Raw genomic sequence first — 47233 nt, 5'->3', positions numbered from 1 at the left:
GGTCGCCGTCGAGGCCGCGCGGCACGCGGTCGGCCGGATCGCCGACATCACCGCCGACAAGCACATGGAGGGCGTGCGGCTCTCCCGCTGGCTGCTGGCGCCGTGGCCGACCTTCCGGCTCTTTCGCATGATGAAGCTGTGGGAGCTGCGCTCCTACGACCAGGTCATCCGGATGGAACAGGACCGGTTGATCTACGAGGCGCGGTTGCGGGCCCGGTACGGGCGCGGCTGGAAGCGTCGGGCGCCGGTGGAGGCGCTGATGCCGCTGCGGCTGGCGCGGTACGGGGTGCCGCTGGCGGAGACGGCCCCGGCCGGACTGGCCGCGGCCGGCATCCAGTTGGCGGCGACTCCGGCGGCACAGTCTCCCGCCAAGGCCACGGGCATACTGGCGCCAGCGGACCGGAGGACGCCCATGCCACCGCCGGAGCGGGAGGCCGCACCCGAAAGGCCCGACCCGGAGTCATCCGCGTCGCCCCCGGCCACCCCGGGCACCGGACACGAGGACGCCCCCGGCCGGCACGAACACCTGGAGGGCATCCCGGAGCCTCCGGCACCGCAGCCTGCCCTTTCCTCAAAGCCGCTCCGGAGCGACCGCGCCGACCCCGCCCTTCCGAACGAGATGCCACCCCGCTCCGCTGACTCCAGGTCCGCACCGAACCTGCAAACCGGCCAGGCACCCGAGGTCGACGGCCCCGACTCCTGGACGAGCCGCACCCCAGAGCCGAACCAGAAGACGGAACAAACCAGGAAAGCGCCGCTTCCGCGTCGACGCGGGGGCATAACCAAACAGGTCCGCCAAGAGAGGCTCCGGCAGGTGCTGGACCTGGTCCGCGCCGACCCCGAAATCAGCGGAACGGAGGTGGAGAGGCGAACCGGTATCCCAGAGCGCACCGCCCGTCGCCTGGTGAAGGAGGCCAAGGCGCAGGTCGCCGCCGAGGGGAAACCGGTGCTGCACGCCGGCTGAAGGCGTGACGCCCCTCTTCAAGCGGCGCCCTGCGCCGTGGCTTGCCCCGCCTCTTACCGGGCTAGAGTCGGCCAGCCGGGGCGGGGACGGTCCGGTGCAGCAGGGTGTCGATGAGCTGTTCGGTGGCCGGCTCCATGTCGACCTCCAGGCGCCGGTTGACGGCCTGGAGGTGCTCGATGGCCTTCAGGACGCCGGTGCGGTTGCCGGCCTGATGCTCGATGAGCATCAGGTCTTGGTAGAGGAGTTCGGCGGTGTCATCGGCTTCCAGCCCGACGGTGACGGCGCGGCGGGCGGCGGCCAGGTCCAGACGCGGCTCGCGGCGGCGCCAAGTGGCCACGGTGTGGGCAACGTCGGTGATGCGGGTGAGGATCTCCTGCACCCAGGCGGTGGCCCAGGCCGGCTCGGCCCCGCCGAAGGGCCGGCCCCGGACCAGGGCCAGGGCGGTTTCGAGGTCGTCCAGCCCGTCGGGGAAGCCGTAGGCCAGGCCGCGCTCGGCCAGCTGCCGGAAGGTATCCCAGTCGCAGCTGACCGCGGGGTGGAGGCGGTAGGTGCGGGAGCGGTCGCGCGGCAGGTAGGACCGGCCGTCTCCGGCGGTGCCCAGCCGGTTGCGCAGCTCGGAGATCCGGGCGTGCAGGGTGCTGCGGGACCAGGGCGCGGCCGGGGACATCGCCTCACACAGAGCCTCGGGGCCGCGTCCGGGCCGGGCGTGGATCAAGGCGGCCAGTTCGGCGAGTTTGGCGCCGTGGCCGGAGGCGTGGATGCCGGTGACCGTCAGCGGCCCCAGCACCCGGATCTCCGGCGTGTCCGAGGCGTCGGCCTGGTGGGCGCTGTCGGCGTCCGCGTCCGCCTCGCCGGTCTTGTCGTCCGTGGACTGCACGGTTCCGGCGTCGAGTGCGTCGGTGTGCTCCTCGGCCGGGGCGGCGGTGGCCGTGCCAGTGGGCAGGGGGGCGAGGGGAATGGCGGAGGGGCCGCGGGCGGCGGCCGCGGCCAGGGCGGGGAACGGCTCGCCCCGCTCCGCCTCCTCCTCTTCCCGGCCTTCGTGGTCCTCGCCCGGAGCGGGCAGGGGGGCATCGGCGGTCGCGGGCGGCGGGGGAGGGGCGGCCGGTCCGGGCTGGGGGCCGGGGACGTTGCGCCAGGGGCCGTCGGCCGGGCGCGGTGACTGGTCGGCGGTGCGCAGGTCCGCCACGATCTGCCGGTAGGCCTGCTCGCCGACCTGCTGGAGGGTGACGGGGCCGTCCAGCTCGGCGCAGCGCTGGGGCTGCCGGGCGGGGTCGGCGTGGAGGATCCCGGCGTCGGGGAAGCAGGCACGAGTGGCGTCGGTGGCGGGCAGGACCACGGCGGCGGGCAGGTCGCGGGCGGCGGCGATGGCGTCGGCCAGTTGCCAGGCGTGGTCGGGGCCGACCTCGGCGGCGCACAGCAGCAGCCACGGGGCCGGCTCTGGCGCCGGGACATCGGCGTCGGTGGTTTGGTGGTGCTCCAGCAGTAGCTCGCCCAGGTCACGGGCGGCGGCCTGCGCGGTGGGCACGGCGCGGAGCCGGCCGTGGGGGAGCAGGGTGGGCAGTTCGGTGCCCAGGCCGATGGTGAGAATGTCGGTCTGGTCGCTCCAGGCGCAGGTGGCGGCCTCCAGGGCGATGGCCCGGATGACCGCCACGGCCGTCTCGTGCGGGCCGTCGACCAGCAGGGCGCGAATGTGGGGCAGGTGGAGTAGCAGCAGGTTGCCGTCGGGGTCGGTGCCCACGGTCACCAGCCCCGGGTAGGGGGACGACTCGCGGTGGGCCTGGTCGCCTTCCAGTAGCCCCTCCCGGCCGGACAGGGTCCACCAGGCGCCGTCGCGGCCGGTGAACGGCGGGAGCGGCTCGGCGCCGGTGTCCTCGGGAAGGAGGGCGACGCTATGGGCGGTGACCTTCGCGCCGCGCACAGCCGGGATCGGACGTTCGGTGGTGCGGGCGTGGTGGGCCAGGGTCCGCAGCGCGGTGTCGAGCAGGTCGACGCTGGCGGGTTCGGCGGCCGTGGTGAGGTCCTGTTCGAGGCGGCTGGGCTCGTCGGGTGTGGGGATGGTCTGGCCGGGGGTGCGGCGGCGGCGCTGCAGGATGCGTTTGACGCCGAGGGCAGCGAGCAGGCCGGCGGCGAGCAGCGCGGCGATCCCGGTGGCCCGGGCGACGCCCGCTTGGTCGCCGGTGTTCTCCTGTCCGGCCCGGCCGGTGGGGTGGTCGCCGGGCGCGGAGTCCTGCGGCATGGTCGGGGAGGGGCGGGCTGCGGGCGGTGCCGCTTCCCGGTCCTCCTGCCGGTTGTGGTCCTGTGGTTTCTGCGTGCTGCGGCTCTGGTTCTCTGGCGTCTGGTCTGGTACGCCGGTGGGAGAGGGATCGGGTTCCTCCCGGCCGGAGTGGTCGCCGCGGTCGTTGGGGGAGGGCTGTGGGGCGTTGTGGCCGGGGGTGTGTTCTCGGCCGCCGGAATCCGGGGCGCGGTCACCGGGGCGTGGGGTGCCGGGTTCCTCGGTGGTGTCGGCAGCAGGGACGGTGAGCCGCTGGCCGGGGATGATCAGGTGCGGGTCGGTGAACGTGCCGCCGCCGGGCAGGGGCCGGTCGCGGTTGGCCACGAACAGCTCCGGCCACCGGTCGGCGTCGCCCAGTTCGGCGTCGGCGATGGCCGTCAGGGTGTCGCCGGTCTGGACGGTGACGGTGCGCTCGCCGTTGTCGGCCCGGTGCCCGCCGTCCTCGTCGTCTGGGGCGTGGCCGGTGCCGGGGAGGAGGAGAACCCAGCCGGGCTGGAGGAAGGTGTCGGTGGAGAACAGGCTGCCGTCGGGCATGCGGCGGCCGTCGTTGAGGTCGGCGATCTCCCGCCACCGCTGCCCGTCACCGAGCTGGGTTTCGGCAATGCTCCACAGCGATTCGGCGGGCCGGGTGTCCCGGACGGTGTAGGTGCGCAACTCGTTCTCGCCGAGGTGCGCGGTCCGGTCGGAGGAGCCGCCGCTGACGGTGGCGGCGGAGGACGGCTCGCTGATGGGGGAGTCGGTGGGGCTGGGCGTCAGGTCGGCGGTGACGACCGTGGCGTTGTTCGAAGCGGCCACGGCGGTACCGGTCGGCAGCAGCACGACGATGCCGCTGATCAAGGTGGCGGCGATGCGCTGGCTGCCGCCCAGCAGCCGGCGGCGGCGCGCGGCGCGCCCCCGCAGTTGGGCCGGGAGTTCGATCAGCACCGCGGCGGTGAACTGCGCCCACGCCAGCCAGCCGGCCGCCAGCAGCACCAGCACCAGCACATCGCCGGTGTCCTGACGGTCCAGCAGGTGGGCCAGGTCGTCGCGAGCCCCCTCCCACACCACCGGTGTGGCCCAGGCCAGCAGTACGGGGATACCGGCAACTGCGGCCACCGTCAGCGTCGCACCGACGGTGGCGCGTACCGCTGTCCACAGCAGCCGCCCAGCGGGGCGTGGGGGGCGGCGGGAAGCAGTGGTCATCACAAGGGGGCCTTCCAAGGGCACGGCGAACGGGCGGAGTAGGCGGCGGATCAGCTGCCGGGGCCGGTGACGCCGTGCAGCAGCGTCGCCTGGCCGTGGCCGGTCACCGGCAGGGAGCCGATTCCGACCACCGGCAGGAACCGGGTGGGATAGGAGGTGTGGACGGTCACCGTCAGGGTCCGGCGGTCGCCGGAGACGGCGACCCGGCCGGACAGGCCGGTGGAGCGTAGGTAGGCCTGGGCCGCGGCGCGGGCGGCTTCGGGGTCGACGACCACGGCCTGGCCGGTGATGGCCTGGCCCGCGTCGATGGCCTGAGCGCCGGCGCGGGCGGCTTCCATTGCGGCGGCGTCGGCGGCCTCGACCGCGTTCAGGCGGCCGCCGGCATCGACTACCAGTCCGACGATGGCCAACAGCGGCACCACACAGACCGCGAGGTGCACGGTGATGCCGCCGCGGTCGCGGTCTGCGGCCGCCGGCCACAAACGCGCAAGGCGAGACAGTGGCATGGTCATCCCCTCTGCCGGTAGCGGTCCACGGTGGAGGTGAAGGAGGCGGTGAGGGTCTTGCTGCCGGGGGCGGGCAGCAGCAGGTCCCCCAACGAGACGGTGCAGCGGACGGTGGCCCGCACGGTGCCGACCTGACCCACAGGCACTGCCAGGCCGGAGACGTCCACCGCCACGCTGGTGCCCGCACACCGCAGGCCCTGGTCGTCCAGGGACTCGCGCGCAGCCTGGTAGGCGGCGGCACGGGCCTGACCGGGATCGCGGGCGATGGAGGCTTCCCGGGCGGCGTCCTGGGCGGCGGCCTCGATCTTCCCGTCGGCCACCGCCAGCCGCCCGGCGGCCAAGGCCAGGCACAGCAGCATCAGCATCGGCACCGTCACGATGACGGCCTCGATGGCGGCGCTGCCCCGGTCCTGGCCGTCTGCGGCGCGGCTGCGGAACCACACAGACACGGAGGGCACGGTCAGTCTCCCCGCGGGGCCTGGGTCCAGCGCTCCACCGGGCCGGACGCGGACTGGGTGATGTGCAGGTCACCGACGCCGGGCAGCACCGAGACCACCGTGCCGGTCACTGAGATCCGCACCCGGGTCCCGGTGCTGCCAGCGGTGGACACCGCTGGGGAGCGCAGCAGGTCTCCGGCGGTGCGGTCCAGCACGGCGCGGGCCCGCTGGGCGCCCTGTTCCGGCCCGGCCTGCCAGGTCCGCCCGGCGGCGACACCCTCGCGGGCGGCGGTCAGCGCGATCTCCCGCCCCAGGTAGAACAGCGAGGCTTGGACCACGGCGAGGGTGGCCAGGACGACCAGCGGCAGCGCGATCGCCATCTGGACGCCGGCCTCACCCGTCTCCCGCCGATCCCGCAGCGCCGCCCACCGCCGCCGGACGCGACAGGGGAAACCGGTCGACGCCCTGGCCATCAGATGTCGCTGAGCTTGCCGTTGTATCGGGACAGCAGCGCGGTGATGGTCCCGGCGATCGCGATGGCCCCGCTGATGGCGGCCACCCAGATGATGACGGTGGTGATGCTGACATCGCCACGGTCGGGGTGCTGCGCCGCCTCGGTCAGGCGGCGGCGGGCGGCGCCCGCAGCCACGGTGAGCGCTGCGGCCACGCGGTGGATCATGATGGGTCTCCCTCGGGATCGGTATGGGACGGGTGCCGTGGTCAGGCGGTGAGGATGCGGATGACTGCGGGAAAGGCGATGGCGACCATGACCAGCACGGCGAGTAGGGCACCGGGGGCAGTCATCTTCTCGCTGACGGCGTTCGCTTCGGCGGCGGCGTCGGCCAGCAGCTGGGTGCGCAGCGCCCTGGCTCTCTCCCGTAGGGTCTGGGCGACCGCCGCTCCGTCGTGGGCGGAGATCCGCATGATCTCCGCGACGTCGTCCAGGGCCGGCAGGCCCAGCGCGCGGGTCAGCTCCAGCAGTTCTTGCCACGGCGGCACTTGACCGACTCTGGCCTGGGCCAGGGCCTGCTGCAGGCGGAGGAACGCCCACCCGTGCCCGATGTGAGCGGCCTGCTCCAACGCCTGGCTGGGGCCGAGGTCGGCGGCGCGGCCGTGCGCGACCAAGTCCAGATAGGCGGCCATGGCGTGCGCGAACTCCTGCCGAGCCCGCCGGGCCCGGTCCCGCACTTCCAAATCCGGCACCAGCCACAGTCCGGCGGCGGCTGCCAACCCGGCGGCGGCCGGGAGGTACACCGGAACGGACATTCCCAGCAAGATCCACGGCGTCACGACCGCAGCGGGCAGCAGCAGCCCGGCGACGGCCAGCGCCGCCTTGGTCAGCAGGAACCGCCCTGCGGTGCGCCCCAGCAACTCCAGGTCCCGGTGGGGGATGCGCACCCCGGGCAGGTCGGCCAGACGGTCGACCAGCCACCCGCCCCACGCCTCGTCCCGCCCGGCCACGGCATCGGTGGTCGCCATGGTGCCGGGCGGGGTGCGGCGCAGCGCCGGGCCGAGCGCGGGCGTGGAGCGGGTGAACTGCCCGGCCAGTCCGACCATCCCGGCTGCCGTCACCGCCCCGCACAGCAACATCGCGGTGTTCACTCCGCCCCACCTCCGCTGCCGGCCGTCTCGGGCCGGGAGGCAGAAGTGACCACGCTGCGCGGATCCTGAACCAGGAACCGCGGCACCGGCCGGTGGGCGGCCATCGACCGCATCCACGCCAACACCCCAGTGAACGCGCAGACCACCACGGCCAAGACCAACTGCCCCAACGGTGTGGCGTAGGGGGCGGTGTAGCCGGGGTTGAGCAGCCCGGCGGCGAACACCGTCAGCGTGATGGCCACCATCCACCGCACGGTGGTGCGGGGCTTGGCCCGGTCGGCCTCGATGCGCCGATAGGTGGCGACCTCCTCGCGGGTGGAGGCCGCCAGCGCCTCCAGCGAAGCCGCCAGGCCGGGGCCGGAGAACTGGGACGACAGCACCAGCGCGGCCACCGTCTTGTCGGCGGTCACATCGGCCAGCTCGTCGGCAAACGTCCGCAGCGCCTGGTCGGGGGGCACTCCGAAGCGCAACCGATCGGACAGGGCGGCCACCGGCCCGGCGATCGCCTCGGGTGCCCACGCGCGGCTGTCGATCATGGCCTGCTCCAGGCCTTTGCCCAGTCGGAGTATGTCGGCCAGGCGTTGGGTCCACTCGCTCAGCGCATCCAGCCGTGCGATGCGGGCGGTGGCCGACTTCGCCGGTGCCAGCAGCCACGGCACCCCGACCACGGCCAACCCGGCCGCGGCCGCGGCGACGAACACCCCCGAGGCCAGCCAGACCCCGGTCGCCACCGCGGCCGCGGCCGCCCCCAGTGCCAGGCGCCGGGCACGCTCGCCCGCACTGCCGCGGGCGCGCAGCGCCTGCCACCGCTGGAACGGGCCCGGCCGCCGGGGGGCGGTGGTCCCGGCCAGCGCGACGGCCAGCGACACCACGCCCGTGGTGGTCATCAGCCCGCACAGGATCCCGGCGAGCATCAGCCCACCCCCTGTACCAGCAGCGGCAGCCGCTCACCCCAGGTGCCGTACGGCTGGTCCAACGCATGCGGCGGCAGCCCGGCCCGCAGCAGGTCGGGCAGACAGGACGGGTGCATGTGCGGTACCGCCCGCACCTCCCCGACCTCCGGCCGGGGGGCGAAAATCGTGTTGGTGGCCGGCCGCCCGTCCTCGCCGCGGCCGGTCACCTCCAGCACGTGGGAGACGAACCGATGCCGTGCCCCGCCGATGGGTCGCTCGTCGACCAACTGCACGTACACGATGAAGTCCAGGCCGTTGGCGGCCTGCCGGTAGGCCAGGTCCTCGGACAGCACGCCGGCGCCCGCGTACAGCTCGGCGATCCGGTCGAACACCACGTACGGGCTCAGGGCGTGAATGGTGCACAGGTTGCCGCCCTGGCCGCTGGTGAGGGCCTGCATCATCGCCACCACCTCCGGACCGCGGACCTCGCCGACCACCACCCGCGACAGCGACATCCGCAACGCCGGATACAGCAGATCCAGCAGAGTGATCTCGCCGACCGGCCGCCCGTCCGGGCCGCGTTCGCCGTTGGACTCCCGTGCCTCCAAGGTGAGGACCTGCCGGAAATAGTCGTCGGCGGGGTCGATGAGCTCGCCCTCGGTCTCGATCACCGCGAACCGCTCGTCGCGGTCGTACTCGCGCAGCAGCGCCCGCAGCAGCGTGGATTTCCCCGCCGCCTGCGGGCCGGCGACCATGATGTTCTTGCCCGCCTTGACCGCCGCCGACAAAAACGCCCGCAGCGTGGTGTCGATCGCCCCGAGCCGGACCATGGTGTCCAGATCAGCGCGCTGGTGGCGGTGGCGGCGGATGGTCACATACGGCCGGGCCGACACACCGGTGATCGCCTGCAGGCGGGAGCCGTCGGGCAGCCGCAGCGCCAGGAACGGGCGAGCGTGGGAGAGGGTCCGCTCCGCCTGGCCCTCGCCACTGGTGCGGGCCAGGTGCCGCAGCAGCTCCAGCAGCTCGGCGTCGGAGTCGGCCACCGGCGACCGCGGCTCCAGATGCCCGTCCCCGACGTCGGCCCACACCTGGTCGCAGCCGTTGATCAGGATCGTTTCGATCCGATCATCGTCCAACAGCGGCTGCAGCCGCCCCGCCCGAAACAGCAGGTCGAACACGGCCTTGGCCAGGGCCGCTTCCTCGGCCCGAGACGGCGGGGCACCGCGCCGCATCGCCTGCTGCTGGTACCACACGGCCAGCTCGTCGTTGATCCAGCCCCGGCCACGCTGCTCGCGGGTGGCCGGGTCCATGCCCGGATCGGCCGCCAGGGCGTCTTTGAGCCGGTCGCCGACCCGGCGCCGGATTTCCTCGGCCGCCTCCAGGTCGACGATCGCTTCCTGCGAGCCCGACCGGCCCACCGGACGAGGCCGCGCCGCCCCCGCCGTGGCAGAAGCCGCCGCATGCGCGGGCCGCGGACGCACCCGCGTGGCCGGCTCCTCCGGCGGCACCACCGGAGCGTCGTGCAATGCCCTACCGCGCACCGGCCACCTCCCCGCGGTATACCGGAGCGGAACCGGACCGGGTGCGAGTGGCGAGGACCTGGTCCAACTGCCGCTGCACTGTCTCGGCCACGGTACGGGCAGCCCGCATCAACTCCCCGCGCGCAAACCGGCGGTCCGGCTCGGCGCCGTGGGAGAACACCCGTGCCTGCCGCGGCCGATGCGGCAACACACCCACCAGCGACGGACGCAGGCCTCGCTCCTTGCGTAGCACTTGGAGCACGTAGTCGGCCGGGTACTCCTCCTCGATCAGCAGCAGCCCCAGATGGGGGATCTCCTCGCGCAGCGCTTCCAACCGCACCGCGGCCGACCGCGCCCCCAACATCGTGGTCCGTGCCACCAACACCACTGCATCCGCCCGCCGCGCCAGCACCCCGGACGGACCGAACACGCCACCGCGCCCCAGGTCCACCAGCACGTCGTGCCCGTGGGGGCCGATCCCGACGAACTGAGCGGCCAGCATCTCCCACAGCGGGGCGAACCCCAGGGCCTGCGCCGGCTCGGCGAAGCCTGGCAGCAGCAGCCGGTCCCCGGGGCCGTCCTCGGCGCTCCCGTCGTCGGTGAGGTCGATCAACTGCCGCCAGAACGCCTCCGTGAACGCTGCCGCTCCCCGCCGCCCGGCCGCCACCAGGTTGTGCAGCCCGTGCCGGTCTCCCAACCGACCCTGCAGCGCGCCATACAACACCGCCCCACCGTCCGGGTCGCACTCGGCGGTGATCATCCGCCGCCCGGGCAGCAGCGGCCACGCCGCCTGCAACGCCAACGCGGTCGACGTCACCCCGGGGGCACCAGTGGTGCCCGCCAGCGCCACCACCGCCATCACTCATCACCTCCGCCGGCGTCGAGGGCCAAGGCGGCGTTCCCGCTCGCCGACCACGCCAGCACCACCGGGCCGTCCTCGGCAGCCACCGCCACGTCCAGCACGGCCACCCCCGAACTCGGGGAGGGGGAACCGACCTTCACCACCCGGGCGGTCACCGGCCGCCGATCCTCGGCGGGCTGTTGCTCGCCCGTGCCGCCCTCGCCCGGCACCCACACCACCTGCACTCGCTGGCCCGGCGCCAGCTCGGTGGCCGGCCACAACGCCGGCTTCAACCCGACGGGCACCACCTGTTCCCCTTCGGCCACCAGCGAAGCCTCGGTGACCTGGGAGCGGGACAGCAAAGAGCCGGGCACCAGTCCCACCGCGGCCCGCTTGCCGACCACCGTCTCCCGCTCGTCGGCCGGCACCGGCTTGAGGCCCGGGGCCAGCGCGACGGATGCCTCCCCCAGATCCCGCTCGGTGATCTCCTGCCCGGCGGGCACCTGCCGCACCACCGTCACCACACTGGTGCGCTGCCCGGAAGCCTCCAGCAGCACCGCCCCGCCGACACCACCGGCGGCGATCAGCGCCACCGACATCCCAATCGCCCACGGGCTGCGCCGCCGCGCCCGCAGCGCCTTCGGCACGGTGACCGGCGCCGCCTGCCCTGGGGTGCCACCGGCCTGCGCAATGGGCGTCGCCGACGACGCGCGGCTGTGGGTTTCGGTCTTGCTCAACGCCCTGTGTCCCTTTCGCGTGTGGTGCCTCAGCTGCCAACGGCCTGGGCCTCGCCGACTCCGATGGCCACCTCCGACTGCCGTGTGGTGGTCACCTCGCCGGACTCGCCTGTGGTGGCCGTCCACTGCACCTGCCAGGTCGAGGTCGCGGTCACCGTGAACCGCCCGCTCGACCGGGACGCCGAGGTGGTGGTGTAGCGGTGGCCACAGTCCGGCGAGGACCGCATGCCGTACCCCTTGCGGTACGGCGAGCCCGGGCCGGTGCAGGTCACCGACGACCCGTCGCCCATGTCCCACACGATCCGCGTGACGCGGGCGGTGGCCGTCACCGTGACGCCACCGGCCGACGCGGACGCCCGGTTGGGGCCGTAGGTGGTGGCCGAACGCCCGACCTGGAGCCACATCGGCACCCCGACCGAGTACCGGCCTGCGGAGGTCGGGCTGATGATGTCTGGGCCGCGTAGCGCCATCTTGTCCAGGGCCTGCTGCGCCAGCACCGTCGGATCGACCGCTTCCTCCTCGGGGGGATTGGCCGCCCAGAACGTCTCCTGGGTCTGCCCGAGTCCCAACGGGCCGGTGGTCGGGCAGATCCGCACGTAGATCGCGCCGTCTTCTGGGTCGCGGCCCTCCCACAGGGAACTGCCCGCCGGGGGCTGTGGCTGGAGCGGCCTGACCCGGCAGTCCCGGTTGACGGCGAAGTCCCCACCGCTCTTCGCGCTCCCGCCCCCGCCGGTGGGGCGCCTACCGTCCCCAGGGGAGCCGGGTGCGGGCCGCTCGACGCGTACCCCGGTACAGAAGCTGATGAGATCGCATTCTCCTGCGGTGATGTCCGGACCGTCGGCGCGGGCGGTGCCGGTCAGCGGCACGGCCAGCGCCGCAAGGGCGGCCACGGCCACCGCCGGGCGGGTCAGCATCTGCGGTCGCGTGGCGCGTCCTCCAGAACCACCCATCGCTTCCCCCACTTCTCCGCCGTCGCGGTGCTCACGTACCTCGTCAGCCGCTCGCTGGGGAGGGTGACCTCCTTCTTGGTGTCGCGGTCGACGAGCGTCCAGCCAGAGACGTCCACGCAGCCGGTGATCGTCGCACGGGGCACCGCGCGGTCCATGTCGATAGCCGTGACCTTCGGGTCGATCATCGGCTCACCGGTGGTCGTCAGTCCCCGGTCGACCAGCTTCTCCAGCTCGCCCTCGATCGCCGCCCACGCCTTCCCGGTGGCATAGGTCCGCAAAGACGTGCCCTTGGAGGTGCCCCGGGCGTACGCCTCCACCCGCGCATCCCAGTACCGCCGGTAGTCCTTCACCACCGCCTTCTTCTCCGCCGCCAGCGGATCGGCGTCCGGCGCGGCCGACGGCGTCAGCGTGGCGGGTGCCGTCGATGACGCGGCATCCTCCGGCTCGGCGGCGTCCTGCCCACTGCACGCCGACAACAGCACACCGACCCCTAAACAGGCGGTGAGCAGCGCCCGACGGCGTGCCCGTACAGGTCCCGGTCGGCGGCGCGGTGTGCGCGTCATCGGATGTCGCCTCCCCGTATCCGGCGACCGGCTCGACTGGTCCGCGACGAGCCGGCGCGTCCTCAGCAGACCACCGCAGGCCACACCGCCCGGACGGCGATCCTCTCGGTCGTCGTACGCGCTCGCCACACTACGGACTTCCGCGCCAACTTCCCACCTCGGTACCGAAGTTGGCGAACTTGCGCCGACTTGCTATCCCACCACCTCAGTTGTGGGACTCTTCCGAGACGGGTCCGGAAGCGGAGGGTGGCGGGAGGCAGGCCGCAGTTCTGCTTTCGCGCTCCCGACTTGGCAGAGAAGCTGGCCGCGGCCGTCGTGGCCAGGCTGGCGAGGGAGGTGATGGCCCTCGATGAGGAGATCGCCGAGACCGACGCCCTGATCGTGGGAATCAGTAGATGTCCGGTGTCTGCGGGGTGTTGCCATCGGGGTCGCCTCCCTCCGCCGGTCCTTCCGCCCGGCCGGGAGTTTCGGTGCGGCCGAAGACATCGACGCCGGGCTTGGCCAGGCTGGTACGCCGTGTGGTTCGCAAGAAGTCGGCGACGCATGCGTCCTGGGCGGCGGCGACCGCCTCGAGTTCGGCCACCGGCCGTGCCGCGAGGTTGTGCACGACGGCCGCGTGAAGCCGGCCGACCTGGGAGGGCCGGGCGAATTTGTCGAACACCTCGCTCACCTGCGGGCCGCGGATCAGCAGCGGCCCCAGGCGCCGCCCACCGACAGTGAGAGTGATGTAGTGGTGGAAGCGGGGCAGTTCGGCGATCTCGGCCGAGTCCACCGCCCCGCCCCACTCCTTGGCCATCAGGGCGGCCGCGTCGCTGGCGCCCGCAGTGCTGGAGAGCACCGACGCGTTCTGCATCAGCGACTCGCGGGTCTGTACCGAGACCCGTTGGAGCAGTTGAGTCATCGCATGCAGCCGGATACCGAATTTCCGTAGTTCCTCACTGACGGCGGCGAGGATGCCAGAGGAGGCGCTGTCGATGGAGATCAGCTCATCGACGAAGGTGTGGAAGTCCGGGCGCCGGTTCGCGGGCGTGTCGCGGCGGGAGATCCCGGCGCGGAAGAGGTCCTGGAACAACAGGCTCACCAGCAGCCGGTCGGTGGGGCCGGACGCGGACGGGCAGATCCACACCAGCATCTGGTGATCCATCGCGGCGCGGATGTCGTAAGTGCTGGTGGGGCTGCCCAAGAAGGAGCGAGCCACCGGACTGGCCGCCAGCCGATCCAGTGGGTTGAGGACCGGGGCGAGCGCGTCGGCGGGGAACTGGGGGAAGACGCTGGTCCACCAGCGGGCCCGCTCCTCGCCCAAGGCGGCCAGGACCAGGTTGCGCCAGCCGGGATTGGTCAGCAAGGTGCGCAGTTGGAACAGCGTCGCCTGGCACTTCGGGCGACCAGCGGCGACGGCGACGGCGTTGACCGCCACCAGCGCCTCCACCCCCTTGGTCAGGACGGTCATCGCCCGCGGATGAGTCACGTCGTTCCAGCCCAGGACGGTGGCGAATGCGTCCACCACCGCCCGCACCACCTCCTCGGGGCGTTGTCCGCGCTCCAGGCCGAGGGGGTTCCAGGTGCCCAGCCGTGCTCTGTCGCCGTGCCGGCCGGTCAGGTCCAGGTACAGCAGCCGTTCGGCGATGCGCCGGTGCGCCAGATAGGGAGCGGCTTCCCGGAAGCTGTCGCCGTGCGGATCGACGAACAGCGCGCCGTGTCCACCGTGGGCGAGGGCGACCATCTGCACCAGCGCCTGTGCCGTCTTGCCGTAGGTGGTCTTGCCCACCCGCACGCTGAACAACGTCTCGGCCAGCGGGGTGGCGATCAGCCGCTCGACCCCGTCCGGGCCAATGTGCCAGCCGTGTGGCATCACGTGGGCGTCGCCGGGCCGGTAGATGGGCAGGTCACCGACCAGCAGCGGCAACCGGCAGTGCCGGGTGACCGGTTTGAACAGGCCGGCGATCTCCTCCACCCGTACCCACGATCGGCGCGTGCCGGTGATCTGCCCAGTGGCCCAGCGTGCGTCGAACCCTCGCCGCCAAGGGCGGCTGTCAACATCCCCGAAGCGCCAGGGACCGATCCGGCGGCCCCGGCGGACGATGCGGGCACCGGCGGCGTAGATGTCCAGCGCGGCGGCGATGTGCCCCAGGCGCTTGTGGGCTCGGCCGATGCGGTCGGAGGAGCACCGCACCAGGATCTGGATGCGCACCAGCCCGGCCGACTCCGCCAGTCTGCCCAGCGCCTTGGTCCGGTCGACCGGACGCGGCCGCGCCGACAGTACCGGGCGTCGGCCACTTCCGCGGCCGCCGAGCAGCTCGGCGAGCTGCTGACGCCAGGAGTCCTCGACCTCCAGTGCGGTCAGGGCGTCGCGGCGGGCCTGCCGCTGCGCCCGGGCCCGGGCGTCGGCCAGCACCTGCCAACGGCGTATCAGCAGATTCCAGCGGCCCACCGCCTGGAGATCGATGCAGATTTCCGCTCGATCGCCCAGGTCGGTGCGGAGCGTGGCCACGGCGTCCACCAGCGGCTGCAACGGGTCGGGCTCCAGTGGCACCTCTCGCAGCCGCTCGGACACCGGGCCGCGTACCACGAACTCCGCCCGCACCGTGTGCCGGGACCGTGAGGCGGGCGGCCGCCGGACGGGCATGACAGTCACCCCCCGGTAGGGCGTGCTGGCCAGCAGTTGTCGGGCCGAGGCCGGGCCCTCCACGATGTAGTCCAGTGGGCTGCCTCCATCGGCGCGCAGCTCGATCCGTACCGACCGCGACCGGCGTGGTGCCCACCACGGTCCGCTGGACGCCGCCCGCGTCAGCAGCACGGCATACCGCCAGATCTGCTCGGCGTCGGCCTCGAAACGCCGGCTGGGGGTGAGGCGATATCGCACCCGGCGACGGGACGCCGCAGCCGCCAGCCACACCTGCACCGCCTGACCGACGGCCAGCAGCACCGCCCCGATCAAACCCAAGAGCACCAAGTGGTCGGTGATCCACCGAGCGGCACCGACCACGGCCTGCACCAGCGCCCAACCGGCGCGCCACAGACCCTGCACGTCTTCGGAAGCAGCGGCGAACGGTGTGATGGTCAACGTACGGGCTCCCATCCGTGGTCGGTGCGGGCCAGCAACACACGGGCCGTGCGGCCCTCGCGGTACTGGCCCGACGGGTCGGCGCCGGCCCACACCAGGTGCACCACCACGCGGCCAGCGTCGGTTCTGCGGGCGATGCCGGCCTGGATCCGCACCCGTGTGTACAGGTGCCGGGCCGGGGCGGTGGCGGAGAAGTAGCGCGGCCACCGGACACGACCTGCGCCGGTGACGTCCGCGCGCCACACCTGCTCGGCCAGCGCGACCGCGTCGCGCTCCACCGAGCGAGGCAGATCAGCGGGCGACGAGTGCTCCAGTACGCATTGGATCGCCGCGTCGGCGCCAGGACCGTCCCCAGCCGGCGGCACGGGTGAGACGGTGTCCACCGCCGGGTCCGGCGGCTTCCCCTGCTTCACAGCCGGCGGCCGGTCGGACGCGGGCCGGGAGGCGCGGGGCAACGGCACCGCAGAATCGGTTTGAGCGGGCGTCGAACGCGCCGCCACGTGGGGCGCGTCGTGCGGGGCACGGACGAGCAGTATGGTGCCCAGGGCGGCCAGCAGCGCGGCGGCCAGCAGCGCCACCCCGGGGCGGCGGGAGAGGGCACGGCGGGTGGTCACAGGATGCGGGCTCCTCCCGCGAAGCCGTCCTCCCAGACCGGCTCGGTGCGCACCACGGTCCCCGGCCGCGGGGCGTTGACCATCTGTCCGCCCCCCAGGTAGATCCCGACGTGGTAGATCGTGGCGTCGCTGCCGGGGTTGTAGGCGAAGAACACCAGGTCGCCGGGCTTGAGCGCGGAAACGCCTTGGGCGGCGGGGATGCGGCGGCCGACCCCGGCCTGCGCGGCCGCGGTCCGCGGCAGCCGCACCCCGGCCTGCGCGAAGGCGTACAGGGTCAGCCCGGAGCAGTCGAACCCGGTGATGTGCGCACCGGACTTGCCGCCCGGGGAGCAGCAGACCCCTCGGCTGGGACCCTGCGCGGTGCCGCCGCCCCAGGAGTAGGGGACACCCCGTTGGGACAGGGCCGCCCGGATGGCCTTCTCCGCCCCTTTGCTCGCCCCCGCCCCGAACACCGACGAGACGCGAGCGAACCGGGTGTAGCGGTCCACCCATCGCAGCACCTCGTCGACGTAGGCGTGGGAGTGGTTGTAGGAGAACACCGCGTCCCGCAGTTGCGCGCGGTCGGCGAGGTTCCGCCCGTGGCCGCACAAGTACACTGCGGCGCCCAGGGCGGCGTCGTCCACGTTGTGCGGGCTGCGCACCCCGTCGCCGTTGCCGTCCCGCCCCATCGACTCCCAAGTGGAGGGCAGGAACTGGAGCGGGCCGACCGCGCGGTCGTACACCGCGTCGCCATCCCACCGGCCGCGGTCGGTGTCGGTGATGGCGGAAGTATTGCCGCCGGCGCCGCTGCCGTCGAGCCGGGGGCCGATGATGTGCGGGGTGACGTCGCCGCGACGGTCGATGGTGTGCCCGGCCGCATGGTTGGACTCCACCTTCGCGATCCCGGCCAGGATCGGCCAGGTCATCCCCCGGCACGTGGGCGCGTGCCGGGCGACACCGGTGGCCGCCTCCTGGTAGGCGGCCAGCATCCGTGCCGAGATCCCGGAGACGGCGGCGACCTCCTGCATGTCGGGGCCTTCCTCGACCTGGCCGGAGGCGATCATCAACGGCAGGAACACCACCGCTGCCACCCCGGTGGCCGCGCCCAGGGCGGCGGTACGGCGCAGCAGCTTCCTCACGTCTCACCGTCCCCGTCGTCCGGGCGCGCCCCGTACTTGAGCGAGCGTCCGTTTTCGTCCAGCCACAGATCCATCCACCGCCGCATGCGGTGAGCGTCCCGGATGGGCCTGGTCACCCCGTGGTAGGCCCGACGCACCGGCGCGGACATGCGCTGCAATCCGGCCCGGGTGTCCTGCTCCCACCGGTCGGCGATGTCCTCGTAGTGCCGCAGACGCCGATCCAGCCGGTGGGTCAGCTCGGTCTTCTTCTGTGGTGCGCGCGCCACCGCGGCGGGTAGACCGACGGTGGAGTGCCACACCAACCGGCCGGCGCGGGAGACCATCCGCCCGCCGCGGGTTCGGGACAGCCGATCGTGCAGCCGAGTCCCGATCGACTCCACCCCCTCGTTCTGCTCCCGATCGGCGCCGCCGATGATCTCGCCGGTGCGGCCGTCGACGATCAGCGAAGTACCGCCGCGGTCGTGCGCGGACGGCTTCCCCTTGCCGAGTTCTCGCGGCCCGGAGCCCGGGCGGGGCTTGCCGGCCCAGGCGTGGTGTGCGGCGCGCAGCGGAACGGACAACAGCGCCAGGCCGCGGCGCCCCTCGGCGCGGGCATCGGCCAGCAGCCCGGCCGGATCGCCGGGCAGTCCCTCACCCAGGGAGCGCAGCCCACCGGTCAGGCGGGCGCGCCGGTTCATCAGTGCGGCCTGCACCGGGAAGCCGCCAGGACCTGGCCCCGCTACCCTCCCGCCGGGCCAGGCGCCGGGGAAACGAGCCCCCGCCCCCAGGGACGACAGCGCCGCACCGGTAGCGGCGGCTTGGTCGCCCACCAGGTGGGTGCCGCCCACCTTCGCGTACCGCATGCGCAGAGCGAACTGCTGCCCCAGACCGCTCGCGCCGCGCAGTATCCGGCGGTGCACGGCGAGCAGGGTGATCGCCAGGCCGTCCAACAGCAGCAGGCGCTCCACCAGCACGGTGTTGTCGGTGTCGGTCAGCAGGGCCTGGGCGGCGATACCGAACATCGGGATGGAGATCGACAAAGCGAACATGATCACGGATGTGGTCATGAACAGCCCCAGCCACTTCCACAACACACCCCGGTTGGGGCCAGGCAGGATTGCCCACGCCAGCACCAGGCAGCCGACCGCGGCCGCGACGGCGGCCGAGAACTGCGTGGCCAGCATCACCACGGCCATCGACAGCACGACCAAGGCCAGGACACAGACGGCAATCAGTAGGAACAGCGCCCCCAGCACCCGGTCCCAGGACAGGGAGTTCATATAGCTGATGGCGACCTTGCCCGCCTCCCCGTGCTTCTCCATCAGCTCGGACTGGGCCTTGCCGTCCTCGAATTCTTCGGGGGAGATGCCGTCGCTGTTGGGGCAGTACTCCTCCGCCACGCCGCCGAGATCACGGCACGGGTCGTCCTCGTCGCGAGTGAACTTGTAGTCCAGCCCCTTGACGTAGTCCCTGTGGATCGACGTGCCCCGCTCAAACAGCTGCCCGAACTGCAGCAGCTGGTGGGGCTGGACCACCAGGACGTCGGTGAGGATCCGAGTGATCGGCTCGGACACGTCTTTCGCGGCCGGGGCCCGCTTGCCGGACAGACACAAGTCCCGGGCGGGCCCGGAGACCGCTTCGCAGTCCTGCCGCCGCTTGGCCCGCTCCACCTCTTCCGCGTCTCGGTCGTCGGCAGGTTGCTTGTCACGGCAGGCCCTCTGGGCCGGGCCGGCGACCAGATCGCACGGATCGTCGCGGTCGCCTGTCTCCCGGCCGCTGTTGGCGGTGATGACGGCGGCCTCCAGCGAGGCGCGCTGTACCTGCTGCACCGGCCCGTCGTAACCGAGCAGCACATCGGGACGGACCAGCACGGACGCGGTCATCGCCGAGATCAGCAACGTCAGTCCGATCTCGCCGAACCCCCGGCCGGGCCTGCCACGCATCACCATGATCAGGCCGACGGCGAACGCCCAGGCCAGGAACAGCGGAGCGATACCCAGCGGCTCCACCACGTGCTCCTGGTAGGCGTCGGAGACAGCCTGGGCGGGAGCGATCAACTTCTCCAGCACCGGATACCGGTACACCCAGTCGACCAGCCAGCAGCAGGCACCCACGATGGTCCGCGACAGGGCGAATAGGCCCGACATCAAAAACCGCATCGTGGTGTCCTCGACGCCGTCGCCGCCGCCGGTCAGTTCGTACTTGTCCAGCCGTAGTCCGTCGGCGGTCTTGACGTTGAACGGCCCCAGCAGGCCACTGTCGCCGCCGTCGGCCAGGTGGAGCGAGGCGTCATCGGCCCATGCCGGGCTGCCGATTGTCAGCGCCACCACGGTCAGGGCGGCACCGAGGGCCGCCCCGCGCCACACGATGCCGGACCATGCCCTCATTGCCGCCTCCCGGCCGCCCGGCGGATCCCCCACCACAGCGAAACCGTCGCGACCACCACGGCGACCGTCACGGCCGTCTCCACCTCCCGCTCCCCCTCGGTCGGAGGGACGCGTTCGGCATCGGGCAAGCAATACTCCCGAGCCGGGCCGGCGATCAGATCACAGGGGCCGCCCCGGCCCGGATCGGTCTTGGTGGCGACGCTGGTGGGCTCCTCCAGAATGATCGCCGCCGCACCGCCTTGGTCGTTCCCACGCGGACACCAGCCGTCCACGCCCACCGCCGACGCCACCAGCAGGCCGACCGTGGCTGCCGCACCGGCCACCCACACGGCCGGCCGGCGACATGTCGAGCTCGTCGACCGCCGCATCACCGGGCTCCCGCCAATGCGGAGTCGGTGCCCTCGGCGCGAACCTCCCCGGCCGCAGACTCCTGCGCGGGGTTCGGCGCGGGCGGGGCGCCCTCGCCCGGGGTGGTGAAGATGCCGCTCTCCAGCCGCGCCAGCGCAGGCACCAGAACCTGGAAACGGCCGATCTGCATCCGCGGGTCGCGCCCCAGCATCTCCCCGGCCCGGTCGGCCACCCCGATAGGGGACAGCTCGCTGGTCACCAGCCGCACCAGCTCCTCGTCCGGCGTCAGCCCCAAAAACTCCAACCCCCGGCGGGCGAGCACTTCGTCACCGGTGCGGGCCAAGAATCGGTACGCCAACAGGCCGCGAATGGTCTCGTTGCCCAACTCGAGCACATCGTGCCCGCCCAGACCGATCCCGGCGCCATGCTTGCGGCCGTAGTGCACCACCTCGTGGACCAGCGCCAGCCCTTCGGTGCTGCTGGTAAGCCAGTAACACTCGTCCACGGTGATCAACGTGAACTGTTCGGGCTGGGCGAAAGCGATCTGGCGGCTGAGCGCGGCGACCAGGTACAGCACGGCCCGGCCGATGAGCGCCTCGACCGGCTGCTGCCGCAACAACTCCGGATGGGTGACCGCCTCTCGCGGCGGCAGGGTCAGACCGGTGGTGGTGATGACCACGAGATCCGAGTTCAAGTCGGTGAGACTGATCGGCGGCAGAGCGGGGTCGAACACCATGGCGGCCAGCGGGTCGTCGCAGACCACCCGCAGCAGGTCGCACACGGTGGCCGCGTCCTGCGCACGCGGCCCCGTCTCCTGGCGGGCCATCTCCTCCAATGCCCGCAGCACCTGGCTCATCGACGGCTCGGGGCAGGCCGCCGCCTGGGCAACGGCCCGCTTCACCACCGCTCCCTGGGCGGTCATCGGCCCGACTCCCAGCTGCAACGTCAGATAGGACAGCGCGTAGTGCGCTCCGGTCGCGACGGGAAAGATCCGCAGCGGGTCGATGGACAACTCGGCCGCCGCCGCATCGACCACCTGGCACCGACCCGGAGCGGCAGCAGCCGCGAACGTGGCCCACTCACGGATCGGAGTACGGTCGATGACGATCGCACGGCCACCGCGGTCCACCACCGCCGACGTGATCAACTTCAGCAGTACGCTCTTGCCCGCCCCGAGCTCGCCGGCCACCCCGAACGATGCCGAAGCGGTCTCCTTGGGGGCATTGGCAATGTCCAGCAGAACCGGCCGGACGGTGCCGCAATCCAGGCCGACACCGATCATTTGCCCGGACGGGTCGCCGAACTGGCCTCCATAGAACGCCCCGGTCATCGCCCAGTCCTCGCTGAGTTGGTACTGGGTGAACTCCCGCACCGGCGCGGGCGTGGCGGCACCCGGCAGGCCCAGGGCGAACAAATGCTGCTGCGTACCGATCGGCCGCACCAGCCGGTAGTCGGCCCCGCTCATCTGCTTTGCCAAGGATCGGGCACGCTCGTCGCAGGTGCGGGCGTCGCCGCCCCACACCGTCAGCACGGTCACCGCCTGAACCTCGACCTCCACGGAGGAACGGGACACCCGCGCGTCCAACTCACCCAGATCTCCGGCTGCGTCGTACATCTCCTCCGGCAACCCGATGCTGCTCTGGGCGTCGTACTGCTCGGCTTGGTCCATCAGCTCGCGCTTCTTGCGACGGACCTCCTGCTTGACCTTCTCCGCCGGAACCAGTCGCAGGTCGCACACGAAGTCGACCGGATAGGGAAGCAGCTCCAACTGCGCCAGAACATCAGCCGCCTCGGCAGGCGCTGCGGCGGGCATCTCCGCCAGCGCCAAGTGGGCCTGGTAGCCGATGCCCGCCTGCGACTCCACCTGGAGCCACACCCGCTTCACCGGGGACGGTGCCGTTCTCCCGCGTCGCAGCGTGCCCGTCCTCCGCTCCGTGCGCTGCTCACCGGATCGACCCTGACCGCCCTCCAGCAGCCGAACTTGCCCCAGATCCGCGTACGACGGCGACCGCAGCACCCCGTTGACGACGCGACCACCCCAGGAGGAGCTGTCGGCGGCGTGCACCAGCAGCGGTTCCTCCAACCCGCGGTGCACCGCGTGCTGAACCATCCACACGATTTCGGCCGGGCGGGCCGGGCGCATCTCCAAACCGCTGCCCAGCTCCGCAGCGACCTGCTGTGCCCACTGCCGATACGCGGCCACCTCTCGTGCCGGCACCGGGGCCGGCGCCAACCCCAACAACCCCGAGAGTTCCGCCCACGTCGACCCCAGCGCGGCGGACAACTCGGCTCGGGCGCCGGAAGCGGCCAACGGAACCGCCAGCCACACGGTGCGCTGATGCATCTCCATCTCGGCCAGCAAGTCCAGTTGGGCATGAGCGACCTGCGCCCAATGCGGGTGCCGGTCCAGGTCGACGCCCTTGAGCGTGCGGGAGACCACTTCGCCCGGATCCAACTGTGCACACAGACCGAACACCCGCGCGGCCCCGGGCAGCGACCGCACCATGGTGGTCACCCGACTCAGCAGGTCCTCACGCTGTCGGCGCTCCATGTACGGGCTGCCCTGCGGCTCGACTTTCCAGATCGCCCACACGGTCCCGGTGGTGGACCACACCAGGTGGTCGACGATGTGACGGATCGGAACACGCATTAGTGATCTCCTCCGGAGCTCGCCTGGAGCATGCGCTGCAACGTGGTGGGCGCCGGACCAGCGGCCTTCATCGACCGGTGCGGCGGCCGGTGTCTCCGCCGCGAGCGCCCGGCCCGGCTTTGCGTCCTCTTCTTCGGGCGGCCTTGAAAACCGTGCGTCGCACGCACCCCGCCGGACGTCTCGACGAAGGTGGGGAGAGAACCAGGATCGGTCTCATCCACCACGAATTCGCCGTAGAGCAACCGCGGCCGCCGCTCCCGGGCGGCCCGCCCGCCGATCCGCCCACACCGCGGCTGCACCGCCAGCTCCAGCAGGCCCGCTGCCGCGTACATGGGGGACCGGCCGCCGATCTTGGGATTGCGCGCGGCCCACACCGCCACTCCCCACGCGGCCACCGGCAGCGGTCCCAACGTCGACCACCAGGAGAACGTCTTGATCAAGACGAAGGCGCCGACGAACGCCACGCCCAACTGAGTTGGGGTATACGGCCCCAGCGGCAACGTCCAGTCGCCGATTTTGCCCAGCACCCACGGGTGTCGTCGGGCTCGGGTGTAGGTGCGGCCCGTCCTTGACCGCACGGCCGCGGCCGTCACGCCACTCCACCACCCTCGACCCCGATCGGCCCGGTCGAGGGGATACCGGTGACGACACGATCGACCGGGATTCGCTCCAAGCGCACGCTTTCGACGGTGGTGATCTCGTCCTTGACGTCGTCCCGCAGATCCTGGCGGGAGTCGTAGATCCCCAGACAGAGCACCATGCCGATCGCCGCGCCGATACCGGCCTTGACGCTGAACTTCCGACCGATCTGCACGACGACCAGGGCTGCCAGAATGAGCGCCAGCCCTTTGTCGGTCCACCCCTGGCCCACGTCCAGCAGGTGGTCGCCCATCTCCTCCAGCGCACCGGCCAATATCATTTCCTCGGTCACCGCGTCACCTTCCTGCTGATCTCCAGACCGGCCTCCACCTCGGCGATCTCCCAGCGGCCATCCCGAGCGGTCAACCGCAGCGCATACGACAGCGGCCACTGCCCGCCGCCGGTATCGCCGGCCGTCACCTGAGCGCGGACCCGAGCCTGGGCCCCGTCTTCGACCGGACGGTCACCGGTGCCATCGGCGGCGCTGACCCGCTCCACCCGGACTGCGGTGTACGGAGCCGAGGGGGCGGCCACAACTGCGCCGGGAGCCAGGTACCGATCCACCCCGCCGTCGCCGCTCAGATATGCCGACAGGAACTCGCGCACCGTCACTTCCAGCGCCGAACCGGGCTCCACGTCGGTGCCGTAGGGCGAGGCGGGCAGCTCGGCCGTCTGCGGCCCGGCCACCTCGGCCGGAGCGGCGGCCACCGCCAGGGCCTGGCGGCCGCCCGGTGACGTCGCATCGTCTGCGGTCATCACCACGGGAACGGTGAAGAACCGAACCGCCGCCCACTCGCCGCTGGCTGTGCCGCTGTTGTCATCCTCGGAGACGTCGGCCGACTCGAACTGGGCCGCGACCGTCACCGACCACGCACGGGAGTGCAGCCGCTCACTGTCCACGGCAGCCACCTGCGTCGCCTTCGGCGGTGCCTCACCCCACTGCGGCAGCTCCACTTTCGGAGCCATCGCCCGCACCGCTTTAGCCGCAGCGCTCTGCGACCCTTGGGATTCCTGGCCGCTGTTCAGCCACAGGCCGACGAACAGCTCCGCGTACCCGGCAGGATCCTTGCCGGGAACTGGCCGCACGGAGGAACTTGAGACAGGCCGTGTCGTCGGGGTGTCGGCCAACCAGGTCGCGGCCAAAGCCAGCGGACCACACAGAACTGCCCCCCAGACTGCGGCCCGCACAACGGCCAGTCGGCCGATGCCCGGCCGAGCACGAGAAGAGTGGCCACTGTCGGGACGCGCAGCGACGCCCGATCCGCGGCCACGACGACGAGCGGCAAACATCCGCGGCTCCTTGGCACACAAGCGAAATCAGGTATGCGGCCACTCTTCGCCCGGCCACTTACCGCACTGCTTGCCGCTGCCACACTGCGGCCGTCACGAGGCCATAACAGGCTCTTCGGTAAGCGGCCACTTCGCCTCCGGTAAGCCTTTCGGTAAGAACCGAGTACCGGCCGTTCCTCCTTGGCCGCGGCTGCTTACCGCAACACCATGTCAGCGATGTGGCCGCACTGACCGCGCGGCCAACACGGAGACGGTCACTTCCACGTCGAGAAGCGGAGCAGAACCCCCGTGGGGGACCCTGGCCGCCCGCTAGAGAGTCAGCGCTCCCCCGCTCTGGGCACCCGGAGGTCCCAACGGCCTCGGCCCATGCCGCAACATCCACAGCAACCCGGCACATGGAGAGCCGCGCCGCGCGTTGCGGGACCTCGAGTTGGCCGAAGCCGGGAAACGAAACCTGCACCACAGACAGGAACAGGGCGTGGCGCCAGCGTCGAGGCGTCACTGCATAGGTGGGTCAACTCGTCAGTGATACGTGGTCTGTGGCCCCTGTGCCGACTGGCCAGCGTGGGCCGGTGGCCGCGTCGCGGCACCACGCATACTGGCGATGCGGTTCGACGGTCAGGCCGTAGTCGTACAGGTCCGGCTCACCCAAGGCCTGCCACTGATCCCACGCGCGTTCCAGCTCCTCGGCTAGGCGCCGGGGCCCTCCCTGGCAGGCGACCGCCTTCTCGTCATCACGCAGGGTCAGGGTGGCCCAGGAAGAATCACCGTCGTGGAGCCATGCATATGCCCCACCATCGCGTGCTGCTGTGCGGATATGCACCTCGGGCAGGGCAACCCGCAGAGCGAACAGCAAGTGCACGTCTTGGTGAAGGCGTTGTATGTCCCGGACGAACGGCCGGTCCGCGTGCTCGGGTAGGCCGGCACTGCGGATCTGTTTCCAGTCCCGGCCGGGATGGACGCCCCGGGTGGGCATGAACTGGGCCAGTCCCTGCACCCAGCCGCTGGCCGACCGTCCGTCCTCGGCGACGGTGAGCGCGACGTGCCCCAGCCGCCCCCAGGGGGTGACGATCCGCCCGCCGGGCCGGGTCTGTTCCACCCAAGCCCACGGCACCTTCTCCACCGCATAGGTGGCGATCACCCGGTCGTACGGGGCGCCCTGCGGCCGACCGGCGGAGCCGTCACCGACTTGCACGGCCACCTCGGCACCCACCGCGGTCAGGCATGCATGGGCTGCGTCGACCAGCTGCGGATCGACCTCGACGCTGACCACCCGTCCTGGACCCGCCCGATAGGCCAGCAGGGCCGCGTTCCAACCCGTGCCGGTGCCCAACTCCAGCACCCGGTGCCCCGGCTCCAACAGCAGGGAGTCGAGCATGTCCACCACGACCGCCTGACAGGACAGACTGCACGACGCCCGGCCGCCGGTGACCTGGGTGACGGTCGGGTCGTCCGGCCCGGCGTAGAGTTCGGCCGCCCACCGGTCCGGGGCGGCCATCCGGTCCACCGGCACATAGACACCGGCGGAGCTGTCCCAGTGCCAGAGCCGGGCGGGGGCGAACAGGTGCCGGGGCAGTTCCTCGACGGCCCGGCGAATCCACGGGGACCGCTCGGGCCACTGGCCGCGGCGCTCCATGGCCTTGGCCAACCGGGCGCGCCGCTCGTCGAGGAACACGATCAGTCCTTCTTGTGCTTGCCGTTGCCCGGAGGCGGGGTGGGTACCTGCCCGTCGGCATTGCCGGGCGGCGGGGTGCCTTGACCGGGATCCGGCTCCGGTTTGCGGTGCTCGCCCATGACAACCTCCTGCGGTCGACGCGACGTTGCCATCGTGGCGCACCCTTCTTCCTATGTCAGGAGAACACTCGGTAGTGACCGGATCGCGTCACGTCATGATGTGTGCGTCGAGGCCATCGCACGCGCGGGGCGCAGGAACGTCCCGCCGACGCATCTCGCGGTTCGCGACGCCTGTGCCCGGCGACGGACGGTCTTGATCGGACTCGGGGCCGCGAAGCGCGGCCCCGAGGTCACAGATCCATCCAGCCGAACCGACCCGTCCGGTCGTCCAGTGCACTCCACACCGCTGCCGACGCGCCGCGTTGCTCCAAGTCCTCCAGCACCGCAGCGCCCAAGGGCACCTCGGCGGCGAACTGCTCGACCAAGGGGTGCTGACGCACCATCGTCTGTAGATCGGCAATGCGCTGGGTCAAGGCGCGTGGCCCGGCCCCGGTGAGAACGAACAGCACCCGTGGAAACACCGGATAACTGCGCTGCCAGGCCGCGGCGACCGTCGGCCTGGAGGTCGCCGCGTGCCGCCCCGAAGGGATGGGGGGCGCGCTGTGGAACCGCGCGTAGGCGATCAGCTTGGAGGCGAGCTGCTCGCTGGACTGGGTGGCTCGATCGACTTCGACGAACGCCCGCAGCAACGCCCGGCTCGGATGAACGCGGGTGTAGCGCAGCAGCGCGTCGGCGACCAGCATGCGCCGGCCGTCGGCGGCCCCGTCGCGGATCGGGTGACTGACTTCGGGGGTCCAGTCCAGTGGGGAAAAGTCGTCGCCGCGGGCCTGGGCGTCGGCGAGAAAGGCCAAAGCGGTGCGCGTGACGGTCAGGGTGTGCAGGCTGCGCATCCCCATCGCGCTTCGACCGGCGCGGTGGGGACGTCGGTCGACGAACTGTGGCCACTGCGCCACGGTGGCTCGCCCCTGGTCGGTCAGGAACCACACGCTGGGGCGGTGGTACAGGTCGATGGAAGCCGCCAGTTCGTTGCGACGCAAGGCACGCAGGCATTTGCGCAGGTACTCCGGGTGCGGCCGAGGAGTGAGCATGCGCAGCAGTTGGACCGTGGTGGCGGCCCGGTGTTGGAACAGGCAGGCGAGGACCTGCTCGCGCACGGGGGCGGTGCGGCGCGGTGCGGTGTCGGCCGCGCTGTGAGGCATCGAGGATCTCCTCCCGGCAGGGCCCGCAGCGCCGTGGCTGCGGAGGTCGCGAGGGCGTGGCACACGGGATGCACCCTCGGTCTCTACCTCACCCGTCGTTCTTACCGAGGCGCTTACCGCCGTCGTCGGGACGGTGTATCGAAGCGGCCACGGTTGCGGTTACCGCCGAGCCACGGGTGCAGCGATCGGAAGGCGCGGCTTACCACGGGTTCGAGACGAGGCGGACAGCACTGATGGCCGGCCCGTGCGGACATCGGTCCGCACGGTGGAGAGGTGGTGAGTCTCTCCGTACCGGCCATCAGGCGGCAACCGGTCCTTATCAGGACGCGAGGTCCTGACGTGCCGGGCTTCGTCATCTCCCGACCGGCTGCCACGTCTTACGGTAGCCGAGCTCTGCGACGCGGCTCGGCGATGGGCAGGTTACGTGCCCTGTCGCTTGGCCGCGGCCTCTTCCAGGCGGCTGCGGCGCCATCTTTTCTGACGTCGTCCCTTGCCGGCCGCGGACGGCACGAGGGCGTCCGGCTCCTCGAGCTCCGGCAGCCGACCGCGGGCGAGGGCACCGTTGAAGCTGTTGGCGCTGCTGTAGCCGAACAGCGGCGCGGCCTGTTCGGCGCTCCAGAGCTCGTCGCCTTCCGTCTGGCCCTCGGACACCAGCCCCAGCCGCCGGCCGACCGCCTGGACGGTCCGCCGCTTCCAGGCCTTGCGCGGGCCTCGACTGCCGGGGACCTCTGCGTCCGGCGTCTCGAGTTCGGGAAGGTTGCCCTGGGACAGCGAGCTGGAGAAGCTTTTGACGCTGCCGAAGTTCAACAGGGCGGCCACTTGCGGTGTCACCAAGAGCTCGTCCGGGTCCCCGTCCCAGGAGACGTCCGGCAATTCGGGCAGCGTGCGCTTGGATCCGGCGTGCCGGCCTCGACCGGGCCGCTTGAGGTCCCAGGCGATGACGGTGAGGAGCTTCCACCGCATGCGGCCGCGGCGACCGCTGGCCGTCGTCGACGTCTCGTCGGGGTCGGGGAAGAATCCCGGTTGGTAGATCGTGCTCTTGTTCTTGTAGCCGAGCATCTCGGCGATCTGCGAGGCGGTGAGCAGGTCGCCGAGTCGGGCCGCGACGTCGTCGTAAGGCCAGTGCTCGACTCCGTTCACGGGGCGCGAGTCCGGAAGCCCGGCGACGCCGTGGCGCCGGCACCACTCGTCGACTGCCCGGGGCTCCAGGCCGAACTCTTCGGCGATCCGGGCGCCGTCCACGAGCTGAGGACTCGCGGGCTGGGACATCGAAACCTCACAAGGGCATGGTGACAGAGGCCACACCGACCCCGGTGCGACAGGTTCAATAATGCCGAAAACCGGGGTGGTGTGTCCAGCCGCACGCGAAAGTCCGCCCTTTCTACTCGGGAATCAGGCAGACTCCGAACGCGGACGCCCGCTCTTCCAGCGCGGCGTAGGCCATGGCCGCTGGCGTGTCGTCCCACAGAGCGAAGACCAGACAACCAATTGCATCACTGCGGTCCTGACCTGTCGTCCCCCAAGGGCTGCCAGCCTGGGCACACCATGCCGCCACCGCGGCGTCGTCCAGATCCTTGCATCGCCGGATCACGTCCTCGGTCATCCGCTGGATGCCCTCGCACCACTGGGCGTGTCCGGCGCGCAACAGGTCCAGCAGCCGGTCGGGGTCGCCGGTGTTCGCGGCCGCCGCAGCCAAGTCGAGCAGGTACCGGGTCGCAATCGAATCCGTCATCGTCGTTCATCCTCCATCGTCTGGACACAGGGCAGGAAGGGTGCCGTACCGGTGGCCGGGTCAGCACAGGGCGCAGGACGCCAGCCCGGCCGACCGCCGGGCCAGATCGACCGCCTTGCGGGGTGGTCGAGCCAGAGCGGCGCGGACCTGAGCCACCAGGGCGTCGAACTCCGGACCGCTGTCGTCGCAGACGACACCGGGGTCGGGAGCGTCGGGGCCGGCGGCAAGGTGGATGAGGTCGTGGATCCGGTAGTCGGGACGGAAGGAGTCGCCGCGAACGGTCTCGACCTCGTCGTACAGGGCGGCCAGCCGCGGCCGCCGCCCGACGGCCAGCAGCAGATCCCGCTTCGATCCGAACACGCAGTACGAGCAGGAGCAGCGGCTGGTGCCAGCCCAGTCCCCGGCACCGGGAACCGAGTCGTACGTCCACGCCCGCAGATCGGGGTGGTCCTGACACCACTCCAGCACCGCCGGGGTGGACCACGTCAGGGCGGGAAGCCACTCGTCGACGACGCGGGCACTGTTGGTCAGCACGTTCCGGTAGGGCACCAGCTTGCTGCGGTCGCGGCTCTCCTCCCGCCGCAGCCCCATCACTTTCAGGATCCGCATCGGCCGCCCTGTCTCCTTCCGATGCCGGGTGACGAACGGGGTCCAAGCTGCGGAGACCACCGATTCCTTCGCGCACTTGGTGCAGTACCGGCTGCCGCGGCGCGGGAAGCGGCCGTAGGCGGCGATCTCGGTGAGCAGCGAGTGCGGCAACCGCCCACCGTCGGGTGCCGGCAGGGTACGGGTGACCTCGATGTGCCGATCGGCGGGCAGGCCGAACGCGGCGCTCTGGCGTGCGGCGAGCTCCGACACCCCCGGCCACCTGTCACCGGCGTAGGTGACCGCCGGCCATTCCAGTAGCCCCAAAGAGGCGTGGTAACTGCGTACCCGGTCGACCACACCGGCGACGCGGGCCGCCTCCATGGTCAGCCACATCATCAGCGCGCTGTCCTTGCCACCGGACAGCTGCGGGGCGATCAGGTCGTAATCGATCAGGTCCGGCGCGGGGGCCTGGGTAACGGTACCGGCGGGCAGGCCGAAGGAAGACACAAGACACCTCCGAAATCGGTCGGGAGAGCAAAGACAGGGGGCGGGCCCGGCCCGCGCCTGCGGGCCGGGCGACGGGACAGCCGCAGACCAGGGGGAGAGTGGTCAGCCGACCGGTAAGGCCACGAGGCGGCCGACGTGGGCGGCCCACTCCTTCTCGAAGCGCTTCTGTTGCTTGTCGCGGACGTAGGCCGGGGCCGTGACCAGCAGCTCCTCCACGGTCGGCAGGACGTCGCGGCGGTGGCGCAACCAGGTGCGCACCATGCCATGGGCGGGGTCCGTCTGGACGGAAAGACCATGGCGGGCGGAGGCAGTCTCCAGCCGGCGCCCCACCTGGGCCCGGGTGCCGAGGGCGAGTTGCTGCACCGACCGCAGGGCCGGGGCGCGGCGGGCGGGGTTGTCCTTGGCCACGGGCAGGATGCGCCGCACCCGGTACAGCGCCCACGGGCAATCCAGTTCGCGTGCGAAGGCATCCAGCACGGGCCGGTCGGCCGGGGCGGCCGGGTCGAACCGCTCCAGCAGGCTGCTGACACCGAACAGTTTCGCGTTGGGATTGAGGCAGGTGGCGACGTACTCCAGGCGCAGCACCCGCCCGGCGATGTCGGGGAAGGCTCGCATCCGCTGCAGGTTGGCCTCCATCGCGCCCATGGAGATCGGGTAGCAGCAGAACCAGCAGTAACTTTTGCGCCAGCGGACGCCGAACCGCTGGTGCAGGTATTCCTCGCAGTCCCGTCGGCCCCAGCCCCACTCAATCAGCGGGAACCGGCCGGTGCGCACCGGGCTGTCGCCGGCTGCGGCGTCCCGGACTGCCCGGCTCGCCTCGTCGGCGTTGAACCCCATCAGCTGCACGAACGGCCGGCCGCCCGTGGCGGTGGGGATCCACCGATCACCGACGCTGCCCTTGGCGCGAATGCTGCACCGCCGAACACCCCCTTGCTGTGGGACGGTGCCGTTGGCCTCCATCTCGTCCCACAGCGTCCAGGCGCCGCGTGCGATCAGCCGCTGCGGGGAGCGGGAGTCGTCCAGGACCTCGATCCCGGCCCGGTCGGATTGACCCGCTCGCGCGAGCTGCACCAGTCGCACCCCGTGCTCGCGCAGCAGCGGCAGCATGTGCCGCTCGGCGTCGGCCAACGTATCCGGCCACTCGTTCCCAGTCGCCATGTGGACCACGGCGGTGCGGTCCAGGTCCACGCCGTGTGCGGCGGGGTCCTCCAGGATGCGGGCGATCATCGCGGTGGAGTCCACGCCCAGCCCCCAGTTGACGACGGTGTCCACGGTGCCGGGCAACTCCAGACCGGGCAGCGTGGCGTGGAGCGCGGTCATGACACGGTTCCCAGTGCTGCCGGGAGAGCGGCGGGCTTGGGGTACGGAAGAGAGGCCAAGGCGATACGGACGGCGGTGCGCTCGGCGCGGGTGCGGCCGATCCGCAGGGCGTACCGGTAGCAGCCCGGGTGTCGACGGCGGGTGGCACCGACCTCGTTCAAGGCCTGGGCGAGCCAGACACGAGGAGATTGACCCCGAGCCCGGGCCCGGGCCCCGAGGGCGACCAGTCTCCGCTCGACCGCCGCGGCCCCCTGTTCACCCCCGGTCGCCTTGGCCGCGGACCGGGCGGTGAGCGCCGTCCCGTCCGGCAGCAGGATCTGGGTGCGGGACGTGGAACGGCCCAGGTGCTCGAACCCCAGCGCCTGGTACACCACCCCTGCGTGACCTGGGGTTATCAGGTGGGTGCCATGGGCGGTGCGACGGCGGTACGGCATCGGGTCGGCGAAGGTGACGATGCCGCGCACGCCTTGGGCGGCGGCGTGCCGGAACGAGGCCGCGCAGAACCACGACTCGCCGTTGGCCGCCACCTCATCCAGCAGACACAGCCGCGAGAAGTCCAGTGACTCCGCAACCGGTTCCAAGCCGGGGAAGACGTTGGTGAGGGCGCGCCTATTCATCGGGACGGACAGCACCATCACGCCGACCATTCGGCCGGGCAGGCCGCCGGTGGCAGGGTGGCGGACGTCGACCATGGCGTAGCGGAACACGGCCGGCGGCAGTCCGGTCAGGTAGTGGTGGGCTTCCAAGAACGCCCGCACCGGCTTGTCCTCGGCAAGTGGGACGACCTCGTAGCGGTCGGGGTCGAAGCCGCCGTCGTGGCGATGCCGCCAGGTGTGACGGCCCAGACTCCAACGCTGTGCCCAGTCACCATCGAACAGAGCGTCCTGTCGCATGCCGCTCACCGGGCCCTCCCCGCTGCGTGCAGCAGTTCCGCCACCTGCTCCCGCCAGGCCAGCGCGTACCGCAGACAGTTGCCCTCGTGGGAGTGCGTGGGGGAGCAACCCGGTTCGTGCGTGCCGGAGACGCTCCAGGCCAGCGAGTCCGCCGACACCACGCCGCCGGACACACACGGCACCTCGGCCAGCAGCCGCAACCCTGTGATCTTGAAGCCGAACGCGTGCAGCCGCAGCCCGGCCCTGGCGAGGTCGTCCAGCAGCAAACAGACCCGCACCACATTCGGCCGCCTGCAGATACTGCCCACTCCGACCACCGGCTCAGCGGTCAGGTCGATCCCGGCCTCGTGGTAGAGGTCGATGCAGCGCAAAAACTGGTGGTGGGTCCAGCCCTGAAGGACCGGGATCACCCGAACACCCCGCAGCATCGCCCGCAACTCCAACACCGAGGCGACGGTGCGCTCCTGGTGCTCGCGCACACTCAACCCGGTGCGGGCGATCATCTCCGGCTCACACATCCAGTCCTGCGGCGCCACCATCTCCAACCGGCCGACCTCCTGGTGGCAGCGGGCCACCATCTCGGCATAGGCGTCGGCCGGGGTGCGCCAGGTGCCGTACAGCGACAGCTCGCTGAACCCGCCGGAGTCCAACATCCACGGGCCCAGTGCCTTCGGCAGGGTGCGACGCCTGGCCAGTCGCCGGTAGGACACGCACAGCGGAACATCGGTGTGGGCCAGCCACGACGGCTGGTGTGTGCCGAGCCAGAACCGCGGCACGGCAGGGAAGGCTTCTGTCTCTACAGTGGACATGCCGATCCTCATCTCGTGTTGCGACGGAAGGGGATGGGTGATGGGCGGCGTGCCGGGGGTTGCGGCCCCGGCACGCCGCACGCTGGGGTGATGCAGGCGCGCCGGACAGGGCGTGCTGGGGTCAGCGGGTCGGTGGGGTCGATGCCCGACCGGGGTGGTCGGCCCGGCTCTGCGGGGTGATCAGGGACTCCACCGCGGCGAAGGCGTCGCGCCAGGCGGCCAGTTCCTTCGCGCAGGCCACGAGCCGGTCGCGGTGGGCGTACAGCTCCCGCCGTTCGGCGAGGGCACGCTGCGCGCCGTTTCCATCGGCCAGCGTGTCGGTACAGGCCACCAGCACGTTGGGCCCCAAGTCCCAGACGATGGCGTTGACCGCGCAGCAGGCCGCGGCGAGCGGGTCGATCTCGCCCATGGACCAGCCGTAGTGCCGAGGGTCGCGGCCCGCTTCGCGCAGGTGCTGAGCCAAGGCGCGGAACAGCCCTCCGGTGCCGGCGGCGGGTTCGTCGAACCACTGCCCCGGTTTCAGGTCCTCCCCGGTGCCCAGGGTGAAGCGGGCCATGACGGCGGCGATGTCGGGCGGGGTGTGGTACTCGCCCAACACCTGCCGGGCGCCATGGGAGCGCAGCCCCGTCAGCACGGTGCCCAAGAGGTCGACGTCGCAGCGCCACAGCGGTTCCGGGTTGCCGGTCAGCTCCAACTGCCCGTCCTCGAGGGCGGCGTGGGCCACGGCGTACACCGCGCGCAGACGCCGGGCGTCCGGCTCCTGTTCCAACCAGGTGTGCAACGGGGTGGCCCAGTGGACCAGTTCGGGGCGGCGAATCCACTGCATCGCCCACACCCGCTCCAGCACCTGCCACAGCTCCTCGGGTTTCAGGGCCAACAGGTGGGCGGCGACGTCGGGGCCGTGATGCGGCTGGGATATCTGGGCCAGGGTGGCGACGACTCCCAGAGGGATGCCGTGGCCGCTGTCGGTGGAGGCGTGGTGCCAGGCGCGGACGACGCGTTCGGTGATGCGGTCGGCCAGGCGCCGGGGAGTGAGGCCGCGTGCGGCGCGACGGGTCCGCGCCTGGTGGGAGGTCGCCGGGGACGGAATCGTGGCGGGGCGCGGGCCCGGTCGGGGTTCGGCAGAGGGCTGGGCGAACAGGTCGAGCTGATCCATCACGGACCTCCGGAAGGAAAACAGGTCGGGGTGTCTCGATGCCGGGGGAGGGAGAGCGGTCGTACGGGCCGCCGGGGGCCGGTGACCGGGCGGCGCAGCCGGCCCCACCGGGCATCCGTTACCGGGGTTCGTCAGGCCCGCCGCTCGCTGCTGTCGGTGGTGTTCAGGGCCTTGCCGTCGACGTCGACGTACAGCGGCACCGTGCCGTCGGGCTGGACGATCCGGTCGTCGGCCTCGTCGGTGAGAATCCACACCGCCACGGCTCGCATGCGAGGGTCGAGCTGGGCGAGCACCAGCACTCCGCCGATTTCGACGCCGCGCAGAGTGCCGCTGTGGGGGTCGGTAACGGCGCGGAAGACCGCGCTGCGGTTGGCCTGCTCGCACCAGATCGTGTCGGGAAACCGGTGGGGGAGGGCCACGAGGTGGGTCCGACCGCGCTTGCCGATCTCCTCGACGTACAGGCGGTAGCCCTCGTCGCCGCGTTCACCGCCGGGCCCGTAGTAGAGCCGGACGGCCTCGCGGTCGTCGACGGGCGGCCGATCGGGGATGCCTTCGTTTCCGAAGACATTGCCCCAGGAAGCGCGGACGTGGTCGGCGAGGGCGGACATGGCCGAGCCCTCATCGGCCCACAGCGTGACTTCGACGGTGCGGCGGTCCCAGCGACGCAGCATCCACACGCGGCCGGTCGGCTTCGGGGGAACCAGGGCCGTCACGGCCGGGGAAGGGGATCGCCGAGCGGCGTCCTCGACGGCCTCCGCGGTGAGGATCGCGTGGCGCGCACGATCGAGCACCTCCAGTTGTCGGCTGGTCAATTCGGCTGAACGCGTCGGCCACCTGCTGCGGGGTGCTGTCGGCGTCACCGAGCGGCTGACCGATGCCGTTCCACTCCCCGAGGCCGTCGGTGGGGAGCTTGTGGTGGAAGTGCCAACGCCCGGTGGCCTGGTAGCCGAAGCTGGCCGCGTAGGGGCCGTTGTGGAAGTCCTCGCGGTCGTAGACCACGAAGTGGTCGTACGGGCCGATTCGGAGAGTGCGCGCGTCCCATCCGCCCAGTCCCAGCACGTGCTCGACCGCTCGACACCGTCGGTACTGATCGCTCAGGTGGGTGGTGTCTCGGTGGCTCATGGCGTCGTCGGCCTCGGCCTGGCTGCGGGCACCCAGGGGCCAGAAGCCGCTGGCGTACTTCTCCGCGACGCTCGCGGTGTCGGGGTCCGGGCCGGGGTGGGGCAGAGGTGCCCGCCACACGGTCACATCCGGTGGCAACTGGTCGCCGGGCCAGGTCGGCTCTTCCCAGTGGTGTTCGACGCCGGTCGGCGTGCCTTCGGGGCTGGTGCGGACGATGGTGTGAAGGACGCGGCCACGGAAGTCGGACACGGTGGATCTCTCCTTTCGGGCAGGGGGCACCGCGCCCCAGACATCGGGGGTCGATTGGGGGGCGGTAAAGCGGAAAGAGGGCGGGTGTGATGCCTGGGCCGGTCAGCAGGGCACGGCCCAGGGGCGGCGTCGGGGCCGGGGTGCGGTGATGGCCGCCCAGTCCGCGAGCCGTTCCGGGTCCTCCCACTCGGGTGGGGCGGTGGGGGCGTGGTCCGGCTTGGCCGGGTCGCTCGCCCTCACCGCCGGGGCCTTCGCCGGGGTGGCCGGGGCGGGCGCGGTCACCGTGGCCGGCGGTGTCGTCTGTGTGGCCAGGGCCGGAGGCACGGCGCTCTCGGCGTACGCGATGCGTTGTCGGAGACTGACGGCGGCGTCGCCGCCTTCGAGGTCGTCGGCGTCCAGGAACAGCTTTTCTCCGCGGATGGCGAGCTTTCCGGTGACGACCACGTCCACTCCGTCCTGGAGGGCTTCCGCGGCGTTCTCGGCGAGCCGCCGCCACAGGGTGCAGATCACGAACAGTGGCGCGGCGTCGTACCAGCGTCCGGCTTCGCGGTCGTACTCTCGCCGGATGGTCGCGAGACGGAACCGGACGACCGGCACTCCTTTGCCGGGAGTGAAACGCAGCTCCAGGTCCCCGTGGACAGTGCCCCGGAAGGTGGCCGTGGTCTCTCCAGCCATATACGCCTCCGTTGCTGACGAATCGTTCGGCGGTGTCGGGCGGCACCACCCGCCCGACGCATTCAATAATACCGACTAACGGGGGTGTGTCATCCGAATTTCCCGAGTTGCAATCAAGGGGCGAAGGAGGAAGGGGCCTCTCCATTCCCCGGCCGCCCGCTCTCGCGAGCCGCACGCCGCCTGTCGCGCAAGCGGCGCAGACCGTTGACGGTGATTGGGTCGATCGCCAGAGCCTCGACGTTGTCGAGCAGAGCGTTGAGCAACTGGTAGTACCGCGCAGGGGAGATGCCCAACTGCTCGCGGATGGCCCGCTCACGCGCACCGGGACCGGGGAAGGGCCGTCCGGCCAGGGTGAGAACGGTTCGTATGCCGATCTTGTGGAGTGTGGTCAGGTCGATCGGCTCGGGCCGCGTCGACGCGGACTCCTCCACGAGCTCCTCGACGGCGGGGGTGGGCCGATCGGCCGCCGCCGCGGCGGTGAGGTCGGTCTCCATTCGAAGCCTCCTTTCTCACGCTGGGTGGGCCTGTGTGCCGGTGCGGCAGGGACGCTTTTCGGCCGGTCCCTGCCGCACCGGCGGGGGCCGTCCTACCGGTCGGGGGTGTCGGTGTTGCGACGGAAAGGCGGGGACGGCTACCTCAGGACCTGGCAGCAGGACGCGGGAATGCCGGTCAGCTCGTGCCGCTTCACGTCCCAGCCGATGCCGGGGCGGTGCTGTCGCAGCATCTCGGTCGACGCCTCGTTCAGCAGGACGGTCACGTACCGGGTGCGCTTCTGCACGATGCGCGTGATCTCGCCCTGCATGTTCTCCAGGTACTTGGGCCTGATGTTGGTTATGCGCACCCGCGCTCCCTCGGTGACCGCTGCGGCCCGTATGGCCTGCAACGTCTCCTGACGCCCCTTGAGGGTGGTGATGATGCGGGACACGTCGGTCTCGCCGGCCCGGTTGGCGATGTAGTCGATGACCTGATCGATGGTCGTTTCGTTCTTGGGCATGGGGTTCTCCCTCCTGAGATGCGCGGTTGGCGCGGTGGTGCGGCCCGTGACCGGACAGGCCGGAGGTGTTCCCGGTTCGGGCCGGTCGTGGTGAACGGCGAGGCGGGTCGGCGGGCCGGAGCCGGGCGTTGTCGACTCCGGCCCGCCGGACACAGGGGTCGGTCAGGTGGTCTTGCGGTCGTTCTTGCGGTGCCGGGCGACGGCCATCTCCTCGACCTCGGAGAGGGTGTAACCCAGGGACTCCAGCAGCAGCAGCCACCGGGCCTGATCGCCTCTCAGTCGTGCCCACGCTTTGTTTTCGCGCAGGTCGTGTTCATAGGCGGCGGCGACGTGAGCGAACAGCGCATGCCATTCCTTGGCCCGGCTCACCTGCCCGGCCAGGTCCACGGCGTAGACGGTCGCGTCGTCGGGCACCTTGATGCCCAGGAATCGGGCCACGTCGCCGGTGCCGCCCTTGTTGACGAAGTCGCGGTAGGCATAGGGGATGCGCAGCACGCTGCTCAGCGTCAGCTTCCGGGCCTCCTCCGGGAGCGTCTTGCCCTGGCACAGCGTGGCGACGAAGTTCTTACGGACCTCCCGCGCGGCCCTCCACGCCTTGTTGCAGGCGATCACCCGGCGACGCTCGGCCGCCTCCTCCGGACTGAGCGGCTTCTTCGGCTTCTTCGCCTCGGGGCGCAGCTTGTGGCCGTACTGGGCCGGGTCGGCGCAGTGCCACACCGGGCGGTGCTCCTCGTCCAGCCGGGCGCTGTGACCGGGACACGTTTTGTGTCGCGTCTCGTCCAGCGGAGCGCCCAGCGGCGTGGTGAGCTGTGACAGCGGCCGGGAAGGGTCCTTCTCCCAGTCGTGGTACTTCCGCAGCAGCGGGATACCGGCCTCGGCGAGTGCCTTCTCGGCTGCCGCGCGGGCCTCACGGTCGGCGAGCTGCTGCCGGAGCCGGGCCATAGCGTGGTCCCAGTGGCCCCGGCCGCCCTTGCCCTCCTCCTCGTCGGCCGCCTTCGCCTGCTCCAGCACCCATCGGGCGTTGGGCAGATCGCCGACCTCGGCCAAGTCGGCCATCTGCTCCAGGTCCATGCCCTCGGCCGTCGCGCTGCGCAGCTCGGCGTCGCTGAGCTTGGCCGCCTTGCGGGCGGCCTTGGCCGCGCCGGGGGGCAGATTCAGCGCCTTGGTGGCTCGACGCTGCTCGACCTCGCTCATGTCCACCAGCGTCAACTCGATCGCCTTGAGCGTGTCCCGCTCGGTCATCTGCTCGCGTCGGGCGTTCTCGGTGAGCGACAGCATCCGCGTCCAGCCGTCACGGCCCACCAGGTCCTCGCGCACGATTGCGGGGATCTTCCGCTGCGGCCTGCCGTCGGCCTCGGCGGTGGCGTTGGCCTGCTGCTGGGCCTGGGTGCGTCGCCACCCCTTGAACACCCCATAAGTGCCGTCCGGTCGGGGCCGCACACTGACGGGCTCCTCCACCCCGATCTCCTTGACCGAGGCGAGCAGATCGGCGTCCGGTCCGGTGTCGGTCTCGCGGGCGTTGCACTCGTCTCGAACCAGCAGGGCGGGGTCGAGGTAGACGATGGTGCGCTCGCTGTCGGAGGTATCCACCGGGGACTTCTTCGACGGCTTCGCGGGTGCGGTGCGGGGCTTGGTGGCCGTGGCCATCAGTGCCTCCTTGGGGTTGGGACGATCTTTCGGCGGTGTCGGGCGGCACCACCCGCCCGACGCATTCAATAATACCGACTTAAAGGGGTGGGGCAACCGAATTTCCCCGGCCACCCCACCCCGCGCAGGTGTCGGTCACCCTCCCGCGCCCGGGACCTCCGATGGGCACGGGGCGCGCAGCTCGGGGCCAGCCGTGGTGTCCTGGAACGGGGACACGTCCGGAACCGTGTCGAACAGAGCCTCCACGACCTGGCGGGCAGTGCGCCACTCGTCATTCCAGTAACCGTCACTGCCAATGACGAAGGCGGCAGGGGCGAGCATGTGGCAGCGCAGCAGAACCGCGGACACAGCGATGTCGTACGGCTGCCGAGCAGTCTTGCAGAAGCTCCACGCAAACCCCTGCTCTGCGTACCGCTGAGCGCCGTAGGGGTCGACGGCGGGATCGGGCGGCTCGGGGTCCAGAACGAACGATTCGTAGTGATAGGGGCGGCGGCCGTTGAAGTGGATGATGCGCTCGGTGACCTCCGGCTCCTCGGAACCGAACGGGCCAGCGAGACTCACGGCGCCGGAACGGACGGTGTCAAGGATGCGGCGTGTGTCGACGACCATCTGCGGCCAGGCCGTACGGAAAACGGCTGTGCGCGGCGCGTAGGCGTAGTAGTGGGTGTACCCCACGGCTTGATCCCTCCTGATGAGAGTCGGGGTGACCGTGCACCGGGAGAGAGACATCCCGGCGCACGGCGAGGGCGGGCAGATCAGTCCCTGGCGCGGTCCCAGCGAGGCGCGCACCAGACGCACGCGAGGATCGGGCGGTCCCCGCCGCGCGGGCGTCGGATGACACCGACCGGGACGGTGCCGGGGACTCCGCACCCCAGGCATCGCCGGTCGTACGGCAGAGTGGCCGGGGAGGACCGGGGGGCCTGGGCTGCGGTCGTGCGGTGGTGCCGCATGCGGGCCTCCCTTGGCGGAAAGGGCGTCTCCTGAACTATTGCCGGATGTCAAGAGGCAGTTACAGCAGGTCGGAGGCGCGGATGACGGTCGGGTCCGCCAGCAGCACACCCAGGGTGGCGCGCACGGCCGCGCGGGTCTCCGGTGAGACTTCATCCCAGCCCAGATCGGCGGCGGCCCGGTCGATCACCGCATCGGTGTAAGCCTCGGTCGGCTGGCGCGTCGCGTCCGGGCGCTCGTGCTGGGCTCCCCAGCGGAGCAGATGCAGCGCGATGACAGCCGCCTTGCGGGCGCGGTTGTAGGTCACCGCCTCCAGGCTGGACGCGTTCGGCATGGCCTTGCGTGCGTCCGGAGGGAGAGCGGGGCGGGCTCCAAAGGGGCGGCTGCCGACGATGACGACGGCGGGGCGGGGAACGGGCAGGGTGCTCAAGGCTCGGCGCAGCATGCCAGAGAGCATGGGATCTCCTCGTTGACGGTTTTTCGGCGGTGTCGGGCGGCACCACCCGCCCGATGCATTCAATAATACCGACTAAGGGAGGTGGGGCAACCGAATTTCCCCCGGTCGCCCCACCCCTCGGGCGTCACCTGCGGTGGACGACGGCAACGGCGCCGCCCTCGGCGCGGCCGGGGCGCGTCACCGGAAAGCGGCCTTCATCCGCTTTCCGAGCGCCTCGAACCGGGGCCGGTCGACCCGCCGCGCCATGCGTGCGGCCAGATCCGTCAGGTACGCGGCCTGAGCCTCGGTCAGTCCGAGGGTTTCGCCTTCCTCGTCGGCTCCCCCCGTGAACACGACGGGACCGAAATAGATCTGCGGAATCTCCCCCAGCATGTGCAGGGCCATCATGGACGCGACCGGGTTCGGTTCGCACTCATAGAGCCCGTCGTCGTTGATCCACATATCCAGGCTGGGGCGGCACCGCAGGACGTCGAACCGGCCGCCGACCCGCTGCTGAAGCGAGGTGTGGGTCGGCGGGGAAAGAGTTATGACGTCAGCGCTTCCGTCCTCCTCGACCAGAATGGCGCGCAGTCCCGGCGCTTCGACCTCGGAGGGCCTGTGGGGCACGGGGAGAAAGTCGGGCATGGAGAATCCTCCCTGTCGACGGTCTTTCGGCGGTGTCGGGCGGCACCACCCGCCCGACGTGATCAATAATACCGACTAAAGGGGGTGGGGCAACCGAATTTCCCCCGGTCGCCCCACCCCTCGGGCGTCACCTGCGAAAGGGTGTTGGGCGGATCTACCGCCAGCGCTCCATGCCGGACAGGGCGCGCAGTACGATTTCGGCTTCGTCCGGCGTGAGCCCGACCAAAGCGAGGTTGACCGACTCCCCGTGCCGCTCGATCTCGGCGGTGGCGTGCGGAACGAGGAAGCCGAGCCTGGGGCGGCCCTCGAAGCTGACCGTGGTGGTCGACCGGCGTTCCTGGCTGACGCGGGTGTCCAGTGTGCCCGGCAGGGCCTCGATCAGCCGGGTGGTGACCATTTCGCGGGCGGCTTGCTCGGCGCTGCGTCGGGCAACGAGGTCGTTCAACTGCTGGAGGGTTTGGGCATGCAGGGGGAGCAGGCGGCGGCGGATGTGGTCGGCCAGGTGCCGCGGGCCGTGGCGATGGGAAACGCTGATACTTGGGGTGCGAACCGCGGGGAATTCTCGGGCCGCCTCGGGCAGGGTCGCGGTCACCCTTAGCCTGTCCGGCTGATGGAAGCGGACGAGAATGCATCGGCCTTCGTCGTCGACGATGCGCACCGTGTCCCTGGCGTACTTCGGGAACGGCTCGGCGCGGCTGTTGGGTCCGAGGTAGGGAGCGGCCTGTTCGGCCAGAGACAGCAGAGCGGCGCCGACCATGAAACCTCCTCGTTGCCGGTCTTTCGGCGGTGTCGGGCGGCACCACCCGCCCGACGTGATCAATAATACCGACTAAAGGGGGTGGGGCAACCGAATTTCCCCCCACCCTCGTACGGCGAAGGTCACGAGCGGCGGGCAGGGCGGATGGCGCGGGCGATATCGGTAGCGACCTGCTCAACGGTGCACTCCTCGTCGCGGCCAGGGCGCGGGCGGGGCTCGGCCACGGCCTGGACGGCGTTGACGAACCGGTCGAACAGCTCGTCATCCTCGGCAAGCAGGTGGATGACGGCGAGGATGGCGGTGGACGTGGCGACCATGCGGGGTGCTCCTTGCGTGGGAGGCGAAGATGGGCCTGATGGTGTGCCGAGGGCCGGGAAGGGGCCGGCCCTCGGTCGGCGTGCTCCTAAGAGGGACCGACCTGGAGGTCAGGAAGTGGTCAGGGATTGCGGCGCGCGGCGCGCTTGCGGAGGCGCAGGGTGCCGATTTGCAGTCCCAGCCGTTCACCGTCGGTGAAGCGGGAAAGCTGCCGTTCCATGCGGGCGAGGTCACGCTCGGAAAAATCCTCGACCGTTCCGGCGCGTTGGAGTTCGCGAGGAAGGGCCAGGGTCACGGTGGCGCCGACCTTGGGGTCCCCGGCGCGGTACCACCACACTTTGTAGCCGCACGAAGGATCAGAGCCGAACAGATCCAACACAACGCCTTTGCGGCGGGCCTGGGGCTCGTTGTGCTTGACGGGGCGGCCCCATACGACGTCGCCCGTGTCGTAGGCGTGGGCAGCGGACATGGTCACCTCTCTGTGCTCAGGGCATGGCGGGCCGGGGTGGGTGGCGAGCTGCTGCTGTACTCCGGTCCGGGGTGGTCGAAAGGGTGGGCTCCGCGGTGAGGACATGGCCGGTGTCAGCCGGAAAGCGGTCGTCGGTCGACCGGGGCGGGAGGGAAGCCGCGGAGCTGAGCAGTGGGGCGGGCACGTGTCGACTAGGTGAACGTGCGGGCCGGTGCCCGGCCCAGGGAGTGCTTGGGGGAGCGCTTGACCTGGGCCGGGAGTCGTGGCCGGGGTCAGGTGGTGCGGCGGTCGCTGGTCGGCCGGGGCAGGGGGATGCCGGCGGCGTACGTGACGAACGGATCCAGCGGCATCGTTCCGCCGGTGTCGGGGTCGGTGGCGTACATCCGCATTACCTCGTCGCGGGAAAGGGGGCGTATCCATCCATCCTCGACGCTCCACGCGCGCACGGTCGGGCCGATGGTCTTGCCGCTGCGCATGACCATGCCTCCGTACCGCACGGACGACCCTTCAAGGCCGATGGCCAAGGCGGCGCGCAACTCGTCGATCCCTGCCCGGTCCGTCAGGACGGCGGCAAAGGGACCGAATCGCCACACCCTGGCGTGAGCGTGGGCGGTCAAGGTGTCGCCGGTGACAGTGACCGCTCCGTAGGTCAGACAGTGACCACCGGGACCGGCGGTGGTCAACAGACGGGTCAGTAGGCGGCGGGCGTGGGCGACTTCGGGGTACGGGGCTCCGGTGGGGTTCTGCACGACTTCTCCCTTCCTTCCGTGTCCTCCGGGCGGGGGTTGGCGGGGTGGCCGAACCGCGTACTGAGCGGCGCGGCCACCCCCTGGACGCGGCCGGTCAGTCGGCGGGCTTGTGGTGAGGCGGAAGGTTGCCGCGCGCGGTCAACTTCAGTCCGGTGCGTCCGCACGCGCAGTCCCCAAGGGTCTTGCCATGGAGGTGGGCGAACTTCGCTCCCAGGTGCCTGGTGGCGGGCGTGCGGACGGTGCCGGGCTCGGGGGTCCTGTTGGTGCAGGGATCGGCAGGCATAGGTTGCCTCCTCGTATGCGGAGGGGTACTGGTGGGCGGCCCGACCCAGGGAGCGCGGGGGGAGGGGAGCGCTCGACCTGGGTCGGGCCTGGGACCGGCGGTGCGGCGCGTCCGTGACCGGGCCGCACCGCCGGGGACAGGGCAGAGGTCAGGCGGCTGCGGCGGCTGCGGTGAGCGCGGGCAGCGCCAGGGCCTCAAGGTCGTGGGCGGCGTCGCCGTCGGGGAGCGTCTGCGCGGTGGCAGTGATCGCGTGCATGACGCCCCCGGCGGTGGGCTGACCACCCTTGATGAAATGCGACAGGATCGCGTCCTTGACCGTGTTGGGGATGCCCAGCTTCTTGGTCACCACTTCCACGGTCTTGGCCGGGTCGGTGATCTCCTTGCCAGCGTCGCGCTCGATCTCCCGGAGCTTGGTCTCGACGTAATCGGCCGACAGGAACGTCTGCACCGCGTCGGTGGTCTTGGACGTGACCAACTCCAGCATCTTCCGCTGCGTGGACTCCGACCAACGGATGACGCCCTCGTCCTGCTTGCTACCGAGGTGGACGGCGCGCACGACGTCCTTGGTCATCGTCAACCCGTTGCGGCACACCTGGACGACCGCACGGGGGGTGATGGTGAACGCGCCCCCACCGGTCTCGCTGTTGGTGATCACGAAACCGGCCGATACCATCGGCAACTCGTCGCCGGTCTGCCCGGTGAACGGGCTTCGGTAGCCCTTCAGCAACTCTCGGGCGGCCACCTGGATGGCCTCGGACTCCACCCGAACGATCATCCGCCGGTCGGTCAGGTCGCAACTGGTGACCTGAACCGGGTGGCCTGCGCGTCGCACTCCTTCCAGGGCGGCCAGCAGGATCTCAAGGTTGTCGATCACCTTGTAGCTGTCCGACAGGAAGGCACGGGCCACACCCTGACCGGGGGTCCCGTCCGGCCCGGTGTCGCCTCGGAAGGTCCGCACCATGAAACGGCGTTCCGGGTCCTTCTCCAGCCACCCGCAGACGTTCATGTCGTACAAGTCCGGGTGCTCGGCGCGCATCCGGCGCAGGTACCCGACGGGGATGCGCAGCTTGTCGGCAATCCCCTCATCCGCGACGGCGGTGGGCACGTAGGTGCCGTTGGGTTCGGTAACGCCGTCCTCGGACAGGACCGGCTGAACACCCCGGATGATCAGATTTCCGCCCTGGGCGGTGAGCTTGGACGCGGGAGCGATGATGTCCAGCTTCCGACCCTGCTGCGCCTGGAGGATGGTTGCCAGGTCCTCCAAGGTGGCGTTACGGGCACCGGTGGCGGTGATGGCGCGGTCGGCGTGCTGCAACAGTTCCTGAGCCACGCGGGCTTTCCTCTCGTTTGACGGGCTTTCGGCGGTGTCGCCGGGGCACCACCCCGGCGACCGTCCTTGGGGGCTCTCCCCTTTGGACATGTTCAATAATACCGACTGACGGGGTTGGGGCAACCTCTTTTCTCGCGGTCTCCCACCTGCGCAAACGCACGGCCGTACAGGTGGGGTCGGCCTACCGGTGAGCGTGGTTGCTGTCGTGCTGCGGGGGCCGGCCTGCCGGTGCGCGGGCTGGCGGCCGTCGGGGGTACCGGGAGACTTTCGGCACCCCCGACGGCTCCGGCTTCGGTCACTGGTTCCCGTACGGGAGACGGTACTCGGGAAGGGGCGTGATGCTCTGGTCGCGTGCGTCGAACAGAACGTGAACGTATCGGCCGTCGACTAGCTTGCTGAGACGGTAGTAGGTGCGGGGGGTGCCCCTGGTGCTGAGGGTCTGCTCAATACCGGTGACCCAGTAGCGGCCGTGGCGCTCGGGAAGTGTGCCGTGGTACTCGACCCGCTGACCGAGCTGCGGCTGATCCGGGTTGCCGTGCCTCGCTGCCCGAACCAGGGACACGAGCGCACTCAACGGGCGCTTGATGTCCTCAGCCGGTAGCGGCACATCGGCAAGCGCGGGGCCGGTCTGCCCGCTGCGGACCCCCATCACCCAACCAACGGCGAACAGTCGGCGAGCGATAGCTCGCGCTTTGACGGTGAGGGGCGCGGCGAAAGTCTTCTCGACGGCGCGGAAAGCGTCGGTGAGCTGCTCGTCTTCGTGCTCGGTGACTCCCTGCGGTGTCACCTGGGGCTCCTCGGAGGTAATGCGCGTCGTCTCGGGCGTGTTCACAGTGGTTTTCCCCTCTGGCTCGGATGGAGTGGATTGAAGGGGGGCCGCCCGCTCGGGGCGGCCCCTGCGGGATTACGCCAGTCCTCGACTCCTGAGCCAGAAACAGAACCGGGCGGCCACTTGGCGGGCGTTCAGGGAAGTACCGCGCATGACGCACAGCAAGCGCGGCCCGGTCTCGCTCTCGTGCACTACGTTGAATTCAAACCCGGACGTTACCGGCATCATGAAAACGATCGGTCCGGCCTGGGTTTCGACGCGAATTCCGGTGTAATTCTCGTCCCGGTTGTGAACGATACGGGACTTCTCCACCAGGGCAGGGAAGGGAAGGTTGTTCGCGATACGGCGGGCCATCGCGGCCTGGGGCGTCTCCAGCCGTTCGGGGAAGATGAGCGGGCGGACCCTGCCGTCGGCGACAACGATTTCAGCGGGCATGTGCACCCTTTCGCTTGACGAATTTCGGCTTTGCCTCCGGGGCACCACCCCCGGCGACGTGTTCAATAATACCGAAAGAGCGACCACTGTCCAACCCCTGCACCGAAAGTGACTCGGCGTGTTCTCGCAACCGCCCATCGCTCCGCCCGCCTGGTTGTAATAGGGATTGCAATAGAGGTTGCAACAAGGGTTGCAATAGAGGTTGTGTCACACACAGTGAAGCGCATGCATATCCGCTGATCAGACCCTCTTTTGATGCATGGTAGGAATCCCAACTTCTCTCCGTGCGCCTCCTATCGCCTCTCCTGGACAACAGGAACGGGTCGGGCGGTGCGTCTGCTGCGTCGAATCGGTGACGCTGCGCTGTGCATGTCCACGCGCGGGCGGACGGCCCGCGCGTGCGCAAGTGCGGCCGGTCCCTCGCTTTGCGGGGGTGGTGTGTTTTCCCAGACTCTGCACAGCGATGCATCATTACGTGAGGGAACCCGCCAACTCCCCTGATTCGGTGCCCTCGCGACTGTCCGTCACTCTCGCCCACCACCCCGCTCCTTCCTTGCCGTAGCCGGCCCGGACCTCACCTCTACGTGCGTGCTGACGGCCGGTCATCCGCACCGCCTCGGGCCCGATTCCGGGGGTGGAGCGCAGCGGAACCCCTCGGCCCGCAGCGCGGGCCGTCCCTCGCTCGGGGCGAGCACAGCGAGTCCCGAGCGGCCCCGAAGGGCGGGCAGGGGCGAAGCCCCGCACCGCCCGCAGGGGCGCGGTGCGCGCAGCGCACCGCCAGCGCCCCCGCGGAGCGGGGGCGCAACACCCGCGCGCAGCGCGGGTGTTCGCTGCCTGCGCGCGCAGCGCGCAGGGG

Annotated in this window: 48 protein-coding genes; 1 reads left to right on the top strand and 47 read right to left on the bottom strand. The window is 71.1% G+C overall.

The window, feature by feature from the left end; translation table 11 throughout:
• A partial coding sequence (locus IF47_RS31675; protein ID WP_031510922.1) for a DUF2637 domain-containing protein occupies nt 1–964 on the top strand: 964 nt, incomplete at its 5' end.
• A gap of 61 nt (nt 965–1025) precedes the next feature.
• On the opposite strand, the gene IF47_RS31955 is transcribed toward IF47_RS31675, so the two are convergent.
• The 47 genes from IF47_RS31955 to IF47_RS0122985 form a co-directional block, all read right to left on the bottom strand.
• Nucleotides 1026–4418 (bottom strand): AfsR/SARP family transcriptional regulator, encoded by a 3393-nt coding sequence (locus tag IF47_RS31955; RefSeq protein WP_031510920.1) that lies wholly within the window; start codon nt 4416–4418, stop codon nt 1026–1028.
• Nucleotides 4419–4468: 50 nt separating this feature from the next.
• Nucleotides 4469–4930, bottom strand: coding sequence for a hypothetical protein (locus IF47_RS0123210; RefSeq protein WP_031510918.1), 462 nt, complete (start codon nt 4928–4930; stop codon nt 4469–4471).
• On the bottom strand, nt 4927–5382 hold the full coding sequence (locus tag IF47_RS0123205; protein WP_281179536.1) for a TadE/TadG family type IV pilus assembly protein: 456 nt from the start codon (nt 5380–5382) through the stop codon (nt 4927–4929). The genes IF47_RS0123210 and IF47_RS0123205 overlap by 4 nt, the downstream gene beginning before the upstream one ends.
• 2 nt (nt 5383–5384) lie before the next feature.
• Nucleotides 5385–5834: a TadE family protein gene (locus IF47_RS0123200; RefSeq protein WP_342667286.1), complete on the bottom strand. Its 450-nt coding sequence runs from the start codon at nt 5832–5834 to the stop codon at nt 5385–5387.
• Nucleotides 5834–6040: a hypothetical protein gene (locus IF47_RS0123195; protein WP_031510914.1), complete on the bottom strand. Its 207-nt coding sequence runs from the start codon at nt 6038–6040 to the stop codon at nt 5834–5836. The genes IF47_RS0123200 and IF47_RS0123195 overlap by 1 nt, the downstream gene beginning before the upstream one ends.
• Nucleotides 6041–6081: 41 nt before the next feature.
• Nucleotides 6082–6963, bottom strand: coding sequence for a type II secretion system F family protein (locus tag IF47_RS0123190; protein ID WP_031510913.1), 882 nt, complete (start codon nt 6961–6963; stop codon nt 6082–6084).
• Complete coding sequence (locus IF47_RS0123185) at nt 6960–7877, bottom strand: type II secretion system F family protein (protein ID WP_037733186.1); 918 nt, start codon at nt 7875–7877, stop codon at nt 6960–6962. Before IF47_RS0123185 ends, IF47_RS0123190 begins: the two co-directional genes overlap by 4 nt.
• Nucleotides 7877–9274 carry a TadA family conjugal transfer-associated ATPase gene (locus tag IF47_RS0123180; RefSeq protein WP_031510911.1) on the bottom strand — a complete coding sequence of 466 codons (1398 nt, stop codon included), beginning with the start codon at nt 9272–9274 and terminating at the stop codon, nt 7877–7879. The genes IF47_RS0123185 and IF47_RS0123180 overlap by 1 nt, the downstream gene beginning before the upstream one ends.
• 112 nt (nt 9275–9386) lie before the next feature.
• Nucleotides 9387–10235, bottom strand: coding sequence for a hypothetical protein (locus IF47_RS0123175; RefSeq protein WP_051718152.1), 849 nt, complete (start codon nt 10233–10235; stop codon nt 9387–9389).
• Nucleotides 10235–10954, bottom strand: a complete 720-nt coding sequence (locus IF47_RS0123170; RefSeq protein WP_031510909.1) for an SAF domain-containing protein — start codon at nt 10952–10954, stop codon at nt 10235–10237. The genes IF47_RS0123175 and IF47_RS0123170 overlap by 1 nt, the downstream gene beginning before the upstream one ends.
• A gap of 29 nt (nt 10955–10983) precedes the next feature.
• Nucleotides 10984–11868, bottom strand: a complete 885-nt coding sequence (locus tag IF47_RS0123165; protein ID WP_031510907.1) for a hypothetical protein — start codon at nt 11866–11868, stop codon at nt 10984–10986.
• On the bottom strand, nt 11862–12467 hold the full coding sequence (locus tag IF47_RS0123160; RefSeq protein ID WP_157840028.1) for a hypothetical protein: 606 nt from the start codon (nt 12465–12467) through the stop codon (nt 11862–11864). Before IF47_RS0123160 ends, IF47_RS0123165 begins: the two co-directional genes overlap by 7 nt.
• 388 nt (nt 12468–12855) lie before the next feature.
• Complete coding sequence (locus tag IF47_RS28135) at nt 12856–15531, bottom strand: type IV secretory system conjugative DNA transfer family protein (protein WP_211257254.1); 2676 nt, start codon at nt 15529–15531, stop codon at nt 12856–12858.
• Entirely contained in the window at nt 15528–16145 is a 618-nt protein-coding gene (locus tag IF47_RS28930; RefSeq protein ID WP_051718141.1) for a hypothetical protein, read from the bottom strand. The genes IF47_RS28135 and IF47_RS28930 overlap by 4 nt, the downstream gene beginning before the upstream one ends.
• On the bottom strand, nt 16142–17263 hold the full coding sequence (locus IF47_RS0123145) for a C40 family peptidase (protein ID WP_245641205.1): 1122 nt from the start codon (nt 17261–17263) through the stop codon (nt 16142–16144). The genes IF47_RS28930 and IF47_RS0123145 overlap by 4 nt, the downstream gene beginning before the upstream one ends.
• Nucleotides 17260–19629 carry an ABC transporter permease gene (locus tag IF47_RS0123140; protein ID WP_031510902.1) on the bottom strand — a complete coding sequence of 790 codons (2370 nt, stop codon included), beginning with the start codon at nt 19627–19629 and terminating at the stop codon, nt 17260–17262. The genes IF47_RS0123145 and IF47_RS0123140 overlap by 4 nt, the downstream gene beginning before the upstream one ends.
• Nucleotides 19626–19952: a hypothetical protein gene (locus tag IF47_RS0123135; protein ID WP_157840027.1), complete on the bottom strand. Its 327-nt coding sequence runs from the start codon at nt 19950–19952 to the stop codon at nt 19626–19628. Before IF47_RS0123135 ends, IF47_RS0123140 begins: the two co-directional genes overlap by 4 nt.
• A 44-nt stretch (nt 19953–19996) precedes the next feature.
• Nucleotides 19997–22627, bottom strand: a complete 2631-nt coding sequence (locus IF47_RS0123130) for an ATP-binding protein (protein WP_051718140.1) — start codon at nt 22625–22627, stop codon at nt 19997–19999.
• Nucleotides 22627–23154: a hypothetical protein gene (locus tag IF47_RS28125; RefSeq protein ID WP_051718139.1), complete on the bottom strand. Its 528-nt coding sequence runs from the start codon at nt 23152–23154 to the stop codon at nt 22627–22629. The genes IF47_RS0123130 and IF47_RS28125 overlap by 1 nt, the downstream gene beginning before the upstream one ends.
• 62 nt (nt 23155–23216) lie before the next feature.
• Nucleotides 23217–23558 carry a hypothetical protein gene (locus IF47_RS0123120; protein ID WP_051718138.1) on the bottom strand — a complete coding sequence of 114 codons (342 nt, stop codon included), beginning with the start codon at nt 23556–23558 and terminating at the stop codon, nt 23217–23219.
• A complete protein-coding gene (locus IF47_RS0123115) occupies nt 23555–24352 on the bottom strand; it encodes a conjugal transfer protein (protein WP_157840026.1) in 798 nt (265 codons plus the stop codon). The genes IF47_RS0123120 and IF47_RS0123115 overlap by 4 nt, the downstream gene beginning before the upstream one ends.
• 718 nt (nt 24353–25070) lie before the next feature.
• A complete protein-coding gene (locus tag IF47_RS0123110) occupies nt 25071–26231 on the bottom strand; it encodes a methyltransferase domain-containing protein (protein ID WP_051718136.1) in 1161 nt (386 codons plus the stop codon).
• A 349-nt stretch (nt 26232–26580) separates the two neighbouring features.
• Nucleotides 26581–27489, bottom strand: a complete 909-nt coding sequence (locus IF47_RS0123100; protein WP_051718135.1) for a replication-relaxation family protein — start codon at nt 27487–27489, stop codon at nt 26581–26583.
• A 420-nt stretch (nt 27490–27909) separates the two neighbouring features.
• The gene (locus IF47_RS0123095; protein WP_157840025.1) at nt 27910–28758 is read right to left on the bottom strand and encodes a hypothetical protein; all 849 of its coding nucleotides are present in this window, start codon (nt 28756–28758) and stop codon (nt 27910–27912) included.
• A 112-nt stretch (nt 28759–28870) separates the two neighbouring features.
• Nucleotides 28871–29221 (bottom strand): hypothetical protein, encoded by a 351-nt coding sequence (locus IF47_RS0123090; protein WP_051718133.1) that lies wholly within the window; start codon nt 29219–29221, stop codon nt 28871–28873.
• Nucleotides 29222–29281: 60 nt separating this feature from the next.
• Nucleotides 29282–30316, bottom strand: a complete 1035-nt coding sequence (locus IF47_RS0123085; RefSeq protein ID WP_245641204.1) for a phosphoadenosine phosphosulfate reductase — start codon at nt 30314–30316, stop codon at nt 29282–29284.
• 102 nt (nt 30317–30418) lie between these two features.
• Nucleotides 30419–31636: a hypothetical protein gene (locus IF47_RS0123080; RefSeq protein WP_031510889.1), complete on the bottom strand. Its 1218-nt coding sequence runs from the start codon at nt 31634–31636 to the stop codon at nt 30419–30421.
• Entirely contained in the window at nt 31633–32529 is an 897-nt protein-coding gene (locus IF47_RS30860; protein ID WP_483855129.1) for a Mom family adenine methylcarbamoylation protein, read from the bottom strand. The genes IF47_RS0123080 and IF47_RS30860 overlap by 4 nt, the downstream gene beginning before the upstream one ends.
• A 5-nt stretch (nt 32530–32534) precedes the next feature.
• Nucleotides 32535–33338 (bottom strand): deazapurine DNA modification protein DpdA family protein, encoded by an 804-nt coding sequence (locus IF47_RS0123070; protein ID WP_051718147.1) that lies wholly within the window; start codon nt 33336–33338, stop codon nt 32535–32537.
• A 121-nt stretch (nt 33339–33459) separates the two neighbouring features.
• The gene (locus IF47_RS28925) at nt 33460–34494 is read right to left on the bottom strand and encodes an N-6 DNA methylase (protein WP_051718131.1); all 1035 of its coding nucleotides are present in this window, start codon (nt 34492–34494) and stop codon (nt 33460–33462) included.
• Between the two features lie 131 nt (nt 34495–34625).
• Nucleotides 34626–35102 (bottom strand): hypothetical protein, encoded by a 477-nt coding sequence (locus IF47_RS0123060; RefSeq protein WP_157840024.1) that lies wholly within the window; start codon nt 35100–35102, stop codon nt 34626–34628.
• A 10-nt stretch (nt 35103–35112) separates the two neighbouring features.
• Nucleotides 35113–35865, bottom strand: coding sequence for a hypothetical protein (locus IF47_RS30855; protein ID WP_157840023.1), 753 nt, complete (start codon nt 35863–35865; stop codon nt 35113–35115).
• A 102-nt stretch (nt 35866–35967) separates the two neighbouring features.
• A complete protein-coding gene (locus tag IF47_RS28920; protein WP_051718129.1) occupies nt 35968–36540 on the bottom strand; it encodes a single-stranded DNA-binding protein in 573 nt (190 codons plus the stop codon).
• 113 nt (nt 36541–36653) lie between these two features.
• Nucleotides 36654–36932 carry a DUF3263 domain-containing protein gene (locus IF47_RS0123050; RefSeq protein WP_051718146.1) on the bottom strand — a complete coding sequence of 93 codons (279 nt, stop codon included), beginning with the start codon at nt 36930–36932 and terminating at the stop codon, nt 36654–36656.
• A 239-nt stretch (nt 36933–37171) separates the two neighbouring features.
• Nucleotides 37172–37534, bottom strand: coding sequence for a hypothetical protein (locus tag IF47_RS0123045; RefSeq protein WP_031510882.1), 363 nt, complete (start codon nt 37532–37534; stop codon nt 37172–37174).
• A gap of 162 nt (nt 37535–37696) precedes the next feature.
• Nucleotides 37697–39181: a ParB/RepB/Spo0J family partition protein gene (locus tag IF47_RS0123040; protein ID WP_031510881.1), complete on the bottom strand. Its 1485-nt coding sequence runs from the start codon at nt 39179–39181 to the stop codon at nt 37697–37699.
• A 135-nt stretch (nt 39182–39316) separates the two neighbouring features.
• On the bottom strand, nt 39317–39856 hold the full coding sequence (locus tag IF47_RS0123035; protein WP_031510879.1) for a hypothetical protein: 540 nt from the start codon (nt 39854–39856) through the stop codon (nt 39317–39319).
• A gap of 334 nt (nt 39857–40190) precedes the next feature.
• Nucleotides 40191–40586, bottom strand: a complete 396-nt coding sequence (locus IF47_RS0123030) for a hypothetical protein (protein ID WP_157840022.1) — start codon at nt 40584–40586, stop codon at nt 40191–40193.
• Nucleotides 40587–40763: 177 nt separating this feature from the next.
• Nucleotides 40764–41210 carry a DUF3846 domain-containing protein gene (locus IF47_RS28915; RefSeq protein WP_051718128.1) on the bottom strand — a complete coding sequence of 149 codons (447 nt, stop codon included), beginning with the start codon at nt 41208–41210 and terminating at the stop codon, nt 40764–40766.
• Nucleotides 41211–41364: 154 nt separating this feature from the next.
• Complete coding sequence (locus IF47_RS0123020) at nt 41365–41967, bottom strand: hypothetical protein (RefSeq protein ID WP_051718127.1); 603 nt, start codon at nt 41965–41967, stop codon at nt 41365–41367.
• Nucleotides 41968–42089: 122 nt separating this feature from the next.
• Nucleotides 42090–42284 (bottom strand): hypothetical protein, encoded by a 195-nt coding sequence (locus tag IF47_RS0123015; protein ID WP_031510873.1) that lies wholly within the window; start codon nt 42282–42284, stop codon nt 42090–42092.
• Between the two features lie 119 nt (nt 42285–42403).
• Nucleotides 42404–42751 (bottom strand): DUF6409 family protein, encoded by a 348-nt coding sequence (locus IF47_RS30850; protein WP_157840021.1) that lies wholly within the window; start codon nt 42749–42751, stop codon nt 42404–42406.
• A gap of 272 nt (nt 42752–43023) precedes the next feature.
• Nucleotides 43024–43500: a hypothetical protein gene (locus tag IF47_RS0123005; protein ID WP_031510870.1), complete on the bottom strand. Its 477-nt coding sequence runs from the start codon at nt 43498–43500 to the stop codon at nt 43024–43026.
• Between the two features lie 94 nt (nt 43501–43594).
• A complete protein-coding gene (locus tag IF47_RS0123000) occupies nt 43595–43783 on the bottom strand; it encodes a hypothetical protein (RefSeq protein WP_031510869.1) in 189 nt (62 codons plus the stop codon).
• A gap of 148 nt (nt 43784–43931) precedes the next feature.
• Nucleotides 43932–45113, bottom strand: coding sequence for a DUF932 domain-containing protein (locus IF47_RS31665; RefSeq protein WP_245641203.1), 1182 nt, complete (start codon nt 45111–45113; stop codon nt 43932–43934).
• 295 nt (nt 45114–45408) lie between these two features.
• Nucleotides 45409–45945: a hypothetical protein gene (locus tag IF47_RS28910; RefSeq protein WP_051718126.1), complete on the bottom strand. Its 537-nt coding sequence runs from the start codon at nt 45943–45945 to the stop codon at nt 45409–45411.
• A gap of 72 nt (nt 45946–46017) precedes the next feature.
• A complete protein-coding gene (locus IF47_RS0122985) occupies nt 46018–46377 on the bottom strand; it encodes a hypothetical protein (RefSeq protein ID WP_031510866.1) in 360 nt (119 codons plus the stop codon).
• Nucleotides 46378–47233: the final 856 nt, after the last annotated feature.

This window comes from Streptomyces megasporus, assembly GCF_000718985.1.
Taxonomy (GTDB): domain Bacteria; phylum Actinomycetota; class Actinomycetes; order Streptomycetales; family Streptomycetaceae; genus Streptomyces; species Streptomyces megasporus.
Note: the sequence above shows the minus strand (reverse complement) of the source record. Positions and strands in the feature narration are given on the sequence as shown.

Bases quoted from the DNA above. Each gene is read 5' to 3' on its own strand.
- IF47_RS31955 (WP_031510920.1), bottom strand. From the start codon at position 4,418: ATGACCACTGCTTCCCGCCGCCCCCCACGCCCCGCTGGGCGGCTGCTG.
- IF47_RS0123210 (WP_031510918.1), bottom strand. From the start codon at position 4,930: ATGACCATGCCACTGTCTCGCCTTGCGCGTTTGTGGCCGGCGGCCGCA.
- IF47_RS0123200 (WP_342667286.1), bottom strand. From the start codon at position 5,834: ATGGCCAGGGCGTCGACCGGTTTCCCCTGTCGCGTCCGGCGGCGGTGG.
- IF47_RS0123195 (WP_031510914.1), bottom strand. From the start codon at position 6,040: ATGATCCACCGCGTGGCCGCAGCGCTCACCGTGGCTGCGGGCGCCGCC.
- IF47_RS0123185 (WP_037733186.1), bottom strand. From the start codon at position 7,877: ATGCTCGCCGGGATCCTGTGCGGGCTGATGACCACCACGGGCGTGGTG.
- IF47_RS0123175 (WP_051718152.1), bottom strand. From the start codon at position 10,235: ATGGCGGTGGTGGCGCTGGCGGGCACCACTGGTGCCCCCGGGGTGACG.
- IF47_RS0123165 (WP_031510907.1), bottom strand. From the start codon at position 11,868: ATGCTGACCCGCCCGGCGGTGGCCGTGGCCGCCCTTGCGGCGCTGGCC.
- IF47_RS0123160 (WP_157840028.1), bottom strand. From the start codon at position 12,467: ATGACGCGCACACCGCGCCGCCGACCGGGACCTGTACGGGCACGCCGT.
- IF47_RS0123140 (WP_031510902.1), bottom strand. From the start codon at position 19,629: ATGAGGGCATGGTCCGGCATCGTGTGGCGCGGGGCGGCCCTCGGTGCC.
- IF47_RS0123130 (WP_051718140.1), bottom strand. From the start codon at position 22,627: ATGCGTGTTCCGATCCGTCACATCGTCGACCACCTGGTGTGGTCCACC.
- IF47_RS0123100 (WP_051718135.1), bottom strand. From the start codon at position 27,489: ATGCCTCACAGCGCGGCCGACACCGCACCGCGCCGCACCGCCCCCGTG.
- IF47_RS0123095 (WP_157840025.1), bottom strand. From the start codon at position 28,758: ATGTCCCAGCCCGCGAGTCCTCAGCTCGTGGACGGCGCCCGGATCGCC.
- IF47_RS0123090 (WP_051718133.1), bottom strand. From the start codon at position 29,221: ATGACGGATTCGATTGCGACCCGGTACCTGCTCGACTTGGCTGCGGCG.
- IF47_RS0123080 (WP_031510889.1), bottom strand. From the start codon at position 31,636: ATGACCGCGCTCCACGCCACGCTGCCCGGTCTGGAGTTGCCCGGCACC.
- IF47_RS30860 (WP_483855129.1), bottom strand. From the start codon at position 32,529: ATGCGACAGGACGCTCTGTTCGATGGTGACTGGGCACAGCGTTGGAGT.
- IF47_RS0123070 (WP_051718147.1), bottom strand. From the start codon at position 33,338: ATGTCCACTGTAGAGACAGAAGCCTTCCCTGCCGTGCCGCGGTTCTGG.
- IF47_RS28925 (WP_051718131.1), bottom strand. From the start codon at position 34,494: ATGGATCAGCTCGACCTGTTCGCCCAGCCCTCTGCCGAACCCCGACCG.
- IF47_RS0123060 (WP_157840024.1), bottom strand. From the start codon at position 35,102: ATGTCCGCCCTCGCCGACCACGTCCGCGCTTCCTGGGGCAATGTCTTC.
- IF47_RS28920 (WP_051718129.1), bottom strand. From the start codon at position 36,540: ATGGCTGGAGAGACCACGGCCACCTTCCGGGGCACTGTCCACGGGGAC.
- IF47_RS0123045 (WP_031510882.1), bottom strand. From the start codon at position 37,534: ATGCCCAAGAACGAAACGACCATCGATCAGGTCATCGACTACATCGCC.
- IF47_RS0123040 (WP_031510881.1), bottom strand. From the start codon at position 39,181: ATGGCCACGGCCACCAAGCCCCGCACCGCACCCGCGAAGCCGTCGAAG.
- IF47_RS0123030 (WP_157840022.1), bottom strand. From the start codon at position 40,586: ATGCTCTCTGGCATGCTGCGCCGAGCCTTGAGCACCCTGCCCGTTCCC.
- IF47_RS28915 (WP_051718128.1), bottom strand. From the start codon at position 41,210: ATGCCCGACTTTCTCCCCGTGCCCCACAGGCCCTCCGAGGTCGAAGCG.
- IF47_RS0123020 (WP_051718127.1), bottom strand. From the start codon at position 41,967: ATGGTCGGCGCCGCTCTGCTGTCTCTGGCCGAACAGGCCGCTCCCTAC.
- IF47_RS0123015 (WP_031510873.1), bottom strand. From the start codon at position 42,284: ATGGTCGCCACGTCCACCGCCATCCTCGCCGTCATCCACCTGCTTGCC.
- IF47_RS30850 (WP_157840021.1), bottom strand. From the start codon at position 42,751: ATGTCCGCTGCCCACGCCTACGACACGGGCGACGTCGTATGGGGCCGC.
- IF47_RS0123000 (WP_031510869.1), bottom strand. From the start codon at position 43,783: ATGCCTGCCGATCCCTGCACCAACAGGACCCCCGAGCCCGGCACCGTC.
- IF47_RS0122985 (WP_031510866.1), bottom strand. From the start codon at position 46,377: ATGCCCGCTGAAATCGTTGTCGCCGACGGCAGGGTCCGCCCGCTCATC.